Annotated in this window: 52 protein-coding genes (1 of these 52 running past the window's edge); 33 read left to right on the top strand and 19 right to left on the bottom strand. The window is 64.6% G+C overall.

What is annotated here, in order from left to right; all coding sequences use genetic code 11:
* Positions 1–497: the 5' portion of a hypothetical protein gene (locus AAF481_10810; protein ID MEM7481654.1), read on the bottom strand. It extends 286 nt beyond the left edge of the window; only the first 497 of its 783 coding nucleotides appear in the window; it begins with the start codon at positions 495–497; the stop codon falls past the left edge of the window.
* Between the two features lie 133 nt (positions 498–630).
* On the opposite strand from AAF481_10810, the gene carA reads away from it, so the two are divergent.
* The 14 genes from carA (at position 631) to AAF481_10740 (ending at position 17069) form a co-directional block, all read left to right on the top strand.
* Complete coding sequence (gene carA, locus AAF481_10805; protein MEM7481653.1) at positions 631–1725, top strand: glutamine-hydrolyzing carbamoyl-phosphate synthase small subunit; 1095 nt, start codon at positions 631–633, stop codon at positions 1723–1725.
* The gene (locus AAF481_10800; GenBank protein MEM7481652.1) at positions 1725–3032 is read left to right on the top strand and encodes an ABC transporter permease; all 1308 of its coding nucleotides are present in this window, start codon (positions 1725–1727) and stop codon (positions 3030–3032) included. The genes carA and AAF481_10800 overlap by 1 nt, the downstream gene beginning before the upstream one ends.
* Positions 3033–3131: 99 nt before the next feature.
* Positions 3132–4469, top strand: a complete 1338-nt coding sequence (locus AAF481_10795; protein MEM7481651.1) for a hypothetical protein — start codon at positions 3132–3134, stop codon at positions 4467–4469.
* Positions 4470–4663: 194 nt separating this feature from the next.
* Positions 4664–6124, top strand: coding sequence for a hypothetical protein (locus AAF481_10790; GenBank protein ID MEM7481650.1), 1461 nt, complete (start codon positions 4664–4666; stop codon positions 6122–6124).
* Entirely contained in the window at positions 6124–6297 is a 174-nt protein-coding gene (locus AAF481_10785) for a hypothetical protein (protein MEM7481649.1), read from the top strand. The genes AAF481_10790 and AAF481_10785 overlap by 1 nt, the downstream gene beginning before the upstream one ends.
* Positions 6290–7132 carry a carbon-nitrogen hydrolase family protein gene (locus tag AAF481_10780; protein ID MEM7481648.1) on the top strand — a complete coding sequence of 281 codons (843 nt, stop codon included), beginning with the start codon at positions 6290–6292 and terminating at the stop codon, positions 7130–7132. The genes AAF481_10785 and AAF481_10780 overlap by 8 nt, the downstream gene beginning before the upstream one ends.
* A gap of 359 nt (positions 7133–7491) precedes the next feature.
* Complete coding sequence (locus tag AAF481_10775; protein MEM7481647.1) at positions 7492–7920, top strand: hypothetical protein; 429 nt, start codon at positions 7492–7494, stop codon at positions 7918–7920.
* 286 nt (positions 7921–8206) lie between these two features.
* Positions 8207–8824, top strand: a complete 618-nt coding sequence (locus AAF481_10770; protein ID MEM7481646.1) for a class I SAM-dependent methyltransferase — start codon at positions 8207–8209, stop codon at positions 8822–8824.
* A 168-nt stretch (positions 8825–8992) separates the two neighbouring features.
* A complete protein-coding gene (locus tag AAF481_10765) occupies positions 8993–9358 on the top strand; it encodes a hypothetical protein (protein ID MEM7481645.1) in 366 nt (121 codons plus the stop codon).
* Between the two features lie 131 nt (positions 9359–9489).
* Positions 9490–11886 (top strand): TonB-dependent receptor, encoded by a 2397-nt coding sequence (locus tag AAF481_10760; protein MEM7481644.1) that lies wholly within the window; start codon positions 9490–9492, stop codon positions 11884–11886.
* Positions 11887–11900: 14 nt separating this feature from the next.
* Positions 11901–12620: an ABC transporter ATP-binding protein gene (locus tag AAF481_10755; GenBank protein MEM7481643.1), complete on the top strand. Its 720-nt coding sequence runs from the start codon at positions 11901–11903 to the stop codon at positions 12618–12620.
* Positions 12617–14053 (top strand): DUF3526 domain-containing protein, encoded by a 1437-nt coding sequence (locus tag AAF481_10750; GenBank protein ID MEM7481642.1) that lies wholly within the window; start codon positions 12617–12619, stop codon positions 14051–14053. Before AAF481_10755 ends, AAF481_10750 begins: the two co-directional genes overlap by 4 nt.
* Positions 14050–15291, top strand: coding sequence for a DUF3526 domain-containing protein (locus AAF481_10745; GenBank protein ID MEM7481641.1), 1242 nt, complete (start codon positions 14050–14052; stop codon positions 15289–15291). Before AAF481_10750 ends, AAF481_10745 begins: the two co-directional genes overlap by 4 nt.
* A 1022-nt stretch (positions 15292–16313) precedes the next feature.
* The gene (locus AAF481_10740; GenBank protein ID MEM7481640.1) at positions 16314–17069 is read left to right on the top strand and encodes a hypothetical protein; all 756 of its coding nucleotides are present in this window, start codon (positions 16314–16316) and stop codon (positions 17067–17069) included.
* A gap of 111 nt (positions 17070–17180) precedes the next feature.
* On the opposite strand, the gene AAF481_10735 is transcribed toward AAF481_10740, so the two are convergent.
* From AAF481_10735 to AAF481_10715, 5 genes are all read right to left on the bottom strand, one after another.
* Positions 17181–18626 carry a SpoIIE family protein phosphatase gene (locus AAF481_10735; protein MEM7481639.1) on the bottom strand — a complete coding sequence of 482 codons (1446 nt, stop codon included), beginning with the start codon at positions 18624–18626 and terminating at the stop codon, positions 17181–17183.
* 428 nt (positions 18627–19054) lie between these two features.
* Positions 19055–20485 (bottom strand): undecaprenyl-phosphate glucose phosphotransferase, encoded by a 1431-nt coding sequence (locus tag AAF481_10730; protein ID MEM7481638.1) that lies wholly within the window; start codon positions 20483–20485, stop codon positions 19055–19057.
* Positions 20482–21627: a glycosyltransferase gene (locus tag AAF481_10725; GenBank protein MEM7481637.1), complete on the bottom strand. Its 1146-nt coding sequence runs from the start codon at positions 21625–21627 to the stop codon at positions 20482–20484. The genes AAF481_10730 and AAF481_10725 overlap by 4 nt, the downstream gene beginning before the upstream one ends.
* Positions 21624–22814, bottom strand: a complete 1191-nt coding sequence (locus AAF481_10720) for a glycosyltransferase family 1 protein (GenBank protein ID MEM7481636.1) — start codon at positions 22812–22814, stop codon at positions 21624–21626. The genes AAF481_10725 and AAF481_10720 overlap by 4 nt, the downstream gene beginning before the upstream one ends.
* A 52-nt stretch (positions 22815–22866) precedes the next feature.
* A complete protein-coding gene (locus AAF481_10715) occupies positions 22867–23979 on the bottom strand; it encodes a glycosyltransferase family 1 protein (protein ID MEM7481635.1) in 1113 nt (370 codons plus the stop codon).
* A 127-nt stretch (positions 23980–24106) separates the two neighbouring features.
* Here AAF481_10715 and AAF481_10710 point away from each other — a divergent pair, with 127 nt between their 5' ends.
* From AAF481_10710 to fabF, 11 genes are all read left to right on the top strand, one after another.
* Complete coding sequence (locus AAF481_10710; protein ID MEM7481634.1) at positions 24107–25882, top strand: hypothetical protein; 1776 nt, start codon at positions 24107–24109, stop codon at positions 25880–25882.
* Positions 25879–26325 carry a hypothetical protein gene (locus tag AAF481_10705; GenBank protein MEM7481633.1) on the top strand — a complete coding sequence of 149 codons (447 nt, stop codon included), beginning with the start codon at positions 25879–25881 and terminating at the stop codon, positions 26323–26325. The genes AAF481_10710 and AAF481_10705 overlap by 4 nt, the downstream gene beginning before the upstream one ends.
* A complete protein-coding gene (locus tag AAF481_10700; protein MEM7481632.1) occupies positions 26322–27371 on the top strand; it encodes a glycosyltransferase family 4 protein in 1050 nt (349 codons plus the stop codon). The genes AAF481_10705 and AAF481_10700 overlap by 4 nt, the downstream gene beginning before the upstream one ends.
* A gap of 9 nt (positions 27372–27380) precedes the next feature.
* Positions 27381–28748, top strand: a complete 1368-nt coding sequence (locus AAF481_10695; GenBank protein MEM7481631.1) for a glycosyltransferase family 4 protein — start codon at positions 27381–27383, stop codon at positions 28746–28748.
* A gap of 116 nt (positions 28749–28864) precedes the next feature.
* On the top strand, positions 28865–29392 hold the full coding sequence (locus AAF481_10690) for a DUF177 domain-containing protein (protein ID MEM7481630.1): 528 nt from the start codon (positions 28865–28867) through the stop codon (positions 29390–29392).
* 79 nt (positions 29393–29471) lie between these two features.
* Positions 29472–29657 (top strand): 50S ribosomal protein L32, encoded by a 186-nt coding sequence (gene rpmF / locus AAF481_10685; protein ID MEM7481629.1) that lies wholly within the window; start codon positions 29472–29474, stop codon positions 29655–29657.
* A 263-nt stretch (positions 29658–29920) separates the two neighbouring features.
* Positions 29921–30982, top strand: coding sequence for a phosphate acyltransferase PlsX (gene plsX / locus AAF481_10680; protein MEM7481628.1), 1062 nt, complete (start codon positions 29921–29923; stop codon positions 30980–30982).
* A 34-nt stretch (positions 30983–31016) separates the two neighbouring features.
* Entirely contained in the window at positions 31017–31961 is a 945-nt protein-coding gene (gene fabD / locus AAF481_10675) for an ACP S-malonyltransferase (protein ID MEM7481627.1), read from the top strand.
* 71 nt (positions 31962–32032) lie between these two features.
* A complete protein-coding gene (gene fabG / locus AAF481_10670) occupies positions 32033–32767 on the top strand; it encodes a 3-oxoacyl-[acyl-carrier-protein] reductase (GenBank protein ID MEM7481626.1) in 735 nt (244 codons plus the stop codon).
* 80 nt (positions 32768–32847) lie between these two features.
* Positions 32848–33090, top strand: a complete 243-nt coding sequence (locus AAF481_10665; GenBank protein MEM7481625.1) for an acyl carrier protein — start codon at positions 32848–32850, stop codon at positions 33088–33090.
* A 52-nt stretch (positions 33091–33142) separates the two neighbouring features.
* A complete protein-coding gene (gene fabF, locus AAF481_10660) occupies positions 33143–34387 on the top strand; it encodes a beta-ketoacyl-ACP synthase II (protein MEM7481624.1) in 1245 nt (414 codons plus the stop codon).
* A 216-nt stretch (positions 34388–34603) separates the two neighbouring features.
* Here fabF and AAF481_10655 read toward each other — a convergent pair whose 3' ends face one another.
* The 3 genes from AAF481_10655 to AAF481_10645 form a co-directional block, all read right to left on the bottom strand.
* Complete coding sequence (locus AAF481_10655) at positions 34604–36850, bottom strand: DPP IV N-terminal domain-containing protein (protein ID MEM7481623.1); 2247 nt, start codon at positions 36848–36850, stop codon at positions 34604–34606.
* Between the two features lie 232 nt (positions 36851–37082).
* Entirely contained in the window at positions 37083–39275 is a 2193-nt protein-coding gene (locus AAF481_10650; protein ID MEM7481622.1) for a Na-K-Cl cotransporter, read from the bottom strand.
* Positions 39272–40252, bottom strand: coding sequence for a mechanosensitive ion channel domain-containing protein (locus AAF481_10645; GenBank protein ID MEM7481621.1), 981 nt, complete (start codon positions 40250–40252; stop codon positions 39272–39274). Before AAF481_10645 ends, AAF481_10650 begins: the two co-directional genes overlap by 4 nt.
* Before the next feature lie 142 nt (positions 40253–40394).
* Here AAF481_10645 and AAF481_10640 point away from each other — a divergent pair, with 142 nt between their 5' ends.
* On the top strand, positions 40395–41537 hold the full coding sequence (locus tag AAF481_10640) for a DUF4097 family beta strand repeat-containing protein (GenBank protein ID MEM7481620.1): 1143 nt from the start codon (positions 40395–40397) through the stop codon (positions 41535–41537).
* Positions 41538–41572: 35 nt separating this feature from the next.
* Here the strand turns inward: AAF481_10640 and AAF481_10635 are convergent, their stop codons facing one another.
* The gene (locus AAF481_10635; GenBank protein MEM7481619.1) at positions 41573–42244 is read right to left on the bottom strand and encodes a nucleotidyltransferase; all 672 of its coding nucleotides are present in this window, start codon (positions 42242–42244) and stop codon (positions 41573–41575) included.
* Between the two features lie 222 nt (positions 42245–42466).
* Positions 42467–43147 carry a hypothetical protein gene (locus AAF481_10630; protein ID MEM7481618.1) on the bottom strand — a complete coding sequence of 227 codons (681 nt, stop codon included), beginning with the start codon at positions 43145–43147 and terminating at the stop codon, positions 42467–42469.
* Between the two features lie 112 nt (positions 43148–43259).
* Between AAF481_10630 and AAF481_10625 the strand changes: the two genes are divergently transcribed.
* Positions 43260–43625 (top strand): VOC family protein, encoded by a 366-nt coding sequence (locus AAF481_10625; protein ID MEM7481617.1) that lies wholly within the window; start codon positions 43260–43262, stop codon positions 43623–43625.
* Positions 43626–43730: 105 nt separating this feature from the next.
* On the top strand, positions 43731–44207 hold the full coding sequence (locus tag AAF481_10620) for a VOC family protein (protein ID MEM7481616.1): 477 nt from the start codon (positions 43731–43733) through the stop codon (positions 44205–44207).
* An 84-nt stretch (positions 44208–44291) separates the two neighbouring features.
* Here the strand turns inward: AAF481_10620 and AAF481_10615 are convergent, their stop codons facing one another.
* The 5 genes from AAF481_10615 to AAF481_10595 all read right to left on the bottom strand — a co-directional run bounded on the left by AAF481_10615 (position 44292) and on the right by AAF481_10595 (position 50176).
* Positions 44292–46007, bottom strand: coding sequence for an Hsp70 family protein (locus AAF481_10615; protein ID MEM7481615.1), 1716 nt, complete (start codon positions 46005–46007; stop codon positions 44292–44294).
* Positions 46004–47251 carry a hypothetical protein gene (locus tag AAF481_10610; GenBank protein MEM7481614.1) on the bottom strand — a complete coding sequence of 416 codons (1248 nt, stop codon included), beginning with the start codon at positions 47249–47251 and terminating at the stop codon, positions 46004–46006. Before AAF481_10610 ends, AAF481_10615 begins: the two co-directional genes overlap by 4 nt.
* A 600-nt stretch (positions 47252–47851) precedes the next feature.
* Positions 47852–48412 (bottom strand): DUF6036 family nucleotidyltransferase, encoded by a 561-nt coding sequence (locus tag AAF481_10605; protein ID MEM7481613.1) that lies wholly within the window; start codon positions 48410–48412, stop codon positions 47852–47854.
* Positions 48396–48641, bottom strand: coding sequence for a hypothetical protein (locus tag AAF481_10600; protein ID MEM7481612.1), 246 nt, complete (start codon positions 48639–48641; stop codon positions 48396–48398). Before AAF481_10600 ends, AAF481_10605 begins: the two co-directional genes overlap by 17 nt.
* Positions 48642–48676: 35 nt before the next feature.
* Positions 48677–50176 (bottom strand): hypothetical protein, encoded by a 1500-nt coding sequence (locus AAF481_10595; protein ID MEM7481611.1) that lies wholly within the window; start codon positions 50174–50176, stop codon positions 48677–48679.
* An 81-nt stretch (positions 50177–50257) separates the two neighbouring features.
* Here AAF481_10595 and AAF481_10590 point away from each other — a divergent pair, with 81 nt between their 5' ends.
* The 3 genes from AAF481_10590 (at position 50258) to AAF481_10580 (ending at position 52387) form a co-directional block, all read left to right on the top strand.
* Positions 50258–50989 carry a DUF2268 domain-containing putative Zn-dependent protease gene (locus AAF481_10590; protein ID MEM7481610.1) on the top strand — a complete coding sequence of 244 codons (732 nt, stop codon included), beginning with the start codon at positions 50258–50260 and terminating at the stop codon, positions 50987–50989.
* Positions 50990–51417: 428 nt separating this feature from the next.
* Positions 51418–51618 (top strand): phosphatidylserine decarboxylase, encoded by a 201-nt coding sequence (locus AAF481_10585; GenBank protein ID MEM7481609.1) that lies wholly within the window; start codon positions 51418–51420, stop codon positions 51616–51618.
* 175 nt (positions 51619–51793) lie between these two features.
* Positions 51794–52387: a hypothetical protein gene (locus AAF481_10580; protein MEM7481608.1), complete on the top strand. Its 594-nt coding sequence runs from the start codon at positions 51794–51796 to the stop codon at positions 52385–52387.
* A gap of 20 nt (positions 52388–52407) precedes the next feature.
* On the opposite strand, the gene AAF481_10575 is transcribed toward AAF481_10580, so the two are convergent.
* Both AAF481_10575 and AAF481_10570 read right to left on the bottom strand, forming a co-directional pair.
* A complete protein-coding gene (locus AAF481_10575) occupies positions 52408–54219 on the bottom strand; it encodes an alpha/beta fold hydrolase (GenBank protein MEM7481607.1) in 1812 nt (603 codons plus the stop codon).
* A gap of 117 nt (positions 54220–54336) precedes the next feature.
* Complete coding sequence (locus AAF481_10570) at positions 54337–56022, bottom strand: electron transfer flavoprotein-ubiquinone oxidoreductase (protein MEM7481606.1); 1686 nt, start codon at positions 56020–56022, stop codon at positions 54337–54339.
* Positions 56023–56275: 253 nt separating this feature from the next.
* Here AAF481_10570 and AAF481_10565 point away from each other — a divergent pair, with 253 nt between their 5' ends.
* Together AAF481_10565 and AAF481_10560 are read left to right on the top strand one after the other, a co-directional pair.
* Positions 56276–56689 (top strand): hypothetical protein, encoded by a 414-nt coding sequence (locus AAF481_10565; protein ID MEM7481605.1) that lies wholly within the window; start codon positions 56276–56278, stop codon positions 56687–56689.
* Between the two features lie 57 nt (positions 56690–56746).
* On the top strand, positions 56747–56998 hold the full coding sequence (locus tag AAF481_10560) for a hypothetical protein (protein ID MEM7481604.1): 252 nt from the start codon (positions 56747–56749) through the stop codon (positions 56996–56998).
* On the opposite strand, the gene AAF481_10555 is transcribed toward AAF481_10560, so the two are convergent.
* On the bottom strand, positions 56995–57671 hold a 677-nt coding region (locus AAF481_10555; GenBank protein MEM7481603.1), incomplete at its 5' end, for a hypothetical protein. The genes AAF481_10560 and AAF481_10555 overlap by 4 nt on opposite strands.

Below are 57671 nucleotides of genomic sequence, written 5' to 3'. Positions count from 1 at the left end.
CTCCGGAACAGCTCCAACACTTTGGCATCGCGTTCGGCGTTGGAAAATCCCTGCCGGGCGGCATTCGCCAAATCGCGATAGCCCCCTTCGGTGATCGAACCGCGGTCGGCCGCGCCGGGACCCGCGGAGCCTCGCGCCGGACGGTCCGGTTGGTCGCGTCGCCGGTTGATCAGGTCCGCCAGAGTGGGCTTGCGCTCCGTTTGCCCGAGCTCGTCCTTCTTTAACTCTCGGACCTTGCCACCCTCCAGCACCAGGGCTGTGCCGAGGTTCTGCTCATTGGCGATGCGGGTGCGCTCGGCGTCGATCTCCGATGCGTCAATGAAGGTTCGCGTGCCGTTGATGTAGGTGAAATAGGCGGTGCCGTCGATCACCTCGTAGGCTTCCCGCGCCTCGATCTTGGAGCCGTCCTTCAGGTAGATCGTGTAGGCCCCGGCGGGCAGGGCGATCAGTAGGCTCAGGGCGGCGAACAGAGCGAAAGGGCGTAGCGTGCGAGGCATGAGATCTCCCGGCGTGAAGGTCTCCGGCGGTGCGAGGAACGGCCTTCGGTAGGCCGCGAGACGCCGCCGGCGACTGCTATCATAGCGCGACTTTGGAAGCGCTTCCGGCGCTCCCACCGACCTGGAGCTCCCCATGCGACCGGTACCCACCGAAGGCCTTCTACTGCTCGAAGATGGATCTCTGTTTCGCGGCCGGCGCGTGTCGCCGGGCACTCGCTTCGGAGAAGTGGTGTTCAATACCTCGATGACCGGCTACCAGGAGATCCTCACGGACCCCTCCTACCGCGGGCAGATCGTGGTGATGACCCAACCGCACATCGGCAACTACGGCGTGCTCGCAGACACCGCCGAGTCCGGCCGCCCCTGGGCCGAAGGCTTCGTGGCCCGGCGCATGACCGGCGTGCCCTCGGGCACTTCCAGCGAAGAAGCGTTGCCGGACTATCTTGAGCGCTGGGACGTGCCGGCCCTCTCCGGCCTTGACACCCGGGCGGTGGTGCGGCAGTTGCGGGAGCACGGCGCCATGCGCGGGGTGCTCACCACCGAGCGAACGGATCTCGACGCCCTGCGCGCAGAACTCTCCGCCTTTCCCACCATGGAAGGCCGCGCCCTGGTGGACGAAGTCACCTGTTCCGAGCCCTGGGAATGGGCGCCAGAAGGCGAGGCGCGCCGGCATCTCGCTGTGTACGACTTCGGGGTCAAGAAGAACATCCTGCGGTCGCTGGTCGAGCGCGGCACTCGCTTGACGGTATTGCCGGCCCGCACGCCGGCCTCCCGCTGCGCCGAACTGGAGGTCGATGGGGTGGTGCTGTCCAACGGCCCCGGCGACCCGGAGCCGCTGACCGAGATCGTCGACAATCTTCGACAACTACTCGACTCGAAGACCGACCTGCCGGTTCTCGGCATTTGTCTCGGCCATCAGCTCCTCGGCCTCGCCCTCGGCGGCAGGACCTTCAAGCTCAAGTTCGGGCACCACGGCGGCAACCAGCCGGTGCACGACGTCGACACCGGCCGCGTCGCCATCACTAGCCAAAACCACGGCTTCGCCCTCGATCCGGACTCTTTGCCGGACACCGTCCGGGTGACCCAGCGCAACCTGAACGACGGCACCGTCGAAGGCTTCCAGGTCGGCGATCGGCCGATCTTCGCCGTTCAATACCATCCGGAGGCGGCGCCGGGGCCGCACGAGTCGGCCGAACTCTTCGACCGCTTCCTCGCCCACACCGGGTGATGACCGAAGCCCCACAGACCGCAATCGAGCCGGACTCCGGCCGCCCGCCGCTCTCCGGCCCTATCGGCTGGGTGATCGCCTGGCGCTTTCTGCGCGGCCGCCGCAGCCGGCTGCTCGACGGCACCGCCCGGGTCGCCCTCGCCGCCACCGCCCTCGGGGTGCTCGCCATGGTCATCGCCATGGCCTTGATGACCGGCTACCGCGAAGATCTCCGCCGCAAGCTGATCGAAGGCAACGCGCCGGTGATGGTGCAATCCCTCCTTCCCGGACGGGGCAGCCCGCCGCCGGAGGCGCTGCAGGCGCTCGAATCCCTACCCGGAGTGCTGGCCGTCGGCCGGGTGGCCTTTGCCCAGGGCACCCTTTCCGCCGCCGGCCCGGTGCCGCAGGCCGAAGGCAGCGGCGATGCAAACTTCGACGGCAACGGCCGCCGCCAGGGGGTGGAGGTGACGCTTCGCGGCATCGATCCCGGCGGCGGTCAACTCGCCGCTACCGCCGAGCAGCTCGAAATCGGCTCCGACGGCGCCGCCGGAGCCGTCCTCGGCAGCGAACTCGCCCGCCGCCTGTTGGTGTCCGAGGGCGACCGCCTGCGGCTGGTGGTGCTCGGCTTCGAAAACGGCCGGCCGCGCTTCCGCTACCACTCCCTCCGAGTGACCGACACCTTCACCGTCGGCTACGCCGAGTTCGACGCCTCCTGGGTGCTGGTTGCGCGGGAGATCCTGCCCTCCACCGGCGGCTCCGTCGATCTGTGGGAAGTGACCCTCGAAGATCCGGCCCTCTCCGGCCCGGTGGTGGAGCGGGCCAAAGAGGTGCTCGGGCCGGACTTTCTGGTCAGCGACTGGCGACACCTCAACCGCGATCTGTTTACCGCCCTTGAAGGCCAGCAGCGGGCGCTCTTTCTGGTGCTCGGGTTGATCGTTCTCGTTTCCACCTTCAACGTCGCCTCCACCCTGGTGGTGTTGGTGCGGGACCGCATGCGGCAGCTCGGCGTGCTTGGCGCCCTAGGCCTGCCCAAAGCCGGCCTGCGCACGATCTTCCTCGCCTACGGTTCGGTGCTGGGCACCGTCGGCGTTTTTCTCGGCGTGCTCGTCGGCACCGTGGTGTGCTGGGTGCTGACCCGCTGGGAGCTGATCCGATTCGATCCCGAGGTGGCGAACATTTACTTCATCTCGTCGGTGCCCTTCCGGGTGCGCCCGAGCGACCTCCTCGCCATCATCGTCTTCGCCCTCGGCGTCAACCTCCTGGCCTGCGCACTACCCGCCTGGCGAGCCGCCAAGATCGACCCCGCCGACGCCCTACGCTATGAGTAGGATGATCTCCTCCATCCGTGCGGCGGCCATCAAAAGCCGTCCTCGGATCCGTAGGGGCGCCCCGCGAGGCGCCCGCCTTCGGCTTCACACGGGGGCACGATGAGCGCTGGGCAGAACCATCGAAAGGGGTTTCGGTTTATTACGATCGTTGCTTGGCTGATCTTTACTTGGGCGCTCCTTGAAGTCGGGAGCATGGTCGCGTGGTACGCGATCGATGGTCGCTGGTTTGCCTACAACCGAGTAGACGAACTCCGTGTGTCGGCGGGCTCAGAGAGCGGGGGCTTTGCTGATGAGGTCAAGGAAGAGGGCGTTCCTGTTGCCGTTCCGGCCCGATTTGAAGGTCAAGTCATCCATCCGTTTCTGGGCTATGTCTATACCCCTGAATTCAATGCCCTTGAGAGTCGGCGAAGCTCACCGTTGGTTGTGGGTGGCTGGGGCTTCTTCCACCGCCGACAGGCGGCAGCGGCCCCCGCCAGCGATGCACTGAGGGTCGGGATCTTCGGTGGTTCGGTTGCGTTCGGCTTTGGATTCCACGGCGGAGAGATCATCGAAGATGTCCTTTCGAAGGCCCTCGAACGCGAAGTCGTGATCGAAAGTCGGGCGCATGCTGGCTATAAGCAGCCACAACAGTTGATGACGCTGGCGTGGCTCATGAGCCTCGGCGAGGCGCCGGATGTTGTCGTGAATCTCGACGGATTCAACGACATCGTGTTGCCGGTGGCAGAGAATATGCCATCCGGTACCTACCCTTTCTTTCCGCGGGCCTGGGAGCACCGAGTGCAGAGTGTCCCCGACCCGAAACTTCTGCGACTTTCTGGCGAATCGTCTTATTTGGAAGGCCTTCGTGGGGATCGTGCTCGCTGGGGCGCTGGATCCTTACTGCGCTGGTCTCCTACGTTCAACGTCCTATGGCTCTGGCGAGACCGGAATCTCCAGCGGCACCAGTTCGAACTCAATCGGAGAGTTGCTGAACTCGAACTGGATGAGAATGAATATGTTGCGCGTGGCCCGGATTTCCCGAACAAAGGCGAGCACGAGATGATGCGCAGTTCCGCCCAGTACTGGCAGATGTGCTCTCGGTTGATGGACGCTTTGGCGAAATCAGAGGGCGTAAAGTACTTTCATTTCTTGCAGCCCAATCAGTACGTTCCAGGATCCAAGACGTTTTCTCGACGAGAGCTCGAGGTCGCTATCGACTCGCGCAATCCCTATCGAGCGCCAGCCGAGCAGGGCTATGGAACGCTGAGAAGACTTGGAGCCGAGTTGGCCGAGGAGGGTGTTTCCTTCCATGATCTCACTCAGGCTTTTTCAGAGACAAGAGAGTCGGTGTATGTGGATAGCTGCTGCCACTTCAACGAGTTGGGGAATGAGATCGTTGCCAGGAAAGTGGCGGATGTCCTGGTGAGAGAACTTGGCGGAACTCGCTTAGCCCAATGACGACGACTTGCGAGAAGGAGTCGAAATGAGATTGTTGATCGCCTCGATGGCTTTACTTTCACTATTCTCTCCAGGTGCGGTTAGGGCGCAGGAGTATACTGAGCCGTCCCTGCCGGAGACGTCCTTGAGTGTCGCCGACCCCATGCTTCAGGGTCTTGGCAGTGGTGCCTGCGAGTATGACTGGAGCCTGGGTGATGATCAAGCTTGTTCGCTTGACTTTTGAGGATGATGGCGGTGACTCAACGACAGTTCCTGTCGAGGCGTCGGGTTTCTCGACTTCGAATCTCGAAACGTGGTACATCGGAAATCAGTCTACTGCCGATAGTGACCCTTTTTATCGCTTGAGTTCGGGTACTGATTCAATGGACAGTCCAGTGACGGCTGAGACAGGTCATTCCCTTGACCGCCTTCTTGGCTACGCCTGGCTGCAGAATCCGGGGGAGCCCGCTCCTCGCCAAGGAATCACACCTATTTCTCGCTACGTTTCCGGGCTGGACCATCGCACTTGGCTGACATCTCAGGGACCTAGTGGCGGCTATTCGGTGGATCAAGTGTTCGATGCTGCACATCCCAACACCCAACTAGTCCTTGATGCGATCGGGGATATGGTGCAGTCCCTTGTGCGGTTCGCAGCAGATACGCCAAACTGCCGAAACCCCAACTCGACGCAGTCAGGCGGTGCGCATTGCTCGATCTCCGGTTCGAACAACCTCATGTTCACAGAGCGCTGGGCCGGTAGTCCGGTCATCAGTACGGTTGAGGTTGTTGATTCCGTGGATCCTTTGAAGACGGGAGAACTCTCGACACTACTGAGACCACTTGAGTTTTGCCACAATGGTCAATCGCTACCCGATCCGCTGCCTTGGCCCAACGCTGACCCGTACCTTCCCCTTGCCTGGAAGGGGCATCTCAAGAGAACCGATACGGTCGGATGTCGGATGACTGGTACTGGATTTGTATGGCCGGATATCATCAAAACGTCAACCCAGGCCGAGCTGGCCTACGACGGCCGGATTTCTGATGTTCTGAATGTGGAGAATGTTCATTGGCTGAAGGCTGAGCCCTTTGGCGATTACCAGGCGGGAGATTTTTCAGTTGAGCTGGTGAATCTTGCGACTCAGCAGGTTCTTGCAATTGATCCGTACTGTGATGGTGGTGACTTTGTTTTTGATCAGCCGTGCGTGTTGACAGGCCTAGATAACTCGTTTCCATATGCAGTACTGTTTTCTCGGAGTGATGGCGATTTCTCTATCGCGCTAGCTCGATTGGATCTCACATCGCAGTCGGTGACGAGCGTGTGGGTGCGGTGCGGGCTGAATTGTACCCCTCAACGAGTTGGGCTGATCATCGCTATGTTCGATCGCAAGACCGTGGAGCGAAATGATCTCTCCGACGAAATGACGTCGTACCTTATCTCGAACTCCAGGAGTATTGTCTTGTCTCGCCTTGCCACGTTGGCTAACGATGGTGGCGACTGTCCGATGCTGCCGGTCGTTGGTTCGACGATCTTCGTCGATGGATTCGAGAGCGGAGGAACAGGTTTGTGGACAACCACGGTGCAGTCGCCGACCCACGGAACTATGTGCGTGCTCGATAATCGTAGGCCTGGCCAACGGTCCAAGGCTCAAAACGCTCGGAGTTGGAGTGGTCCCTGATGGATCCCGAGGTGGCGAACATCTACTTCATCTCATCGGTGCCCTTCCGGGTGCGCCCGAGCGACCTCCTCGCCATCGTCGTCTTTGCCCTCGGCGTCAACCTCCTGGCCTGCGCTCGGCCCGCCTGGCGAGCCGCCAAGATCGACCCCGCCGAGGCCCTAAGCTATGAGTGAATCGACCGTGGATCCAACTCCGTACCTCGCCGCCGTCGTCCAGATGAACTCCGGTTCCGACGCCGAAGGCAACTGGCGCCAGGCCAAAGAACTCATCGACCGCGCCGCCGGCTACGGCGCCCGCTGGATCGGAACGCCAGAGAACACCCCCTACCTCGGTCCCCACCACGAGAAAGTCCGTCTGGCCGAAGACCTCGACGGCCCCACTTGCGGCCGATTCGCAAACCTGGCGGCCCGGCACGGTATTCACCTTCTCCTCGGCTCTTTCGCCGAAAAGGCCCCCGCGCCGGGCAAGTGCTACAACACCTCCGTCCTCTTCGACCCTCAAGGCCAGCGCCTCGCCGTCTACCGCAAGATCCACCTGTTCGACGTCGAGCTTTCTGCCGCCGTCACCTTCCGCGAATCCGACACCGTCGAACCCGGCACTGAGTCCGTGACGGTTCCCACCGACCTCGGCACCTTCGGCTTGTCGGTTTGCTACGACCTGAGGTTCCCTGAGCTCTACCGTCGCCTCGTCGACCAAGGCGCCCACCTCCTCACCGTCCCAGCCGCCTTCACCCTCACCACCGGCCGCGCCCACTGGCTGCCGCTACTGCGAGCGCGGGCGATCGAAACCCAATGCTGGGTCCTCGCCCCGGCCCAGCACGGCGAGCACGATGACAAGGGCCTGCGAGAGAGCTTCGGGCATGCCTGCCTTGTGGACCCCTGGGGGCAGGTGGTGGCGGATGCGCCGGATGGACCGGGGTTGGCGCTGGCAGAGGTAGACTTGGGGAAGGCTGAGGAGGTCCGGAGGGGTATTCCTGTGGGGGAACATCGGCGAATTACGAGATATTGAGCCCACTCTTTGCATTATTAAATGCTATTGAGTAATATGAAAATATGTATTGTTGTGCATTAAATGCTTGCGGAGATCGGTCAGAAAATCACCCCGCGGAGATTCTTCCAAGTTCAAAATATTTTATTATTTTTTTATAAAAATAGTAATGTAAGAACATTCCTGATTCGATGGAGTTTGGCTCCACATTTCTCGAGAGTTTGGGCAATCAATTTGGCGGCGGCGCGAAAATGCGGCGCTGCTCACCGCAACCAGGTGCAAGCCACGAGGGTGCTACCTGAATTTCAGATCTGTTGAGATAACGGAATTTTGTTCTGAGGCGCGCCGTCGGTCGTTCGGGTGGCACTGGGCCGGGGTGGATGGCCGATAACAATCCGTTTGTCATCGACGGGACGGTGATCGATCAGAATACGTTCTCCAGGAACGATGGCAGCTTGCCAGTGGGCCAAAACTACATTGCCAGCGCCAACCGAGGTGTGGCTGACGCCCTCGGCTTCTCCGATACCCAGGCGGTGATGTACTCGTTCTTGGAGCCGGGTATGTGGTGTGTGGGCCTGGCTGCCGACGACGTCAATATGGTCCGAATGGGAATGACGGGATCCGATCATATCGCTGGAAATGCGGATGACTACACCGTCGTGCAGGTCTTTGAGACCGACTGCTCCGCAGCCGACGTTCTCGTTCGGTTGAGCGATTTCTTTCTGGGTCCCGGCCAGCTCGGAGCTTGCTTGTCCGAATATGAGAACTCGTTCGCGCAGCCACCCTCACCAATCGGCATCAAACCCTGAAGCCTGGACTTGGATTCACACGGCTCCGGGTCGACATCGATCCAGACACCGATTGGGATTTTGGAGTGCCTGTCTTTTTCGACGGGTTCGAAGCAGGTGACACCACAGCTTGGTCAGCAGTGATTCCGTAGACCAACCCCGGTCATGGAGGAAGGTCACGCCTCCTGAAAGCGGGGCGGTAACGCTCTGGCAACGTGCCGCCAATCGGGTGGCGCCAGGGGAGGCAGCAATCGTAGGGGATCTGGCAGGCGCCTTGAGGACCTTCGCCGGTGTACAGTGGGATCCCATGAGCCCAGGTTCCATCGACTCCTACGAGACCCATGCCCGCGAGTACCTGCGGGCGCGAGACCGCTCTTCGATCGGTGCCGGTGTGGCGGCGGACTGGGCGCGATCGCTCGTCCCCGGCACCGAGGTGCTGGAGCTCGGCTGTGGCGGCGGCATGCCGGTGACGCGAGCGCTGCTGGATGCCGGGCTCAGCGTCTGGGCGATCGACTCGTCTCCCACACTGATCGAGACCTTCCGGTCGCGGTTCCCGGAGGTTCCGGTGGATTGCGCGAACGCTCTGGAGAGCCCGTTTCTCGATCGCGAGTACGGTGCGGTGATCGCGGTCGGGCTGATGTTTCTGCTCAGCGCGGACGATCAGGCGAGGCTCATGCAGCGGGTGTCGAAGGCCCTCCGGCCTGGCGGCCGGTTCCTGCTCTCGGCGCCCGTGGAGGCCGGGAAGTGGATCGACCGCATTGCTGGATGCGAGTGCCGCTCCCTCGGGCGCGAGGGGTATGAGGCTCTTTTCGCCGAGAGGTCTCTCGAGTTGAAGGCGACCTGCGAGGATGAAGGTCAGAATCACTATTACGAGGTGAGGCGGCGACCCTTACTGGCTAGATGCCTTGCTACGGCGACCCGTTGATGCAAGCTCAGGTCCCACCATCCGGCAACCGCGCACATCGGTGGCAGGCGGGTTGAGATCACTTCGTCGCGACGGGCCGAAGCTTCTCGCAAGCGTGCTTCCCTTCGGCCCGTGGTGGTCATCGATCGCATTGCCCAGGAGTCAATGGGTCTGCTAGGGTCACGGGGTATGCCCAGATTTCGGTATCTGAGTGCCCCGGCCGCTTGGCTGATGCTGGCCGCGTTCGTCCTCGGTGGAGGACTGATCGCGACGCACAGCCACGACGGGCACCCCGGTGGGGAGTTCAGTTCGGTCGTTCTCACCGGCGGACACGACCTGCCCAACGCCACCAAACACGTCGAATCGTCGACCTCCATCGACGGCGAGCAGTGCCCAGCCTGCGCGGCTGGGCGGCGCCAAGGAGCCTTGGACGCCTCGCAGCCGACCTCGCGAGCACCGGTGATGGTGACGCGGGATGTTCGCGCGGCGGACGACCTCATGGTCTCCGGCTTCGACGACCTGCCGCCTGCTCCACGCGGACCCCCGATCGTCTGACCCAGCGGCCCTGTCGCCGCCCGTCAGTAGACCCGTCCCTTTTCAGCCGAACGACGGTTCGGGAAGCACCTACCTCGACCGAGCTCTCGGCCGGGGCATACCCAATATGCGGTTCTCGTGGAGTCCGACCGATGAAGTCGAATTGCCTTTTCCGTAGTCCTACTCTCGGGGTGGTGGCGCTTGCGCTCGCCCTATCCGGCACAGTTCTTTCCGCCCAAACGGCCACTGGTGGCCTGAGCGGAGTCGTCCGCACGCCCGATGGCAAAGCGGTCGACGATGCGGTGATCACCGTCGCCTCGACCCGCTTCCGCGCGGCCACCGACGCAGACGGCACCTTCTCCCTGACAGGGCTTCCTGTTGGAAATCACACTCTCGAGATCGAGAGCCCGAGCCGCGGCCGCGCCGTCGAGCGGTTTGAGATCACGGCCGGCGAGACGGCGGAGATCGAGGTCTCCTTGGCCAGATCGGTCGAGTCGGAGACGATTGAGGTGACGGCGCGGCGCCAGGCCTATCGAGGCGATTTCGAGCCGCATGAGGTGCCGCAGGCCGAGCTCACGATCGGCCCGCAGGCCATTCGCGACGCGGGCGCTCTCGATCTCAGCCAGGCTCTCGATCTATCGGCTTCGGTCGCGCGGCAGAACAATTTCGGCGGCTTGTGGAACAGTTTCGCGCTGCGCGGTTTCGTCGGAGACGAAAACCTGCCGAGCAACTACCTGGTCAATGGCTTCAACGCCGGCCGCGGCTTCTCCGGGCCGCGCGATCTGGCAGGGATCGAGGCGGTCGAGGTGCTCAAGGGTCCCCGTGCGGCCTTGCTCGGAAGAGGCGAGCCGGGCGGCTCGATCAATCTGGTCACCAAGCGGCCGACTTTCGACACCGCTGGCGAGCTCAAGTTCACCGCCGGCAGTTTCGACTTCACTCGTGTCGATGCGGACTGGACGACTCCCGTCAACGACAAAGTCGCGGTACGCCTGGTCGGCTTCTACGAAGATGCCGGCAGCTTCCGCGACACCGTCGAGACCACGAAGGTCGGGCTCTATCCGTCCATCGCCATCAACCTGACCCCGTCGACTCAAGTCGTGTACGAACTCGAGTACACGGATCAGGAGCTTCCCTTCGATCGTGGGGTGGTGGCCGTGGACAACCAACTCGGCGTGATACCGATCGAGACCTTCTTGGGCGAGCCCGGCAACGGACCGATGGACGCCACGGTGGTCGGCCACCAGCTCGAGCTGAAAACGGAGTTCAACGACACTTGGAGCGGTCTGTTCGGAGTCAATCTTCGCGACACCTCGCTCGAAGGCTTCGATACGGCCGCGACGCTCTCCGGGTCCCGGCAGTTTCTGTTGCGCGATGGACAGACTCTCTCTCGCGAGCGCCGCTTCCGGGACTATGACGCCGAGTACTTCGTTTTGCGCGGCGAGGTGTCCGGCGAGTTTCAAACGGGCGGCCTGACTCACCGTATTCTGATCGGTGCGGATGTCGACCGTTTCGAGAACGATCAGGTGTTCCTCCGCGCCCGCGGTGGCGGCATTCGTCCGGGCGAAGACCCGAACGATCCCGCGGCTGGGGAGCGCCTGCAGACGATCGACATCTTCGACCCGGTCTACGGGCGATTTCCCTTGCCGACGCCGGGTCCCCTCACCGATCGGGTCGAGACTCAGGAGTCGGTCGGCTTTTTCGTTCAGGACCAGATCAGCCTGACGGACCGGCTCGATGTTCGGATCGGGGCGCGCTTCGACGACTACCAGCAGGAGCTCAACAACCGCAGATCGGGATCGGTGACCGACCAGAGCGACACGCAGGTGTCTCCTCAGCTCGGGCTGGTCTATCTCCTGAACGGGCAGGTCTCGCTCTATGCGTCGTACGGTGAAAACTTCCGCCCACTGTCCGGCGGTCTCGACCCGAACACGAGCACATCGACCGAAGTCGGCGTGAAGTTCGAGCTGAACGAAGGCGCGATGGTGGGTACGGCAACGGTTTTCCAAGTGGAGCAGGAGAACATCTCGACGGTGGACGACAACTTCAACGCCACCGCGATCGGCGAGGCGGAGAGTCACGGGTTCGAACTGGACCTCAACGGAGACCTGGCGAAGGGTCTCACTCTCTGGCTGTCCTACACCTATGTCGATGCGCAGACTGAGAACGATTTCAACGATCCGAATTTTGGCGTCGGAATTCCTGCCGGCCAGCGCTTGCTCAACATTCCCGAGCATCAACTGGGGGTTCAGTTGGTCAAGGACTTCAGCGACCGCGGCTGGCCGCTGCGCGTGGGAGGCGGTGTCCTCCATGTCGGCGAGCGACTCGGCCAATTTGGAGACTTCTTTGGTCAGGGCCTCAGCGATTTTGTGTTGCCGGACTACACGATCTTGCGGCTCTTCGCCGACTACGAGGTGAACGAGGCGATTTCGCTGCGAGTGGACATCGACAATCTGTCGGACGAGGAGTACTACACGAATTCATTCGCGTCGCTGTGGGTTCAGCCGGGGACACCGCTGGCTGCCAGCGCGACGGCCGCCTACCGATTCTAGTCGAGGAGACGGTCATGAGTTTTTCACTCGAAACACGGTCTTTGTGTGTTGAGCGTTCGCGCGAGCCGGTGCTGAAGGACGTTTCCTTTGGCGTCGCCCCCGGGGAGGTCTACGCCCTGCTAGGTGGCAACGGCGCCGGGAAGTCGACGACGCTGCTGACGTTCTTGGGGTTTCTCGAGCCTTCGGCCGGCGAGGTCAGGGTGCAAGGTCGGATTGTTTCCGACCAACTCGCCTCTTCGCGGAAGGCGGTTTCCTACCTGCCCGAGGCGGCGACGCTCTACGGTCATCTGGATGCCTATCAGAATCTCGAGTACTTCCTGTCCCTGGCGAAGGTGCAGGCCTCGCGGGCAGACCTCGACTCCGCCTTGGACACGGTGTCGCTCCATAGCGATGCTCGGGCTAAGCGCATGGACACCTACTCGAAGGGGATGCGCCAGAAAGTGGCGATCGCGCTGGCACTGCTTCGCGAAACGCCGATCCTGCTCCTGGACGAGCCGACCTCGGGATTGGATCCGATCGCCATCGATGAGTTCCACGCGCTGGTGAGGGAACTGGCGGCGAAGGGCAAGACCGTCCTGATGGTCACCCACGATGTCTATGGAGCGTGCCAGGTGGCCGACCGGATCGGATTGTTGCGAAGAGGCGAACTCGTTGGGGCCTTTGACCGAAGCGCCGAGGGCAGCATCGAAACGGAGGCAGTTCACGCGGCGTTCGCCGGGCGGTCCGCGGAATGAGCACCGTGCTCACCATCGCGAGCGGCGAGATTCGATTGTGGCGGCGTACCCGCGTGGCGGTCCTCGCCGTGAGCGTCTTCGCCATCGTTCTTGTCGTGTCCTGTCTGCTGACGGCACTGCGGATCAGCAAGGCCGCCGAGGAGCGCAGCCGGCAGCAGGCGGCGGCGGAAGAAACCTTCCTTTCCCAGCCGGAGCGCCATCCGCACCGGATGGTGCACTACGGGCACTACGCCTTCCGGCCTCCGCCTCCGCTTGCCATCGTCGACCCGGGTGTCGATGCGATGACCGGCCAGTCCATCTTCCTCGAAGGGCACCGCCAGAATACGGCGATGTTCTCGGATGCCCATGCCAGCGCTGATCTCGGCGGTCTCGGCAGCCTGACCCCGGCGCTTGTCTATCAGTTCCTGCTTCCGCTCCTACTCATCGTCATCGGCCATGCCGTCATGGTGCGCGAGCGCGAAGCGCGGACGCTGGGTCCGCTCCTGGCGCAGGGCGTGACGGGCCGCCAGTTGTACGCTGGCAAGAGCGCAGCACTTTTGGGTGTCGCGGCGGTGATGCTGGTCCCGATGCTGCTCATGAGCGCCTACGGAGTGCTTTGGGGAGAGAGTTTCGCGGCCAGCCTCGGACTGTTCGGCATCTACGTCGCCTATGCCTTGGTCTGGTGCAGCGCCATCGTGCTCGTTTCGACCTTGGGCAAGGCGCGGGGCGTTGCGCTCGGCATCCTCGCTTCTCTCTGGCTGACCAGCACGCTGGTGGTTCCGCCGCTCGCGGTCGCGACAGCGGATGTTGCGGTGCCTTCCGAGGGCAAGGCTCAGTCCGACCTTCGGATGCAAGCCGAAATACGGAAGCTCGGCGATGGTCACAACGCGGCGGATCCGGCCTTCGCGAAGCTGCGGGCCAACTTGCTCGCCCTGTACGACGTCGAAGACGTTGCGGATCTGCCGATCAACTTCCGCGGCGTCGTCGCCCAGAGCTCCGAGGCCAGTCTCACCGAGCTCATGAATCGCTACGCCGAGGAGCGGATGGCGTTGGAGCTTCGGCAATCCAGCCGTGCGGCGATCTTCGGTTGGCTGTCGCCGACGATGGCGGTCTCCAGCGCGTCGCGAGCCGTTGCCGGCACCGACCTCGGCACCCATCATCGGTTCATGCGTGAGACCGAGGCGCTGAGATTCGACTTTGTTCAGGGTCTGAACCGGGTCCATGCACAACAGCTCGCATACAGTGACGACATCCATCGCAGCCGAGACCCGGACGCCGAGCGTCGCACCCGGGTGTCGGCGGAAAACTGGCAAGTCCTCGAGTCGTTCCGCTTTGAGCCCGATCCAGCAGGCCCGCGTTGGCGACGCGCGAGCGCGAGTGTGCTGCCGTTGCTTGCCTGGTTGGGGGTGTTCACGGTGCTCGGCTTTGCGTCTTCGGGTCGGGTGAAACCGTGAAGGGTGTCGCTCGGGAACTCGCTTTCCTCCTCCGCGATCGCGGTGTTCTCCTGTTCCTTGTCGTGGCTCTAGCCGCCTCCTCCGTCGCAGTCCTGTTGGGGGTAGTGGAAGTTGCACAGCAGAGGGCGACGATCGCTGAACTGCTCGCAGCCGATCGCGCCGAGCGGCAGGTCGTCCAGGCCGGGCAGACCGACTGGGGCGGCGCCGCCTACTACACGTTTCACCTGACCGTCGACGAACCGACGAACTTCGCCTTTGCCGCCCTGGGACAGAGAGACGTGTCGCCCTGGAAGCACCGCATTCGACTTCTCGCCCTCGAAGGACAAATCTATGAGTCCGATGCGGGAAACCCCGATTTCGCTCTGATCGGCCGATTTGACTACGCCTTCGTCGTCAGCCTGCTGGCGCCCCTGCTTCTGATCTTGTTGTTGCACGACGTGCGTTCCTCCGAACGGGCTGCCGGTCGCTATGAATGGCTCAGTGCCACGTCTGGGAGAGAGCGTTCGCCCTGGCGGATGCGGTCCGGGCTCAAGGTCGCTCTGTTGACGGGTTGTTTGCTCTTTCCGCTCTGGATCGGAGGGCTTGCTTCGAACTCCGGAGCAGGTGTTCTCGCGTCGGCAAGCCTGTTGACGGCGCTCCACCTGTTGTTTTGGTGGGGCGTCTGCAGCCTGGTCGATCGTTGCGGATGGACGAGTTCCGTCAATCTCGTTGCGGCGTGCGGCGTCTGGCTCCTGCTTGCCGTGATCGCACCCGCGGCCATCCAGGCCGCCGTCGATGCGTCGATCCCTCTACCCGATGGCGGCGACATCGTGCTGACGCAACGGGAGGCGGTGAATGACGCCTGGGACCTGCCGAAAGAGGCGACCATGGAGCCGTTCGTCGCTCGACACCCGGAATGGGAAGACCACATGGAGGTGACTCGCCCCTTTGAATGGAAGTGGTACTACGCCTTCCAGCAAGTAGGGGACCAAAAGGCCGAGGAGATTTCCCTCGCCTATCGAGACGGGCGCCAGCGCCGGGAGTCTCTGGCGGGAAAACTCTCCTGGCTGTCACCACCCGCTTGGATGGAGCGATCTCTGCAAAGAGCGGCCCGGACCGATGGTCGGTCGGCACTCGACTACGAGGATCGGGTGAGGCAGTATCACGCGGAGCTGAGAGCTTGGTACTACCCGAAGCTCTTCCCTGGCCTGCCCTTCGACCAGGACCGCCTGGCAGGAGTTCCGGAATATTCGGACTAGAGGCGACAGTGCTGCGGGGCGCCGCGCAGCAGCCAAAGATGGCCGGTTCCGCCCCTTCCAAGAAGGTGCCACCCGAATTTCAAGGCTTTTGAAATCAGAGGTTTACGATCTGAAGGCGCGGCGTCGGCCATTCGGGTGGCACCGGAGCGGGTGGAGGTTCCCGAGCGGTTGGTAACGGGGAGGGTGGTCGACCTTTCTCACCAGACCACGGTCTAGCTGAACCCGATCGCAAACTGCTTGCGCTTTCTCCTTTAGTCGAAGTTCGAGCTTCAACCTTCGACTTGGCCTTTCCGAGCCTCTTGGGTGGACATTCTTTGATACCAGGAATGGGAGATGAAATGGGTATCGAAACTGGCCTTGGACTCCTGGGGAGTGTTCTGGGCGCCCTGACAAGCCTTGCTGCGGGAGGAATGCTGTCAACAGAATCCGGTCGCGCCCTCCTTCGGTTTCTATACAAGAAACCAAGAGTCGCGAGTCCCCATTCCGCGCGTTTGGTGAGTCTAACGGTCGAACTTCAGCGCGTCTCACGGGAGATGGACGCTGCTCTCCTGCAACTCGAGCCAGTGATTCGAGACCGAAGAGAGACCGTCTCTCGTCTGGAGTCAGAACTCCTGGAGCTAAAGACTCGGGAGGATGATTTGAAGGTAAGTATCGAGCACCTGGAAAATGTCCCACTGGCTGCCGCCGAATACTTCAAGGACTTTCTCGACTCTGTACAGAGTCGAAACAGGAAACGTGACTATCTACTCTTTGGACTAGGGGTAGTTGCGTCGACGGTGATAGCTGTCGTGCTACAGCTTGCATTTCGGTAGTTCAAACGACGGGCTTGGACGGCCCTAGAGCGGCCTCGGTTCCAAGAGTCTAGGTGGCACTTCTCGCAGTGGTCTTTGGTGGTTGGCTGCGGCAGGTCGCAAGAGTAGAGAAGTCACTGCGGGACTGCCGCTACAATTTCGCTTAAGATTGAGGAATTATTGATTTATGGCCGTCTTGTCCTGCGGTTGCGGACGGGGGAGGGTTCGCGGGTGAAAGAGAAATTCTTCAGGTTCACGGGTGGCTTGGCGGCTGCACAAGGGGCTCTCGCTGGCTGGTCCGAAGAATTCAGCAAGTTCTACTCGTCCGGTTACCGCTGTCCGAAATGCGACGAAAGACTCGTCGACGGTATCGGTGCCGTCTCCGCCAGGTTCTACGGCGCTGGCAATCGTAGGATCCCGGTCTGGAAGATGGCGCCCTACCGCGCTGAGCGTGCGGAGTGTCCCAGGTGCCTCTACTCGTGGCCGGTGAAGGACGATTCGCTTCCAGCGAGTTCTCAAGATGCAGCGAAGGTCGTGGGAGTTCAGGAAACGGAGCGAGTGGAGGAGCACCTCGGCAAAGACCTGAGGACGATCGACAACTCTCGAAGCTCGGCGGCCATCAAGCGGCGGTTCACCATCAGCAAGCAGTGGACCAGAACCCTGTCGGTCGAATATGAGCAGGCCGAGTCTCAGAATGCCGGTTTCTCCCTGGGGGCGGATGGGGTAGGAGTGGAATCGTCGATTGAAGAGTCGATTCGAAGGAAGTACGCCCTGGAGGAATCGACGACGGAGTCCTACTCAGAAGAAGTAGAAATCAGTGTGCCCGGCAAGACCCATCTATCGGTCATCTTCAACTGGAAGAAGATCTGGCAACTCGGAGTCGTTTCCGTTCAGATCCAAGCCGGGCAGGTTGTACAGATTCCCTTCCGCGTCGCGGTGGGTTTGACCTTTGACCAGATCCAGGCCGATTCGGACGGGACGGGCTAATCCCTCGCACCGTGCCATCCCATGGAGGTGCCATCCCATGGAGGTGCCACCCGATTGTCAAGCGTCTTGAAATCAGTGGTTTGATCGCGGTTCCAACGCCGAACGGGCCCGTCAGGAGACGCGCAGCACCAGGTAGGTGACATCGTCTTCGAGTTCTCGCCCGCTCCAGGTGGAGACTCTTCGACTCAGTGCCGCCACAATGTCTTCCGGCGATGCGTCGGGCTCGACGGCGTCGGAAAAGAATCCTTCGACGCCTTCGTAGCCCAGCACCTCGCCCTCGGCGCCTTGGAGCTCGGGCAGTCCGTCGCTCATCAGCAGTAGGGTGTCGCCTGCTTCGAGATCGACCCTTGCCAGCGAGTAGGGAAAGTCCATCGGTGATCCCAGGGGAGCTCCGCTGAGTGCCAGTTCCTCGACCGAGCCCGTGACGTGGCGGTGAATCAAGGCCGGCGGCATTCCCGCGCCTACGACTTCGAGCCGTCGACCGGTGAGGTGAGCGAGGGCGAAGGCCATGTGAAGCCTTCCGAGACGCATGGTCCGCAGGGCCTTCGCCATCCTCGCTGCGACATCGACGAGATCGTCCGTGTTGGCGCTGTAGGCAAAGAGGCTCTTGGCCGCTACTACCATCATGCCGGCTTTCAAGCCGTGGCCGGTCGCGTCTCCCAAGGCGAACAGCAGGGAGCCGTCCTCACGCTCGATGACGTCGTAGTAGTCGCCGCCCACTTCCGTCGCGGTTTCCATACGAGCCGCCATCCGGACCTCCGGACGCCGAGGAAGCTCTCGCGGTACCAAGGAAAGCTGCAGCTCCCGCGCCTGATCGAGCTCCAGGGACTTTCGAGCATCTTCCTCCTCGAGGAGCCGGCGCTCGAGTTCGGCCTGGTGCTGGATCTGTGCTTCGCGCCGTCGGCTGACGCCCCGCGCCGCCACCGATGCGGGAAGGGCGAACAAGAGGGATAACAGCACCGCACCACCAATCAGTGAGCGCCGTAGGCGGCCGAGTTCCGCGTAGACTCGATCCAGATTCTTGTGAGTCGAGACGGTCCAGCCAGTGCCGGGAACGCTCGTGAAGTACACCTTCTCCTCGGACATTTGCGGCCCAAAGGTCAGCAGGCCGTCGGCGCTTTCTCCGCGCTCGATAAAGGTGCTCCACGGACCTTGCGCTTCCTGTCCGCCGGCCGGCGAGAAGATCGCTCCCGGCTTGACGTCCATACCGAGCTTGTCGAGGTTCGGGTGACTGAGGTAGCGGCTGCTACCCCGCTCGATCAGGCAAACGTATCCACGGTCCACGTCGCTACCCGCCGTCGCCGCCTGGAACTCGAGAATCGCCTCGTCTTCACTCAGTCCAGCCTGCAGTCGAGATTCCAGAAAGGCGGTCATCGAGCGCGCCTGGCGCTGATTCACGTCGCTGGCCAGGTCGAGATACACCCGCTGCGCGAAGCCAAGAATCCACGGTACGGCTGCGAAGCCGACGACGAGGATGGACAAGAAGACAGCGGCGAAGGTGTAGAACGTGGGGCGCCACGTCGCTGCGATGGTGCGCTGTTGGTCAACACGATCCATGTGGAGACTTCCTCTCTGAAGCGGGGTCTATCCAGGTGCTATCGAAGGGTGGCGTCAGGTTGAAGGCCCCCAGAGATCTGAAGTCTCGAGCGCTTCACCCAGACGAGGCTTGCCTGCTATACGCTTGCCGCGGCCGAAGCGATCTCTGGATATGCGGCATAGAAACCCGCATCCTGGGCCCAAGCACCATTTCGGGCTTCCCCTTGGGAGGTCTTGTGGAGAAGACCGAGGCGATCGAGGCGCCGTCCCCAGGGTCGCCAGGGTCACCGCGGTGTCGTCGGCGGGCAGGCGCTCCAGGCGCACCCGTCCGGATTCGATGCGAATGACGGCGTTCGCGGCGTCGCCGCGGTGGAAGGGGAAGCTTCCGCGAGGGAAGGTTTTGCAGGTGCTCTCGACGTCGCTCGGGAAGGGAGCGGACTTCGCAGAGATCAGTACGCGTTGGTCTGCCGCAGGCCGTGGCGGAGGGTCATCCAGAGGATCTTGAGATCGAGCGTCAGGGACCAGTTTTCGATGTAGTAGAGGTCGTACTGGAGGCGCTTTTTGATCGAGGTGTTGCCGCGCCAGCCGTGCACCTGGGCCCAGCCAGTGATGCCGGCCTTGACCCGGTGGCGGAGCATGTACTGCGGTAGCTTGTGCTTGAACTCCTGGACGAAGGCCGGGCGCTCCGGGCGCGGGCCGATCAGGGACATGTCGCCCTTGAAGACGTTCCAGAGCTGCGGCAGTTCGTCGATCGACCAGCGGCGGATGAACTCGCCGACGCGGGTGCGCCGCGGATCGTCGCGCACCGCCCACACCGGGCCGGTGGAGGCCTCGGCGTTGACCCGCATGGAGCGCAGCTTGAGCATGGAGAAGGACTTGCCGTCGAGGCCCATGCGCTCCTGGCGATAGAAGATCGGGCCGCGGTCTTCGAACCAGATGGCCGCCGCCACGATCGGCAGGAAGGGCAGCAGCAGGAGCATGCCGAAGCCGGCGGCGGAGATGTCCATCGCCCGTTTGAATAGGCTGCTCCAGCCCTGGAGCGGCACCTGCGACAGGTTGATGACCGGCGTGCCGTCCACATCCTCCAGGGTGGCGTTGAGGGTGGCGTACTGCAGGATGTCCGGCACCAGGCGCACCTCCACGCACTCCTGGCCGATACGCTGCAAGACCCGCATCATCTTGCGGTGGGCTTCGAGGGGCAGGGCCACGAACACCTGGTCGATGCCGTAGTCCTCGATCACCTCGTCGACTTCCCCGAGCTTGCCGAGCACCGGAATGCCGTCGGCTTTGGTGTCGGCCTTGCCGGGATCGTCGTCCAGGAAGCCGACCACTTCGAAGCCCAACTCCCGGTGGGCCAGCAGTTTGGCGGTGATCTCTTTGCCGAGGGCACCGGCGCCGATCACCAGGATGCGCTGGATGTTGTAGCCGGCCAGGCGCAGCTTGCGCAGGGAGGCCCGAAGGATCATCCGGGCGGTGGTCGCCATCAGAACGTTGAGGACCGCGAAGATCGCCAGAAAGGGGCGGCTGAAGGTGAAGTACTCAATGCTGTCCGGCGCGACCGTCGGCCGATACCAGGTCATGAAGGCGGACATCAGAACGGTGCCCACCAGCACCGCCATCACCAGGGTGAGCACCTCGTCCACCCGGCTGCGGCCACGCTGCACCCGATAGAGGCCGTGAAAATAGAACACCACCGGCCACACCATCGCCACGAAGGGCAACAGCATCAGGTAGGGGCCAAAGGAGGGGACCGTCTTCGTCAGGGGGACGATCTGGGCTTCGAAGCGAAGCGCCCAGGCGCCGAAAAAGGCGGCGAGAGTGGCGAGAATATCCGCCGTGACGTAGAGGCCCGCCGTTGTGCGATGGCGCTTGTGAATCAACGAGTTGGCTCCCCCCGGGATGAGCGAACGGTCTCGACGATCGAGACGAAACGATCCAAGAAACGAGCAGCAGAGAAAGCCTCCGCCCGGGCGCGGAGGTCCCGAATATTGAAGCCCATCCGGGGGATCTTGTCAATCGCCGCCGCCAATTCGTCGGGATCGTCCAGGTGGTCTACCAACCAACCGTGGACCCCGTGTTCGACGATGTCGAGGACCCCGCCGCGCCCCAGGGCGACCACCGGGGTGCCGCAGGCGAGGGCCTCCACCGGCGCGATGCCGAAGTCCTCGATCCCCGGCTGCACCAGGCAGCGGGCTCCCCGGAGCTGCTCCCGCAGGGCCTCGCCGGTGAGGCGCCCGAGGAACCGGACGCGAGCGTTGCCCGCCTGCCGCTGGAGGCGAGAGAGTTCCGGGCCGGCGCCGACGATGCGCAGCGGCAGGTCGAGTCGTCGACAGGCGACAATCGCCATCTCCACCCGTTTGTACGGAGCCAGGGCCGTCACCACCAAGGCGTAGTCCTCACCGGCCGGCGCTTCCCCTTCCGCCGGCCGGAAGAAGTCGACGTCCACCGGCGGATGAAGAACTTCCGCCGAGCGGCCGTAGAAGCGTTCGATGCGCCGGGCGACGAAGTGAGAGTTGGCCAGGAACCGATCCACCCGTGGGGCCGAGGCGACGTCCCAGGCGCGCAGTCGCGACAGGGCCATCCCGCGCAGCCGAGGTACCAGTCCGCGGCGGCCTGGAAAGTAGGCGTGCTCTTGATCCCAGGCGTAGCGCATGGGGGTGTGGCAGTAGCAGACGTGCAGGGTGTCCGGCCCCGGGATCACCCCTTTGGCGACGCAGTGGCTGGTGGACAGGATGAGGTCGTAGCCGCTGAAATCGAAATCCTCGATCGCCGCCGGGAAGAGCGGCAGATAGCGCCGGTAGTGTTTTTCGAGGCCCCAGGCGCGTTGCAGGAAACTGGTGCGGATGGGGTGCGATTCGAGGGCTTCGGAGACGCTGCCGGGGAAGTGGAACAGGGTGTAAAGGGGGGCATCCGGATGGAGCGAGGCGATGGCCTCCAGCACCTTTTCGCCGCCCCGCATGCCGGTGAGCCAGTCGTGGACCAGCGCGACTCGCGGCTGGGGAGGGGCTCCGCCGGCACTCATCCTTTGTCCGCACCCTTGATGCCGTTGCCGTTCGAGCCGCGGCGCGACCCCCGCCGGCCCTTGCCTTGTTCGATCACGCGCTGGTAGATCCCCAAGGTGCGTTCGGCGGTGCGACGCCAGTGGAAGTCGTCGGCGCGCCGCCGGCCGAGTTTAGCGAGGGCGTTGCGGTGGTCCTCATCTTCCATGCAGCGGGCGATGGCCCGGGCCATCGCCTCGACGTCGAGGGGATCGACCAGATGGCCGTAACCCTCGGCGACCTCCTTGAGCGCCGAGGTGTTCGAAGTGATCACCGCCACGCCGGAGGCCATGGCCTCGACCACCGGCAGGCCGAAGCCCTCGTACAGGGTGGGGTAGACGAACAGCGTGGCGCCCTGGTAGATCGCCGGCAGGGCCTCCGAGGCGACGTGCCCCAGCAGATGCACACGATCCGCAATACCGAGCTGTTCGGCCCGCTGGCGCAGCTTGAACTCGGCGCCGCTGCGGTCGCCCACGCACACCAGCGGGGCGTCGAAGTCATGGAGTTGGCGCGCCCGGGCATAGGCCTGGATCACGTTGTCGAGGTTTTTGTGCTTCTTGCTGGCATTGCCGACAAACAGGACATAGGGCCGCTCGATCTCCAGGCTGCGCAGCGCCAGCGCCAGCTCGTCTTCGGCGAGGTGGTTGCGGTACACCTCATCCACCCCGTAATAGACCACCTCGATCTTGTCTCCGCTCATATCGAAGTAGCTGATCAGGTCCGCGCGGGTGTTGCGCGAACCGGCGATGATCGCGTCGCCGCGGGACAGCGAGCGGCGGATCATGCGCTGGGCGTAGAAAAAGGCCAGCCGGCTGGGCAGAAACTCCGGATAGAGCAAGTGGATGATGTCGTGGATCGTCACCACTACCTTCGAGGGCACCACCGCCGGCAGGGTGTAGTGGGTGGCGTGGAAGAGGTCGAGATCGAGGCGGAAGAGGCGCCACGACAGGGTGACCATCTCGCGCAGGGAATAGACCGGCGAGCGCTCCTGCACCAGGCGAAAATTCTCCGGCAGACCGGACAGGCTGTCCCGCCCCTCGGCGGTGCGGGTCAGCAGGACGTATTGGTTCTCCGAGTCGATCTCCGCCAGGCCGTAGATCAACTGCCGGATGTAGGTGCCGATGCCGAAGTCCTGGACTTTCCGGGCGTCGATGCCGATGGTGTAGGACAAGATCGTTTCTCGCAGGGGTAGGGCGACGGCAGAACGGCCGCCGCAAGCGCCCTTAGTCTAACGCTTCCAAGAAGATCCGTTCCATGCCCTCGGCGGTTTTCTGCCAGGTGAAGGCTTGTGCCCTGCGTTGGCCGGCCTCGCCGAGGGCGGCGGCTCGCCGGGGATCGTCGAGCAGGCCCTCCAGGGCTTCGGTCAAGGCGTTGGGTTTGTCCGGGTCGAACAGCACCCCGGCCTCGCCCACCACCTCCGGCAGGCTCGAGCGATCCGTGGTCACCACCGGCACGGCGCAGGCCATCGCTTCGAGGGGCGGCAGGCCGAAGCCCTCGTAGAGCGAGGGAAATACGAAAAGGGAAGCTCCCTGGAACAACTCGACCAGTCGTGCGCGGGGCACGCGGCCGACGTGGTGCAGGCCTTGGTCTCGCAGCGAGGCGATGCGTTGCGCCAACGGGTCGCTGCCCCAGCCGGCACCGCCGGCGATCACCAGCGGCGGAACGTCCGGTCGCCGCTGCCGCAGGTCGAGCCAGGCATCCACCAAAGCGCCGACGTTCTTGCGCGGTTCCAGGGTGCCGGCGAAGAGCCAGTAGCCCTCCGGTGCGCCGAGAGAGTTGCGCATGGTAGCGATCCTGGCCGGAGGCGCCGGCGCGAAGGCCGGTTCCACTCCTGGCGGCACCACTCGCAGCCGGTCGGCGCAGCTCCGTTCGAACGCCTTGAGGTCTTCCGCCGCCGCTTGCGACAGGGTCACCACGAAACGGGCCTGGCGCAGCGTCGAGCGCAGGAACGGCCGCAGGCTCCAGCGCACCTTCGCGGTGTGCGCCGCGGGAACGTGGATCGCCGTCAGGTCGTGGACGGTGGCGACGGCGGGCACCGGGCACCAGCGGGGCAGGGTGAGGATGGGAGACCACACCAGGTCGACATCGCCCCGCCGCAGCCGCAGCGGCAACCGCACCTGCTGCCAGAGGACGCCGAGGGGGCTCGACTGGTCTTCCAGGGCGACTCCGGCGGCGGTCAGTTGATCCGCATGGGTGGGTGGTTTGTGGGCCAGCCCGAGCAGCTCGAAGGTGCCGCGCTCAGCGAGGGCTTCGAGCAGGCGCTCGGTGTAGACGCCGATTCCCGTCGGCTCCGGAACCAGGGCTCGCAGGTCGACGGCGAGGGTCGGTTTCCCCATGGCGCCGAGTTTACAGGCGGTCGGCCGGCTTTCCGCCCCCGTGGCCGAAGGCTGGTGAGAAGGACAGGCAAGACCTCGGTATGATGTCCGACGCTTCGATCTCCGTCGGACATCGGTTCCACGCACCATGACATCGTCCCGCCTTCTCCACGCCCTCTGCCTGGGAGCCCTGCTCCTCGGCCTGTCCGGCACCCTGTACAAGATTCACTTTCCGCCCGGGCCGGTGGCCGACGAGGCGGCCTACGTGATGATCGCCCAGAGTCTGTGGCACGACCACGATCTGACCTACGACCACCGCGACCTGCGGCGGGCCTACCGCATCTGGGATCAAGGCCCCTACGGCTTGATCCTGTTTACCGACGACGGCGGCGAGACGATGCACTACGGCAAGCCGCTGCCCTACTCGGCGGCGGCGGTGCCGTTCTACGCCGTGTTCGGTGTGCAGGGGCTGGTGATCCTGAACATGGTGCTGTTCCTGGCGATGTTCGGCACCGGGCTGTGGCTGGTGGGCCGCGAGGCGCCGCCCGGGACGCCGGTCGCTCTTTGGGTGGGCGGTTTCTTCTTCGCTTCGGCGGCCTTCGTCTACGTTTTCTGGATGCAGCCGGAAGTGTTCAACATGGCGTGCCTGTTTTTTCCGGTTGCCATCGGCTGGCGGCTACGCCACCACGAGAGCTTCGCCCGCCGGCATCTGGCGGCGCTCTTCGTCGCCGGCGGCCTGCTGGCGGCGGCTTTTGTCTCGAAGGAGCCGACGGTGCTTCTCGGGGCGCCGTTGGGGATCGATCTGCTGTGGCGCAAGCGCTTTCGCGGCGTCGCGGCGCTGGCCGCCGGCGCGCTGGTGGCCGGTGGCCTGTTGATCGGCCTGCAGTGGAAGCTGACGGACCACTGGAGCCCCTATCGCGATGTTCAGCGGCGCTCCTTCGAGGCCACTTTCCCGCTGGAGGCGGAAGGCGACCTGTGGGAGCTCTACAAGGGCACCAGCTTCGGTTCTTGGTCCGGCGTGCGGCCGGCGACCACTTTGCCGGTGCTGGCGCGGAATGTCGGCTACTTCCTGGTCGGGCGGCACACCGGTCTGCTGCCGTACTACCCCTTCGCCCTGCTGGCGCTGGGACTGTTTTTCGCCAAGCCGCGCAGTCGCTATCGGGTGCTGCTGCTGCTCTCGGCGGCCGCCTATTGTTTGCTCCTCTTCCTGCTGCGGCCGGGGAACTACCACGGCGGGGCGGGCTTCATCGGCAATCGCTATTTCGCCTCGATCTATCCGGCGCTGCTGTTCCTGCCGGGGATCTTCCGCGCCCGCTGGTCGCTGCTAGCCCCCTTCGCCGCCGCCGGTCTGTGGACCGCCTCGGTGGTGGCGGTGCCGGTGATGATGATCGCGCCGGAGTTCACCCTCCAGACCCACGTCCGCTCGCGGCCTTTCCAGGCCCTGCCGCTGGAGCTGACCCTGCTGCCCAACGGTCGCATCCCAAGCTACTTCCAGCGCAATTGGGGGCAGGGCAACTGGGTGCTGCGACGCGACAACTTCTTTGGGCAGGAGCGCCACCCGCACGGCATCTGGGTGCGCGGCGATTCGAAGAGCGAGGTGATCGTGGCGTCGCCGGAGCCGCTCGATTCCTTGCGGTTCACCGTGTACTCGCCCTTGGCGGAGAATGTGTTGACCCTGGACAGTGGCCGCCGGCGACTGACGGTGCGCTTCGACACGCCGGCCAAGCGCAGCGGGATGGAGGTGGAATTGCCGCTTCAAGAGACGGCTCGGAATCTCGGCTTCTTTCCCCAGGGGCCGCCGGATCACCTCTACCGGTTCACCCTGGAGACAACGGACGGCTGGGTGCCCCAGCGGACCGACCGCAACAGCCAGGACCTGCGCTACCTGAGCGTCTTTTTGAGTTTCACCGGAGAGTCCCCGTGAGCGAACATCCGCCGCCGAAAGAGAACCTCGTGGATCGCGAGCGCGTCGCCGAAGTGCTGGAGCGGGTGCGCGCTGGCGTGCGCCTGCGCCAGGGCGAATTGGCGAGCCTCGGCGAACGACGCGAAGAAACCCGCCTGCAGCTCGCCGAGCTGCGCCGCCGGGAGTTTGTCGACGAGCCGCTGCCGGTATCGCCACGGCCGGTGCTGGGGCGGCTGCTGGTCTTTGCCCGCAAGGGGTTCTTTCACCTCTTCGCCAAGTGGTTTGCCCGGCCGGTGCTGGAGCAGCAGAACGCCTACAATCGCATCGCCGGGCAGCTGCTGGAGGAACTCACCGGCTCCCAGGAGCGCCTGCTCGAAGCCCTCGACGGCATCGACCGCCGGCTGCGCACCCTCGAAGAGCGGCTGGCTGACGACCCGGAGCGGGCAGGGGACGGAACCGAATGAGCCAGCGCATTCTGGTCTGCAACAGCCAGATGCCCTTCCTGTGGGGCGGCGCAGAGATCCTCGCCGAGTCGCTGGTCGAGGAGCTGGCGAAGCGCGACTTCGAGGTCGAGCTGGTGCGGCTGCCCTTCAGCATGGCGAGCCGCCGGGCGCTCTTGGAAAGCGCTCTTGCCTGGCGCCTCCTCGACGTCACCGCCGTCGAGGAAAAGACCATCGACCGGGTGATCTGTACCCGCTTTCCGTCCTACCTGGTGCGCCATCCGCGCAAGGTGGTGTGGCTGGTGCACCAGGTGCGCCAGATCTACGACCTGCGCGGTACCCATTACTCGAACTTCGACGACTCGCCGCGCGACGAGCGGGTGGTCGAGATGGTCCACACCATGGATCGCCGCAGCCTGTCCGAGGCGCGCCGGCGCTTTGCCATTTCGCAGAACGTCGCCGGACGCCTGGAGCGCCACTTGGGGCTGACCGCCGAGAGTCTGTACCCGCCCTCCAAGCTCGCCCCACGGCTGTCGCCGGGCCCAGAGTCGAACAAGAGTGGCGACTACGTTTTTTCGGCCGGCCGGCTGGTGCAGCCGAAGCGTTTTGAACTGCTGATCCGGGCGATGCCCCATGCGCCGGGGGTGCGCTGCGTGATCGCCGGCCGCGGGCCGGAGCGCGAGCAGCTGGAGGCCCTGGCGGAGCAGTTGGGGGTGGCCGACCGGCTGGAGCTGCCCGGCTGGGTGTCGGATGACGAGCTGGTGTCCTACTACCGGGACTGCTTGGCGGTGTTCTACGCCCCCTTCGACGAGGACTACGGCTATGTGACCATCGAGGCCTTCAAGGCCGGCAAGCCGGTGCTCACCACTTCCGACGCCGGCGGGGTGCTCGAATTCGTGGTGGACGGCGAGAACGGATACGTGTGTGAGGCCGGCGCCGATGCCGCCCTCGGCCGGCGCATGGCGGCCCTGGCGGCGGACCGCGAACTCGCCAGCCGCCTCGGCGCCGCTGGCGAAGGCGCCGTGGCGGATATCGATTGGGACCACGTCATCGCGCGGCTGACGGAGTAGGGGGGAGCGATGCGCGTCGCCTACCTGAGCCCGCTTCCGCCGCGCCCCTCGGGGATCGCCGACTACAGCGCCGAGCTACTGCCGGCCTTGGCCGAGCACTGGAACCTCGACCTTTACACCGAGGCGGACTACCGACCGAGCGAGGAGCTGGCCGAAGGCTTCACGGTGCGGCCGGTGAGCGATTTTCCGCGGCGCGCCGGGGAGTACGACGCGGCGGTCTACCAGATCGGCAACCACCCGCTCTTCCATGGGCCGCTCTACCGGGCGCTGCAGGAGGTGCCGGGTGTGCTGGTGCTGCACGAGTATGTGCTGCACCACATGCTGCGGGAGCTGACGGTGGTGGCCGGCGACGCCGACGCGTACCTCCAACTGCTGCGCTACTGCGCCGGATCGACCGGCCATCGCCTGGGCCGCCGCATGCTCACCACCGGCATTCCGGTGGACCCTTGGCGCTATCCGCTCTTCGAGCGGGCGGTGGATGCCTCGCGGGCGGTGATCGTTCACGGTGAGACCGCGCGGCAGCGGATCCTCGCCAGCCGCCCGTCGGCGGAGGTGTTCGCCGTGCCGCAGCACTTCAGCCTGGGGGCCGAAGCCGAGGCCGGCGACCGACAAGCCCTGCGAGCGGCGCTCGATCTGCCCGCCGCCGGGCTGCTGGTGGCGACCTATGGCTTCCTGTCGCGGCCGAAGCGCATCGATGTTTGCCTGCGGGCCTTCGCTCGGCTGCGGCGGCGGTATCCGGAGGCCCTATTCCTGCTGGTGGGCGATGCCGACCCGCGCCTCGAACTCGCGGAGCGCCTGGCCGGCGAGCTGGGGGTGGGCGTTCGTTGGATCGGGCGCACACCGATGGTGACCTTCCAGCGCTACCTGACCGTTTCCGACATCGCCCTCAATCTGCGTTATCCGACCGCCGGCGAAACCTCGGCGGTGCTGATGCGCCTGCTCGCCCTTGGCAAGGCGGTGGTGGTGAGCGACGCCGGCGCCTTCGCCGAGATTCCGGACGGTTGTGTCGCCAAGATCGATCCCCGCCAGGGCGAGGAAGAGACCCTTGCTCGCACCCTCGAGCTGCTGGCCGGAGATGCCGGCCTGCGCCGCTCCCTCGGCGCCAACGCCCGCCGCTACATGCTCGGAGCACACACCCTGGAGCACACCGCCGCCGGCTACGCCCGGGCGGTGGAGGAGACGGTGCGGCGGAAGCTCCAGCCGAGCCCGCCGGTGCCGCCCCTGGCGCCCTATCCGGAGGAGGACGTGGCGAGCGACCTGTACGAGGCGGTGGGCGCCCACCTGGCGGATCTGGGCATCGAGGACGGCGAGGGAGAGCTGCTGTCTGCCGTCTCCGAGCGGTTGGTGGATTTGGGGATTTGCCCGGCCAAAGCCTAATTGACAGGCGTTCTCCCGTTAGCGTAGGCTCATCGTTCGGTTCGGGGATCGGTACTATTTGATCCCGGATCGCGCTCGGCGGTTGCCGAGCGTCCTCGATCACTCCGGTTCTCACCATGAAGATTCGTCTCGATGAAGCGCGGGTTCAGCCCATCGAATGGGACGAAACGCTGTTGGTGCCGGTGGGGGAACTGGGCGGCATCGACGAGCTGGTGGTCCTCGGGCCGGTCATCTGGCGCGGTCGGGTGGTGGAGGTAGAGGGCGGTTTTTTTCTGCGCGCCCGCCTCGAAGCCAGTCAAGGGCTGCGCTGTGATCGCTGCCTGACGGAGTTCGAGCGCGACCTCGAAGGGGACGTCGAACTGCTGGTGGTGATCGACGAACCGCCGGAAGACGACGAGATCGAACTCCGGGCGGACGATCTCGGGATCCTCTACCACGACGGTGAGGAGTTCGATACGTGGCCGCTGCTGATCGAGCATCTAACCCTCGGCGTGCCAATGCAGCCCCTCTGTCGGGACGACTGCCGGGGACTGTGCGCACGCTGCGGCGAGGACTTGAACGACGGGACTTGCGACTGCGGCCAAGAAGAGCCGGATCCGCGCTGGGCCGCTCTCGCGCAGCTCAAGGACCGCCTGTCCAATTGACGATGGGCGAAAGGGCAGGACGAAACAGAAGAATTCTGGACCGGCGATGAGGCCGGTCCGCAGCTAAAGGTTAGAAGCCATGGCCAATCCAAAACGACGTACATCCAAGGCTCGCCGTGACCGGCGCCGGGCCCATGACGCCCTTTCGCGCCCGAGCGCGTCGCTGTGCCCCGAGTGCGGTGAGACCAAGATGCCGCACCGCGCCTGCCGCGCCTGCGGTTCGTACCGCGGCCGCGACGTCATTGAGCCCAAAGACCTTCTCTAGTCAGCAGACTGCTGGAGAAGCGCTTCGCGCATCTTTTCAGCAGGTCTGCTGACCGGGATGTCAGGGGGGCTAGGGCGCCCCCCTCACCGCAAGAAACGTTGTTCCTTGCGGTTCACCCCCGTCCACGGCGGCGCTGCCGCCGCCTCGCCCTTCGGGCCCGGTCGCGGGCTGCGAGAGGCTCACTGCGGCCTGCGGTGAAGACGCGGGCCTTTGTTAGAATTTCGCTTTCTCAGGTCCGTCCTGCGGACTGCCGAAAACTGCTGATGTGGATCGCCGTCGATGCCATGGGAGGAGACCACGCGCCACGGGCGGTGGTGCGCGGCGCCTGCCGCGCGGCCCACGAAGACGGCACCGGGATCCTGCTGGTCGGTGACCAAGAGGCGATCCGCAGAGAGCTGAAGTCCGGCGGTTCCAAGGCCGCCGAATGCATGCGGGCCGAGCGCATTGAAGTGGTTCACGCGCCGGAGGCCGTCCGGATGGACGAGCCGGCGATCACCCCCATCCGAAAGAAACGCCAGTCTTCCATCCGTCGCTGCGCCGAACTGGTGCGCGATGGGCGGGCGCAGGCGATGGTCTCCGCCGGCAACACCGGCGCCGCCATGATCAGCGCCAAGATGGTGGTGGGGACCGTCGCCGGAGTCGATCGGCCGGCGTTGGCGGCGGTGCTGCCGAACGGTTACGGGAGGACGGTGTTGCTCGACGTCGGCGCCAACGTCGATACCCGGCCGGAGCAGCTCCGGGAGTTCGCTGTGATGGGCCACTTCTACGCCCAGGAGGTGGTGGGCACACCGGCGCCCAAAGTCGGCCTGCTCTCCATCGGCGAGGAAGAGAGCAAGGGCACGGATTTGACCCGCGAGGTGTTCAAGGTGCTCAAGACCACCGGCCTCAACTTCGTCGGCAATGTCGAAGGTAGCGACGTGTTCAACGGGGCGGTGGACGTGATCGTGTGCGACGGCTTCGTCGGCAACGCGGTGTTGAAGAGCGCCGAATCCCTCGCCCAGCTCCTCGGCCGCATGCTGCGGGAGGAGCTGGAGAAGGGGGTGCACACCCGCCTCGGCTACCTGATGGCGAAACCGGCCTTCGACCAGTTCCGCCGCCGTACGGACTACCGCGAGTACGGCGCGGCACCGCTGCTGGGGGTCGAGGGCGGCTGTTTCATCGGCCACGGCCGGTCGAACGACCGGGCGATTTTGAGTTCGATCCGGCGGGCGGTGGAGTTCTGCGGTGCGAACCTCCACCATAAGATTCGCGACAAGATCGCCGAGCTGCACAGTGAGGAAGAGCGTTTGCTGGGAAGTCGCCCGCTCGAAGCGCCGGTGAGCTGAAGTTTAAATTTAGAAGAGAGGGAGTCTGAAGGTCATGGCGAAGACGGCATTTGTGTTTCCCGGCCAGGGATCCCAGAAGGTGGGCATGGGCCAGGACTGGGCGGAAGGCTGGAGCGAGGCGCGGGACGTCTTCGCCGAAGCCGACGACGTTTTGGGCTTTGCTCTGTCGACCCTGTGCTGGGAAGGTCCGGAAGAGGACCTTCGCCTCACCGCCAACACCCAGCCGGCACTGCTGACGGTTTCCACCGCGGTTCATCGCGTGGTGGCCCGCGACCGGGAGGCCGGCCCCGGCAAGTTCGAAGCCGCAGCGGTGGCCGGCCACAGCCTTGGCGAGTACTCCGCTCTGGTGGCGGCCGGGGTGTTGACCTTTGCCGACGCTCTACGCCTGGTGCGCCGCCGCGGCGAGCAGATGCAGCTCGCCGTGCCCGCAGGGGAGGGCACCATGGCGGCGATTCTCGGCCTCGATGGCGATGCGCTGGCGGCGATCACCGGCGAGGCCGCCGGCGACCAGGTGTGCTCCGTGGCGAACTACAACGCGCCGGGGCAGATTGTGATCGCCGGCCATAGGGCCGCCGTCGAACGCGCCGTTGAACTGGCGAAGCCGGCCGGCGCCAAGAAAGCCGTGATGCTGCCGGTGTCCGCGCCCTTCCACTGTTCGTTGATGGCGCCGGCCCGGGAGGCCATGGCCGAGGCGCTGGCGGCGACGGAGTTTCGTGATCCGTCGGTGCCGGTGGTGACCAACGTCGATGCCCGGCCGGTGACCTCCGGCGCCCAAGCGCGCGACGCGCTAGTGCGGCAGATCGACAGCCCGGTGCGCTGGGTGGAGTCGATCGAGACGATGGTCGGCGAGCTGGGGGTCGGGCGCTTCTGCGAACTCGGCCCAGGCAAGGTGCTTTGCGGCATGATCCGGCGCATCGCCCGCGGCTCCAGCCAGGTCGCCATCGGCGAGGCGGAGGCCTACCGCGCGCTGGAAGCCTGACTGAGATACCCTTTCGGCCGACGAGATTTCGCCCGATTGGGGCGGAAGCTCAAAACTTGCGGGAGAACGACGTGACGAGATTCGAAGGCAGGACGGCCCTGGTGACCGGGGCCTCGCAGGGCATCGGTGAGGCCATCGCGCGCCGCTTGTCGGCGGACGGGGCGACGGTGATCCTGGCGGCGCGCAACCGAGAGCGCCTCGAGCAGGTGGCGGCGGAGCTGACCGATGCGGGCGGCACGGCACACGTTTTCCCCCTCGATCTTTCCGACGGGGCGGCCGTCGAGGAGCGGGTGGCGGAGCTGCCGGCGGAGGTCGAGATCCTGGTCAACAACGCCGGCATCACCGCCGACAATCTGCTCGCCCGCATGTCCTTGGACGACTGGGACCGGGTGCTCCGCACCAACTTGACCGGCGCCTTCGTATTGACCAAGGCGCTCGTGCGGGGCATGATGCGCAAGCGTTGGGGGAGGATCCTGTCGGTTTCTTCGGTGGTCGGCCTGATGGGCAATCCCGGCCAGGCCAACTATGCCGCCTCGAAGGCGGGCCTCGTCGGCTTCACCAAGTCGCTGGCTAAGGAGCTGGGGAGCCGGGGCATCACCGTGAACGTCGTGGCGCCGGGGTACATCACCACGGCGATGACCGAGCGGCTGCCGGAAGCGTCGCGCCAAGAACTGACCGGAGCCATCCCCCTGAAACGGATCGGAACCGTTGACGACATCGCCGCCGCCACGGCCTTCCTGGCCAGCGACGAGGCGGGATACATTACCGGCCACGTTCTGAACGTGTCCGGAGGACTGTATATCTGAGGCTCTGTACATAGACTCACCGGAGCCTTTGTGTTACAACCGCGTGGTCCGAGAGACTGCCAGAAGGAGGAAAACGAACTATGTCTACTGAAGATAAGGTCAAGGGAATCATCGTCGAGCAGCTCGGTGTGGAGTCTGATGAGGTCACCACCGGCGCGAGCTTCACGGATGATCTGGGAGCCGATTCCCTCGACATCGTCGAGCTGGTGATGGCCTTCGAGGAAGAGTTCGGAATCGAGATTCCGGACGAGGAGGCGGAGAAGATCGCCACCGTCGAAGACGCCGTCAAGTACATCGACGCCAACCCCAAGAGCGAGAACTGATCTCCCTTCCGGGCTTCCGGGCCCAATCCCTCAACCCCAACAGCTTCCTGCCATGAAACGCCGCGTGGTCATCACCGGAGTCGGCCTCCTGTCGCCCTTGGGTATCGGTACAGAGGTCAACTGGACAGGTCTGCTCGCCGGGCGGAGCGGCATCGGCGGGATCACCAGGTTCGACGTCACCGACGACTATCCGTCGCGCATCGCCGGCGAGGTCCACGGCTTCGATCCGGAAGACTTTGTGGACAAGAAGGAAGTCAAGAAGAGCGACACCTTCATCCACTACGCCCTGGCGGCGGCGGACTTCGCCCTCGAGGACTCGGGGCTGGTGCTCGATGACGTCGATCGCGACCGGGCCGGGGCCATGATCGGCTCCGGCATCGGCGGTTTGCCGCTCATCGAGTCGATGCACGAAACCCTGCTCAACCGCGGGCCGAAGCGCGTATCACCGTTCTTCATTCCCGGCCTGATCGTCAACATGGCGGCCGGGCAGGTGTCCATCCGCCACGGCCTGCGCGGCCCCAACTCGGCGCCCTGCACCGCCTGCACCACCGGCCTGCACGCCGTGGGGGACGCTTTCCGACTGATTCAGCGGGGCGATGCGGACGTCATGTTCGCCGGCGGTACCGAAGCGGTGATCACCCCGCTTTCGCTTGCCGGCTTCGCCGCCATGCGGGCGCTTTCGACCCGCAACGACGAGCCGGAAAAAGCTTCGCGTCCGTGGGACAAGGACCGCGACGGCTTCGTGATCGGTGAGGGAGCCGGGGTGTTGGTGCTCGAAACGCTGGAGGCGGCCAAGGCGCGCGGGGCGGAGATCTACGCCGAAATCGTTGGCTATGGCATGAGCGGTGACGCGTACCACATCTCGGCGCCGCTACCGGATGGCGACGGTGCCGCCCGGGCGATGGCGGAGGCCCTGTCCGACGCCGAGGTGGCGCCGGAGACGATCGGCTACATCAACGCCCACGGCACCTCCACGCCGCTGGGCGATCTCGGCGAAGTGCAGGCCGTCCACCGCATTTTCGGCGATCACGCCCACCGGCTGGCGGTGTCTTCCACCAAGTCGTCGACCGGCCACCTGCTGGGCGCTGCCGGCGGTTTGGAAGCGGGCATCCTGGCCCTGGCGCTCAAGGAGCGCACCTTGCCTCCCACCCTCAACCTCGACGAGCCCGGCGAAGGCTGCGATCTCGACTTCGTACCCCACCAAGCCCGCGAGGTGCCGAACCTCGAAGCGGCGATCACCAATTCCTTCGGCTTCGGAGGGACCAACGGGTCCCTCGTCATGCGCCGCGTGGACTAGGTTTCTTTAGAGCAACAAAGGATCAATCGTGGCCCGGCGGGACCGTGGAGCTGACTCTCGTCAGTAAGGTCCGCTGTACCTGTCTGGGTGATCTTTGCGCCCTGAGCCCGAAGGGCGAAGCGGCGGGCGAGTAGCCCGCCGAGGACGGGGGGTTAGGGGGGCGCCTTTAGCCCCCCTAGAACCAAAAGTTGTCGAACAGATGACAATCTGCCGACGTCATCTGTTCGACAACTCCCGTTCGAAAAACCGCGTCATGTGGTCGTAGAAGTGGCGCGCGGACTTGCCGCGGAAGCCGTGCTTCTGCCCCGGGTAGATGCCCTGTTCGAAGGGTTTGCCGGCCTGGATCAGGGCGTTGGCTAGCACCAGGGTGTTCTGCGGGTGGACATTGTCGTCCGCCACGCCGTGGATCACCAGCAGGGCGGAATCCAGGTTCTCCGCGTGGGTCACCGGCGACGATAGGCGGTAGCCCTCTTCGTTCGATTCCGGGTGGTCGAGGTAGCGTTCCGTCCAGATGGTGTCGTAGAGGTCCCAGCGAGTCACCGGGGCGCCGGCCACGCCGGCTTTCCAGGTGCGCGGGCTATTGAACAGGCAGTAAAGGGTGTTCGAGCCGCCGCCGGACCAGCCCCACAGGCCGATACGCTCCGCATCCGCCCAGGACTGCTCCTTCAGCCACGCCACCGCCGCCTCCTGGGCCGCCAGGTTGGTCGGGCCGAAGCGCCGGTGAACGCGGTCCGCGCCGGTCTTGCCGAAGAATACCGAAGCCTGGTTGTCCACCATCAGCACCCCGAAGCCGCGGGTCGCCATCATCCGGCTCCAGCCGTCCCGCACGCTCCAAGCGTCCCGCACCACCTGCGAGGCCGGGCCGCCGTAGTGGTACATGATCACCGGGTGGCGTTTTGTACCTTCGTCCCCCGGCTCGACGCCGGCCGGCAACATCAGGCGAGCCGGCAGATTCGAACCTTCGGGGCCGGGGATGGTCAAGAACTCCCACTTTGGCAGCCCAGCGGGATCGAGCGCCGGCGGCTGCGAGGACAGATCGGCGATCTGGCGGCCGTCGGCTGTTTTCACCACCCGCCCGCCGGCATCGTTGGCGCGGCTGTGCTCGTGCACCCAGTGCCCGGTCTTGGGAGCGACCCGCGCCCGGTGCCAGCCTGCGCCCTCGGTCAGCGCACGGGGCGCTGAGGCGCCGTCCAGGGCGACGGCCATCACCCGCCGGTCCTTGGCTCCCATCGGCCCCTCGCCGAAGGCGGTGAACACGACCTCGCCGCGCCCTTCGTCGATGCTCTCGACGGAGGACACCGCCCAGTCGCCGTCCGTCAGTTGGGCCGTCATCGCGCCGTCCGCTCCGTGGCGGTAGAGATGGCGCCAGCCGTCCTGCTCCGAATCCCGCACGAAGCCGCCGTCTGAAAGAAACTGAAACTTCTCCTCGATGTACACCCAGGTTTCCGCCGTTTCCGTGTAGACGGTTTCGCAGGCTCCGTCGTCGGTGCCGCACAGCAGGATGTCCAGGCGGTTCTGGTCGCGGTTGATGCGGTGCACGGCGATCGCCTCGCCGTCCGGCCGCCAGTGGACCCGGGCCAGGTATTCGCGGTCGTCGTCACCGGTCGAGAGCCACAGAAGCTCGCCGGAGTCGACCTCCACCACGCCGACCCGCACTCGCGGATTGGTCTGGCCGGCCTTCGGGTACTTCTGGTGCTCGATCACCGGGTAGGTACCCTGAAAGTCGATCAGCGGATAGGTCGGCACCCCCTCTTCGTCGAAGCGGTAGAAGGCGATGCGGTCTCCCTCCGGCGCCCACCAGAAGCCGGTTCCGGCGCGACCCCACAGCTCCTCCCAATACACCCAGTCGGTGGTGCCGTTCAAAATCCGGTTGTGGCGCCCGTCGAAGGTCAAGCGCGTCTCGTCGCCGCTCGCCACCTCCAGCACCCACAGGTCGTCGTCCCGCACGAAGCCGATGTGCTGGCCGTCCGGCGAGATCTTCGGATCGTTTTCCTCCAGTTCGTTGTCCGTCAGGGCGGTGACCTCGCCGCTGGCGCGATCGAGGCGATGGAGATCGTCGTCCCGTTCGAGCAGCAGCCAAGAGCTGTCCGGTGCCCAGTGGAAGGTGCCAACTCCGGCGCCTCCGCCGGGGTGCCCGCCGCCGGCGTCTCCGCCTTCGCCTTCGCTGTCCTCCTCGGGTCGCAGTAGCGCGCTGCGCTCACCTTCCGTCGCGTCGAGCAGCCAGAGGGCCTCGCCCTCGTCGTCCCGGTCGCGGAAGGCCAGAGTGGCGCCGTCCGGCGACCAGGCGAAGGAACTCGGGCCGCGCGGCATCATCGCCGCCGGCGAGAAAATGTCGTCCAGGGTCAGGCGAACGGGTTCGTCAGCGACGGTGCTGGGCGCCGCGTCCGCCTCGGCGAAGACCGGGAAGACGAGCAGTGCGGCGACGAGCGCGAGAAGCAGGCGACTGGGAAGGTGGAAGCGCATGATGAAGATCTCCTGAAGACAGGCCAAGTAGAAATACGATGCCAGAGTCTACCGGGATTCCCGAGCGTCTTACGAGAGATGCGATCGTTTCGTTCGGCGTATGGGAGCGATCTGCTAGCCCAGCAGATCGTAACCGAGGTCGAAGACCGAGGCGGCGGCGAAGCCGCCGAAGACGGGGTGAGCCTCCAAGAATGACACTTCTTGGAGGTAAGGTGGCGCTAGCCCCCTATGATCACAATAAGCGTCCCGTGAAGGGACCCGAAGCGCGCACCAGCACCACCGTCGGCAGATCGCCGACCATCTCCTGCAGGCGCTGAGCGTAGGCCACCTCCTCACCGGGGCCCACGGCCTTCAAACCGAGGAAGACGGCGTCCGCATCGCTCGACTCGCGCTGGATGATCTCGCGCACCGTGTCGCCCTCGGCGCGCTCGATCACCCGCGTTTCGGCCTTGATCCGGCAGCGCTCGATCAGGGCCTGTAGACCGCGCTCGGTCTGTTCCATGGTCATGGCGTTGGAGGCCACCGTCTTCACCGTCAAGGTGGCCTTGGACCACTCCGGGTTGAGGGACACCAGGTAGGCGAACAGCAAAAGCATGTCGCCGTTGTTCTCTAGGCCGCCCCACCAGATGTCGATGCGCCGCAGTTCCGAGGTCCAGCGGCGTGAGGCGATGCGGCAGAGAATGGTGGATTTCTCCAGCAGAGCCGCCTTGCGGACGATGCGCAGCAGCGCGTGCAGCCGCTCTGGCTGATCGCTCCAGCCGAACATGATGGTGTTCGAGGTCAGGCCGGCGATGCCGTTGGCCTGGCAGATGTTGAGGGCGCCGCTCTCGAAGTCGTTTGCCACTTCCATCTCGGCGAAGGCCACAATGCCCTCTTGGTCGAGAAAATCCGACGTCCGGCGGGTGCGCGCCGGCAACTCCGGAGCGAGGGTCTCGAGATCGCCGATCAACAGCTCCGACACCGTCAGGATGCCGCGGTTCTGGTTCAGCCAGGAAGAAAACCGAATCAGCTCCACCCGCCGTTCGGCGTCGTCGGCGAACACCAGGATGTGCGGCCGCCAGTTGCGCGGATCGATCGGCAGGCGGCGCAGCTTCAAAAGCAGCACCCGGTTCAAGGACATCAGGGCGCCATAGCGCAGGTCACCCCAGGCCGCTCCGAGGGAGCGCCGCCGAAGCAGCAGGTACACCCCGGCCTCCACCACCACCGCGATGGTCGCCGCCAGCGGGTTGATCAGGCCCATCACCCACACACAGCCGGCGGCGCCCATCAGCGACACCCACCAGGGCACCCGCAGGGTCGGCCGGAAGGAGGGCGAGCCGGCCAATTGCTCCAGCCCCGCCACCAGGTTCACCACCCCATAGGTGGTCAGGAAGAACATCGTCAAGATGGGGGCCACGGCGTTCAAGCCACCGAGGCCGACGGCGGCGAGCGCCACCAGGGTCGAGAACAGGTGGGCCACGCCGTGGATCGGGCGACCGAAGAAGGTGCGGTTCAAGGAGGGCACCACCCGATCCGTCGCCAGCGCTTCGAGGGTGCGCGGAGCGCCCAGGATGCTGCCCAGGGCCGACGACAGGATGGCGCCGACCAGACCCGGCAGAATCAGCGCCGGCACCGCCGCCAGCTTGATCCACACCAGGTTGTCCACCAGTTGAGTCGGCGGCGCGGCGGCCGCCAGCAGCACCGGTACCAGCAGGTACACCACGAACCCGACGACCACCGCCGCCAAGGTACCGCGCACGATGCTGCGAGTGGGGTTGGCGAGATCGCCGGAGAGACTGATGCCGGCCATCAGCCCGGTGACCGCCGGGAAAAACACCGCGAACACCTGCCAGAATCCCTCGCCGGTCTCCAGGCTGGCGGAGAGCGGCAGGGTCTCCGAGAATCGCCCGGTGGCTCCAATCGCCAGCGACAGTAACGCCACGCCGATGGCCAGCATGATCGGCACCTGTGCCTTCAGCGCCAGCTTCGCGCTGCGCCCGGCCAGCAGGGCCACCGACAGCACCGTCAGGGCCGCCACCGGCCGCATCGGCAGTTCCGGCCAGAAGAGCTGCAGGCTCTCCGCCAAACCGAAGGCGTAGAGGGTGACCGAGAAGGTCTGGGCCAGGAACAGCGGAATGCCGATGGCGCCTCCGATCTCCAGTCCCAGGGAGCGGGAGATCATGAAATAGGCGCCGCCGGCCCCCACCCGCATATTGGTCGCGATGGCCGACACCGAGAGGGCCGTCGAGAAGGTGATCAGGTGGGCCAGCACCACGATCGCCAAGGCGCCGAGGAGGCCCACGTTCGCCACCACCCAGCCGGTGCGCAGGAACAGCACCACGCCCAAGATGGTGAGAATCGAAGGCGTGAACACCCCGTAGAAGGTGCTGAGCTTTTCCTTCTGGGGGGCGGCGCCCTGACCGTTCAGGGCTTCGCTGAGGGTCATCCGTCGCCCCCGGGAGTCCAATCACCGCCGGCCGTCGGGCCGAGGGTTTCCGGCCGCGCCCGGGCGTCCGGTTTGCCTTCGGTCACGTTGTCGTAGTACCGCATCGTCGGATAGGCGAAGTCGATGTCCGAGTGCTCCGCGAAGGCCGCCAGAATGTCTTCCCAAATCGCCTCGGCGCTGCCCCGGCGGGTGCGCGGGTTGACCAGGTACCGAACCGTCAGCAGCACGCCGCTGTCCACCACCTTGGTGTACACGATCGGGGTGAGTTTCGAGTACACGATCATGAACCGCTGGGCTGCCTGGCGCACCCGCTCGGCGGCCTGTTCGGCGACCGGCCGGCCGCGCTCCTCGGCAATCTCCTGGAGGATCGCCTTAGCCTTTTTCCAGTCGCTCTCGAAGGTCACCAACACCTCCAGCTCGTCCCAGATCATCTGGAATCCCTTGGTGTAGCTCGCCACCGGTTGGCTGAAAACCAGGCCGTTGGGGATGTGGATGATGCGGCCGGTGCTCTGGTCCGCGTGCACCCAGTTGCCGATTTCCATCAGGGTGAACTGAAAGATGCGCAGGTCGATCACGTCGCCGGCGCGCTCACCGATCTCGATGCGGTCGCCCACCTCGAAGGGCCGCCGCCACAGAATGAACAGCCATCCGGCGAAATTGACCACCAAATCCTTGAGAGCGATAGCGAGGCCGGCGGAAAGCAGGCCGAAGTAGGTGGCGAGGGACTGGATACCGCCGAACCACAAGCGCACCAGGGCGAGGAGGGCGAGGATCACCGCCACGTAGCCGGAAACCTTCTTCCAGCGGTACTGGGCGCGCATGTCCGCGCGCCGCGCCACCACCCGCAAGATCAGCGAGCGGATCAACCACAGCAGCGCGATCAGGGCGACGGACAGCGCCAGCGGCTGGTGGTACGTCGCGGGAACGCCCAGAGCGGACGAGATCCACTCCTGAAGTCGCGGGATCCAATCGCTCACGATGAGGTCTTTCGACTGCGCACAATCGGAGTATCTTAGCTCGCTGGCCGAGCCATTTCTCCACTCCTTTATCCGGCGCTGGAACTTTCCGCGCCGTGAGAACGTAGGGGTGTTGAATCACTGACCGAGAAGGAGACCGCCCATGAACCGATTGAACCACCGTCCGTCCGTCGCCTGGCTGGGATTGGGGCTTCTCGTCCTCCTCGCCTTCTTCGCAACCACCACCGGTTGTGCCTATGACGTGAGCGCCGACGGCGCCGCCGTCGAACGGGCCGATATCGAGCGCCGAGTGCTGGAGCGCACCTTCCCGGCGAGCGTCCGGCTTCAAAACCTCGCCGGAGAAGTCGAGATCGTCCAGGGCTCCGGCTCGGAAACCCGCGTCGTGGCCGAGATCCACGCCGCCGGCGGCTCCCCGTCCGAAACCCAGAAGCTCATCGATGCCATGGACTGGCGCGAGTCGACCCGCAATGGAAAGGCCGGCTGGGCGCTCTCCTACCCGGTGGACGACCACCGCAAATTCTCCTACCCGCGCGGCAGCGGCTCCTTCTTCAACAACAGCTCCACCAGCACCAAGTACCTCGGCAAGAAGGTCACCGTCACCAACCGGAGTCGGGGTCCGGTGCTCTACGCCAACCTGCGCATCGAAGTGCCGTCCGGCGCCAGCCTCGGCGTGCGCAACGTCGTCGGCGGCATCGACGGCGATTCCCTGAACGCCGATCTCGACCTCGACACCGGGTCCGGCGACATCACCCTGGGCGACGTCGAGGGCGACCTCCTGGCGGACACCGGCTCCGGCGACGTCAAGGTGGGCTCGGTGCGCGGCGACGCGGACGTCGACACCGGCTCCGGCGACATCGACCTCGCCCGGGTCGAAGGCGAAACGGCGCGCTTCGACACCGGGTCCGGCGACATCCGGGTGGCCTACGGCCGCGTCCGCCAGGCGGAGATGGACACCGGCTCCGGCAACATCACCGCCCGCGACTTCGACGCCGAAGAGATCAACATGGACACCGGCTCCGGCAACATCCGCCTGGAGAGTCCCCTGAACTGGGCGAGGAACGTGATGGCCGACACCGGCTCCGGCAACGTGGTGATCGTCGCCGACTCGAACGCCAGTTTCGACCTCACCTCCGACCAGGGCAGCGGCAACCTGCGCGTGGAGTTCGGCGATGCCGAACTCATCCGCGACGGCCGCGAACTCGTCGGCGCCAAGCGCGGCGACGGCCACACCCGGATCGACGTCGACACCGGCTCCGGCAACGTGCGGCTGGAGCCGGGGCGGTAGGGGACATCCCGTCCTTCCCGAGATCGGGCGGCTGCTCAGTCTTCTTTCGTTGCTTCGAGCAGCCGCTCCAACTCGGGCAGCAAGTCTCCGCGATCCAGGGCCTGCTCGATCATCTTCAAGGTGTCCCGAGTGCGTTCCAGATCTACTTCGACTTTTCGTTCCAGGAGAAGGCCTCGAACGTCTTCGAGATCTTGGGGTCTACCGGCAAGTAGCTTGGTGGTGATCAGATCTGCTGGATCGATGACAGGAACTTGTACCCCGGAAAGATCCAGCGGCTTCGCCATCTCCAGAAACGACATTTCCAGCCCGGGTCCTGCGATGACCAAGTCCACCGGAAACCCGCTGGATTCGTGAACCAGAAGGAGCACTCGGGTTCGCTCGATTCGGTTCGGTCCGTCGGATTCTCGCGGGAAAAAACCGTGGGCTCGAAGGCGGTCTGCGAAACGCTCCGCTTCATCGAGACTCAGCTCGACGGTAATGTCGACGTCAGTGGTGAGCCGAGGGCGGCCATAGGCAACCACCGCCTGCGCTCCGAAGACATACCAGCGCACTCCCTCTTCCGCCAACGCTCGCGAAAGGGCCTTCAGAACATCAGCTAGCCTTGTCAGGTTGAACACTCCGTAGCAGTCTGCCGAGTCGGATGTGATGCTCCAGATCGGCCTGCCGCTCTTCGGGCGAGGACCAGTCGGGACGAACCTCGCGAACATAGTCCCAAAGCTCACCGGCGATGCGAGATCCCTCGCCGAGACCCAGCCGGCCCTTGCGCTCGCGCCAGTAGATGGCCTCGCTCCTTGCGGGATCGGGCCGGGGTCGCTCCACGAAGGCTCGAATGTCTTTCTCGTCCATCGAGGAGATGCTAGCAGCCAGGCCTAGGAAACTTCCGCCAAGCCGGGAAGACACTCGATCTGTACTAGGAGAGGGCTTGGAACCTATTGCGCCGCTTCGATCTTCGCCACCAGCCGATTCATCCGCTCGAAGAACGGTTTGTTGATCAGCTCCGGCATGACGTGAGCACCGTCAGGGATGATCTCGAGAGTGCTGTCGACACCCAGCGCTTTGAGCTTCTGGTGCCAGTCTTCGGAGCCGTTCTTCCAGTAGGTGTCGTTCTCGCCGACGATGAACTGCACCCGCACGTCGCGCAGTTTCTCAAGGTCCTTCTCGCTGCCGCGCCCGGGCATGCCGGCGACTCCGGTGACGCTCAGGAATTGCTCCGGATAGGCCATCGCGATCTCGAAGATCCCGGCGCTGTTGCGGCTCCAGCCGGTGGAGTGGCACCCTCCGCCTCGCACCCGGTAGTTCTCCCGGATCCAGGCGAGCACCCTGGGGGCGTCTTCCAGCCGGTCAGGGCTCCAAAAGGCGGCGCTCAAGACGATGATCCAGCCCGGCTGCGAGGGATGGTCCTGCCAGTAGTAGTCGCCCGCGCCGACCAGCACCGGATAGGCCACATCAGGGTCAAAGTCCGGCGGCACATCGACTTCGAGTTCGATCGTCCGGCCCTCTGCACCCGGAATCTCCACGATCTCGGTGGCGATTGTGCCGAGGGTCCAGGCCAGGGATAGAGCGAGGGCAAACAGCGCGGCGATTGGGGGATTTCTTCGCAACTCGAGCATGGAGGCTGGTACGCCGCCCCGAGGGAAAGGTTTGAGAGCCAGCGATGGACACGAACACTAGACTGGCGCCACCACTTTCGAGACACGTTCCCTCTGAGACAGGAGAATCCACATGCCCGACCACGAGAAAATCAACTACGTCGAATACCCCGCCAAAGACCTATCGGCCACCAAGACCTTCTTCGAAACCGCTTTCGGCTGGACCTTCGTGGATTACGGGCCGGAGTACACAGCGTTCTCCGATCAAGGCCTCGACGGAGGCTTCTATCGGTCCGACCTGACGGCTTCGACGGAGCGGGGCAGTGCGCTCATCGTTCTCTACAGCGAGCGATTGGAAGCAACCCAGGCGAAGATCGAAGCCGCCGGCGGCCGCATCGTCCAGCCGATCTTCTCCTTCCCCGGCGGCCGGCGATTCCACTTCGCCGAGCCGAGCGGCAATGAGCTGGCGGTGTGGAGCGATCGCGCCGCGGAAGAGTAGGTCCGCCCGTTCGCCGGGCAACCCTTGGCCGATCCAGCCGTATCCAGGGTCACCGGCAATCACTGCTTTCACGGCGGGCCTTCACGCCAGAAGGGAATTTCGACCATGAACCACTCCAACCGTTGGCCGCGCGACATTCTCCTCTCGGCACTCCTCCTGTTCTTTGCCCAGGCAGCGCTCGCTTCACCGCCCTGGGTTCCAGAACCCAACGGCAAGACCTATTTCGCCGTGATCGTCGAAAACGTCGACGAGTCCGTTGCCTGGTACCAAAAGGCCTTCGGCCTGGAAGAAGTCGACCGCGCCGAGGCGGAAGACAAGCGCTGGCAGATCGTCAACCTCAAGAACGGCGGCTTGCTGGTCGAAATCATCCGCGACAACCGGGCGACGGAGGTGGAAAAGGCCCGCGGCCTGTTCAAAGTGGGCTTCGAAGTGGCGGACGTCGCCGCCGTCGCCGACCGTGTGAAAGAGGCCACCGGCGAAGAGCTGCGGGTGATTCCCTTTCCGGCACATGGGGTGAGACTTCTCCAGCTCAAGGATCCTGAAGGGAACGTGATTCAGCTGTTTTCGGCGCTGGAGCCGTAGGCCCACTCGCTCGGTTCCAAGACCGCGCCCGAAAAAAACCTGGACGTTGATGTGCCGAACTCCTAAGGCGATCGGAACTGCGTTCTACCGCAATCGATCGACCACGGCATTGAGCTGATCTCGTCCGGCAGTAATCTGCTCCGGGTCCTGGGAATCTAGAGCGGCGCGGAAGGCAGCCATCGCCAGCGCTAGGTGTTCCCGATCTCTTCCTCGTAGGTCGATGTAGAGGTCCTCGGCGCGGGCCAGGGCTGTGGCATTGGGCAATGCGTCCCGGGGATGGAACTTGAGCGCCTTCATCGCCCGTCGGGCGTTTTCGATCTCTTCTGCCGACATCCGAGTCTTCGAACCGGTGAGCAATAGATGGTGGGTCTCTTGGGTCGAGTGAACGGTGACTTCCACCTCCAGTAGCGCGTTCAGGTCATAGGTGAATCGGACATCGATCATTTCCTTGCCGGCGGGCGCCTTGGGTACGCTGACTTTCAGTTTCCCGAGCGCAGTGTTGTCTTGGCAGAGGGAATGCTCACCTTGAAAGACCTCAACCTGGATGCCTTCCTGGTTGTCGCTCACGGTGGTGTACTGCTCAATTCGGCTTGCCGGTATCACCGTGCCTCGTTCGAGGATCGGTGAAAACGAATCGTCCAAGTGGAAACCATCCAGCGTCGTGCGAGTCGCGATTCCCAACGAAAAAGGAGCCACGTCCGTGACCACCAAATCTTCGACGGCCGCATTCCGGTCCTTGAGGCCGGCTTGCAAAGCGGCTCCCTTTGCCACAATCCGCTCGGGTTCTGGATGGCGGGATGGCATGCGCTGAAAGAGGGACGCAGCGAAGCGTTGAACACAAGGAAGTCGAGTAGAGCCTCCGACCAGCAATACATCGCTGATCGATTCCGGCCTGAGATCGGCGTCCCGAAGCGCCCGCAGGGTGGGACCTTTCAGCCGTGCAACAAGGGGCTCCCAGATCTCATCCACCTGGTTGCGTTCGAGGTCGATCTCGAAATCTTGGAAGGACCCGGGTTGGATCTCAAACTCCGGTAGTGCGATTCGGGCAGAGCCCTGGGAGGACAAGCGGGCTTTGGCTTGATCACAAGCCGCCCACCAACGGGCACGGGAGATTGGGCTGGCAGGCAAGTCCTGTTCGGTCAAACCTTGCCGCGACCATAGGGCCTTTGCGAGGGCCGAAGTGAAGTCGTCTCCTCCAAGCCGCGAGTCCCCAGCCGTCGCCTGGATTTCGATGACTCCTTCCAGGATCTCGAGGACGGTGACGTCGAAGGTACCACCTCCGAGGTCGAGAACCACCACTTTCAGTTCTTCTTCGCGTCGGTGCATCCCGTAGGCGATGGCCGCTGCCGTCGGCTCGTTGAGAAGCCGCTCGACTTTCAAACCCGCGATCTCACCGGCTTCCCGCGTTGCGTTGCGTTGCGCCTCGTTGAAGTAGGCCGGCACGCTGATCACCGCTTCTTCGATGGAGCAACCCAGTGAACTCTCGGCGTCTTGCTTCAGGTTCCTGAGAACCGCAGCCGAAAGCTCCTGGGGCGAGAAGACCTTGCCTTCGAGTTCGAAGGTGCGGGAAGTGCCCATATCTCGCTTGAACGACATCGCCACCTTTTCCGGACAGCGCGAAGCGCGAGCACGCGCGATCTTGCCGACCGAGACGTTGCCTTGATCCACGAGAACGGCGCTCGGGGTCAGGTCATCGCCGACGGCATTGGGCAAGATGCGCGGCCCTTCGGACTCCACGACGGCAATCAGGGAGTTGGTGGTCCCCAGGTCAATGCCTACAATGGTTGAGTTCAAGGTCATGGCCGCTCCTCGTTCGGGCACGGATTCAGGAAGATGACGAACCGGCGGCGGATCGCTTCTTCATAGGCCGCGTTCCCCAAAGACTCCCACCGCTCGACCGCTCCTGTGCAGTCCCCCTGATCGATTCGCTCAAAGAATGGACGTGCAAAGCGACAAACAGGTGAGTCGGAAGCGGCGGCGCATTGAATCATGATTCGGTTTCTCTCTTCAACCACCAGTTCCGGAGACCGACGGACTCTACGATACTCGGGAGCGTCGATCCTCTTCTTTGGCGGTTCAGGCTCTAGGTTTCTGACATGAGTTCTTTCGATCACTCGTTTGAGGGCTGCCGAAGCAGTTTCGGTTTGGCTCGGTCCTTCGGGGAGCCCAGTGCTGACCAGCGTCACGACGACAATCAAAAGGAAAAGAGGCCATACGCATCCGGTCCATGACTCTTTTGTCGGGCTCGGTTCCTTTCGATCCAGAATCCCGGCCAACAAGTCCGACGAACGCAGATGATTTCGTGCTCGCCTCGCCAGAATAGGGTGCTGCCCAGCCAGTTGTCGAAGACGTTCGCGGGCATCTCCGAGCGAGCCATTGGCCGTAGATCGTGCAGCCGTGGTCAAGAACTTCCGCGGGAAACTTTCGGGCTGCCGAGCGAGTTCCCGGGCGATCGTCCATTTGGGCAGAGTTCTTGAGTCATCGAGATCTCGAGTACTCAGCCCAAGAGTTTCCAGAGCACACGCAAAGGCGTGAAGCTGCCTCACCCCCTCCTCGAGATGCCCGGAACCCTGTAGCAGGAGGACGATCCTGAGGAATCTCTCGGTCCACTCATCGGTAGCGCGGTTGCTGCTCATTGCAGTAGAGAGAAATCGGTGAAGAGCGGTTCTGCATCGCTCAATATTTCCTTCGGCGATGAATCCCTCGGCGAGTGCGGCCAGGACCGACATGTTTCCCGAGCCTTCCCATTCCGCCAGCTCATCTCGCGGAAGAAGGCTCGGAGCCCGTACCCGTAAGGCTTCTCGCATTCCTGGAAGTCCACGCTTCATCGCGTCCCGAAGCACCAGAGCCATCTCGTCCTCCTCGTCGCCGGCCTCCAGCTCCCTTAGAAGCAGGCGAACGGCTGCAGCGGATTGCGGATTCTCTGCAACGGCTTGTCGGGCGATCCCGATCCGCTGGTAGTGATCGAAACGTTGAAGCTTCGAAAGGCGATCACGGAAGGGCTCCAGCAGGGTTGGATCCTCGGCCACAGAAACCTCGACCATCGGTTCTGCTCTCGCCGACGATTCGATCCGTTTCGCGGTTCTCATGGGCCGCGGACTGGCAAGAGTTCTTGCGACCGGAATGGATCCGCCCCGACCTTGTAGATGCTCGTAGGCCGCCCTCAAGCGCATGAATCCTTCCGGGTCATCGTCTGGCCGGCAGGTCCTTAGGCGGCGCAAATACGCGCGCCGGAGGGAGTCGGCAGCGCCCGCTTCCTCCGTTGAGAGGCCAAGGATTCGAAGTGCTTCTTCTAGGGTCATCGATTCGGATCGTCGGTGGCAAGAAGGGGGAAACATAGCACCTTCCCCTGCCCCTGTCTCGCCGCGACGGTCTGGCCTAGTTCAGTAAGCTTTTCGAATCCAGTAGATCGACATATCCTCGAAGTCGAGTTGCAGAAATCGATGGCCGATCGGCTAGAGGCCGATGAATCGGGCTGGCTGAAGATCAATCGTCTCGGGGCGGTCGAAGCGAGTGCCTCGGGCCTTGACGGCTTTCGTGAGTGTTTCGAAGAGACCTGCCGAAGATGGGGCTGTCTGACCTACCCGGCTTGCCTCAGCCGCTGGGCGTGCTCCTCGCCGAATTGCGAGGTATTCTGTGGCTGGCTACCTCGCGAGGAGCCGTTCCAGCTCCGAGAGCAGATCGCCACGGTCCAATGCCGCTTCGAGAAGCCGAAGAGTTTCCTTCGTGCGATGAAGGTCGAGTGCCGGCCCCTGTTCGAGCAGGATGCCTCTTATGTCTTCGAGGTCCTGCGGTCTACCGGCAAGAATCTTGGCGGTGATGAGATCCGGAGCGTCGATCACCGGGACCGTGACTCCTCCCAAATCTAACCGCTTCGCGTGGTCGAGGAACTGATGTTCCAGACCGGGTCCGGCGACCACCAGGTCGATCGGGAAGCCTGTTTCCTCGTGGGCCAGCGGAAGTACTCTCGTTCGCTCGGCGAGCTGTGCGAAGTCTGGGGTCTGGGGTGAGAAACCATGTGATTCGAGGCGCGCCGCAAGGGCGGGCACCTGATCGAGTTCAAGTTCGACCGTCACGTCGATATCGGTGGTGAGCCGTGGGCGACCGTAGGCCATCACGGCTTGCGCTCCGAAGACGTACCACCGAACCCCTTCGCTCGCGAAGGCCTGGGCCAGCGCCGCGAGAACTTCAGCCGGTTGGGACACTGCGCAGGAGTTCTCCGAGGCGAATATGGGCCTGGAGGTCGGCCAGGCGATCTTCCGGGGTAGGCCAATCCGGCCGGACGGTCCGAACGTGCTCGCGGAGTTCGGCCGCGATGCGGAGTCCCTCTCCTGCACCGAACCGATCTTTGCGGCTCCTCCAGTAGGCGGCTTCGATCTCGGCGAGGGAACTGCGCGAGCGGTTGGCGTATCCCCTGAGATCGCTGGCTTCCATGCTGTAGATCCTAGCAGTCGGACTTTGGGATCACCTCACTCCACCACCCCATCCCAAGCCCTCGTATCCCCGCTCTCGAACCCATCCGCGAAGATCACCCCCAGCTCCACCGCCCCAAGGCTCGGCCGCGCTCCGCGCGGCCGGCCGAGGATGTCGTGGGGCGGGGCGGTGGTGGGGTCTCCGGCCTCGGCTGCGGGGCTGCCGGCGGCGGGGGTGCCGTGGGTTTCGACTAGGCGCTTGAATGCCTGGGCGATGGTGGTGGAGCCGTCGGCGAAGAGGTCGGTGGTGGGGTTCCAGCGGGGCAGGGGGATGCCGCTGGCGGCGGGGAGGAGGGGATCGGCGATGAGGGCTTCCGGGTCGTCCGAGGGGTTGATCTCTTCGGAGGCGTCGAAGGGTAGGGGGTTGGGGCCGTTCCAGTAGAGGTTGCGGCGCAGGGTCCAGCCGAGGATGTCTGACGGCGGGGTGTCGGAGAAGTCGTTGCTGCCGGCGCCGGTCGAGCCCATGGTGCCGGTGGGGTCGGACCAGAGGTTGCCGTGGAATTGGACGTTGTCCACCTGGAGGTTGCTGCCTTCTCGGTTGCAGCGCATGGCGTAGGCGAGGGCGGGTAGGTTGCCGACGACGGTGTTGTGACGGAAGAGGATGTCGCGCGATCCCTTGACGCCGAAGGCGGCGCGCATCACGTTGGGGGCGTCGCCCAGCATGAGGTTGTTTTGGACCGTCACGTCGAAGGCTTCGTGGAAGGGCTGGCCGTCTTCGCCGATCAGCACGAAGTTGGAGCCGGTGGAGCCTTCCCAGTGCAGGAAGACGTTGCCGTCCACCTGGACGTTGCGCGTGCCCAGCAGGTTGTCGTCGTCACCGTTCGAGTCCTTGATGACGATGAAGCTGCTGGTGTCGTTGTTGTTGCTGCGGCCGCTGCCGGCGAAGTCGTTGAAGAAAATGTTGCGGCGGACCACCACGCCGTCGATGCTGTTGATGTCGATGTGCTCGTCGCTGCCGGTCTGGTTGTAGAAGAGGTTGCCCTCCACCGTCACGTCGCGGGCGCCGTTGTTGATCTTCAAGAGGTCGTTGTTCCAACTGTCGTGGAGCACGTTGTTTCTGAGCACCATGCGGCCGGCGTGGTTCGGTGGACCGAGGAGATCTTGGATCTGGATCAGCAGGGCGCCGCTCCCCGGACCGCTGTGGGCGATGTCGAAGCCTTCGAGGGCGATGCCGCGGCAGGTGTAGCAGGTGACCACCGTGGAGGTGTGCCGGAGCTGCGCCCGGTAGGGCACCTCCGAGCGCACGGTGATGCCCTGGGCGAAGGTCTGTCGCAGGTTGACCCGCCCGCTGTAGGTGCCCGGCCGCACCAGCACCAGGGCCTGGTCCGGCACCGAATCGACTGCCTGGGTGATACCCGCCCAGGGGTTGCCGGAGGAGCCATCGCCGGTGGTGTCGCTGCCGGTGGGGGAAACCCAGAATGTGCCGCCCTGGGCGCGGGCGTTGGTCGGAATCAGGACTGCGAGAAAGAGGGCGGAGTAGACTAGATATCGAGACATGGCTATGAATTCTACGACGACGACCTCAGGCCGGAGGCCCGCCGAGGCCTAGAGGATAGACTGATCGGTGAGGAACCCATGATGAAACGGAGCCTTTTTCCCATGTTGGTGCTGGCCGTCGCGCTCCTCGTCACCGCCTGCGATGGCTCTTCACCCACCGAGCCGCGGCCGACGGAGGCCGGCGGCGTGCGGGTGGTGATCAACGATCCCGCCGGAGCCTTTGCGGCACACCATGCGCTCATCCGCACCTTGATCGAGGACACCGTGGCGCAGGTCCGAACGCAGTTGTCGGTACGAGCGGTGACCATCGAGGTCACCGCCGACCGCGCCCGCTCGATCGGCGGCCTGGGGGTGGGCGGCTACACGGTGGCGCCCACCCGGGTGGAGATGGTGGTGGATCCGACCTTTGCCGGCCTGGAGGCCTCGATCCGGCAGTACTATCCGGCGATCACCGCCCATGAGCTGCATCACACGGCCCGCTGGAGCGGTACCGGGTTCTACTCCACGCTGCTCGAAGCGATGGTGTCGGAGGGCCTGGCGGAGCGCTTCGTCGGGGAACTCTTCGGTTCTCCGCCCCAGCCCTGGTCGGAGGCTTTCCCGGAGAGCCAGACGCAGTTTTGGTTGGACCGCGCCCGGCCGGAGTTCGACAGCTTCTATGACTTCAACGCTTGGTTTCTCGGCAGCGACCCGAACATTCCCCGCTGGGCCGGTTACACCCTGGGCTTTCGGTTGGTGAGGGACTTCCAGGCGCGCGATGGGCGGTCGGCGGCGCAGTTGGTGACCGCCCCGGCGGACGTCTTTCGGCCGCAGTAGCCGACGGGGCGCGGCTGGACTCTGATTCGAAAACGAAGACCCTCCCCACGACGGGCGCAAGCTCTCGCCTCATCGGGCGTTCCCCGCGAAACGGAATCGGCGCTGGCTACCACGTTGGACTGAGGCCTTGAGGAAGGAGACGCTGAGATGCTGGCCGACCGCGCCGCTTCTCGGCGCTCTCTCTTTCTCGGGTGCCTTGGTCGGCATCGTGGCCTAGGAGCCCGTGGTGAAAGTCCCGTGGGTCGCGTTGGGAGCGCTTTGCCTCCGTCCGCAAGGCGTCGAAGCGCAGGCGATGCGGTGCCATCGTTGAGCTTCGGCACAGAAGCAGCTCGACATGTCCGACTACGTCTACGATCCTGAATGCCGAGTACTCCGCCTGGGGCGAGGATCCGACGGACCAGGACCATTCCGAGGGCTACATCGCGCACGTGCAGACCCGCGCCCTCATCTTCATCCAGGCCGACGATCCGGTCGGCCTGGTCTGCGTGATTCCCATCGGCATGGTGGAGATTTCGACCTGCTACATCAACGAGGCGATCCAGCCCGGCGCCCGCGTCGAGAAGGGCCAGGAGCTGGGCTACTTCCAGTTTGGTGGCTCCACCCACTGCATTCTCTTCCGCCCGGGGTGATCCAGGAGTTCACCGGCCATGGCCCGAGCCAGCCCAACGGCGACGACGGCACGAGCTACCTGGTCGGCGAGGTGATTGCGCGCGCCTAGAGTCTCGTTTCTGGTGCCAGGGATCCTGTTCGCTGTACTAAGGTGACGGCTGCAAGCTCAATCCGCTCGTCGTGAAGGAGGAGTGCGTGGACGTTTCCCTGGAAAGCGTGATCGCCGCCGTCTCGCTGGTGGTTTCTGTCGTCGTGGCCTTTTTCTTCGTCCGCGACCGGCGGCACGCCAAGTTCGAACTGGAGAACGACTATGCCGTCCGCCTGATGGATTGGCACGGGGAAGTCGTCAACGTGCTGCTTCAGGCCCGCTGCGTGGATCGAGCGGAGCCGTCCCTCGGCGATCTTCGGGCGCGGCTCTCGGCACTCATCGAACAGGGAAGATTCTTCTTCCCGAACATCGACAAGGGCGATGGCCACGGCGACGACAAGCCTCCGGCGTATCGCGGCTATCGCAACCTGGGGTTGGATTTCCTGGTGGCGTCCTACAACCTGCTGCAACAGGTACCGACGGAATCCGATCGCGAAAAGCTGGAGATCCTTCAGCGCCACTTCACCTCGATTGTCTTCGAGATCGTTCGCCCCGCTCACCGCCTGGCGGTGGTGCGGTCGCTGACGGACCGCTACTTCGTGCAGGACAAATGCGGCGAGGACTTCCTCGATCACAACGACAGTTTTGTGTTCGAGGACATTTGGAAGACGCCGGCGAAGGGGCCGGCTGCCGGTGAATGAGCCAGGCGGTTGATGCCTGCTCAGTCTTCGGCGCCACCTCCGGTTCCGAACCGCTCCACCAACCACTCTCCGATTGCCTCTAGCGCCGCCGGTGCGAAGGTTTCTTCGAGCTGGCCGTATTCGCCCGGGCCGCCGGTTTCGGCGGTTTGGAAGAGGTGGTTGAGGCCCGGCAGAGCACGGGCGGTGTAGGCGGTGTTGCCGCCTTCTTTGAGGGCCTTTTCGATCGCCGCGAGGTTGCCTTCGGGAGCGACCTGGCGGTCTTTGTCGCCGGTGAGGGCGAGGACCGGTACCTTGATCCGGGTGAGGGCCGGCCGCGGGTCGTAGGCGGTGAAATAGCGGCGCCAGGGATCATTCAGGGTCTCCGCCTGGGCCAGGATCTGCTGTTTGGCGGCGGGCGGGGCGCCGGCTTCGTCGAGGATGGCGTTGAGGCGCTCTTTCAGATCTTCGAGGCCAGAGCTGGCGGCGACGGCTCCCTCGATCTTCTCCTGCATGGTTTGCTGGGCGCGGGCGACGTTCTCCGGCAGGCCGGAGGCGAGGGCGATGTCGCCCACCTGCTGAGAGATGACCTGCGCGCCCGGCAGCCCCGGGGCGGCGAGGAGCACGAGGAAGGCCACCGATGCCGGATGCTCGACGGCCACCATCGGGGCGACGATGCCGCCTTCGCTGTGGCCGAGAATGCCGACGCGGTCTGGTGCGATGCCCTCCTGGGCGGTGAGGAACTCGACCGCCGCCCAGGTGTCCGTCGCGAAATCTTCGCTGGTGGCGCCGCGGAAGGTGCCGCCGGACTTGCCGATGCCGCGGTCGTCGTAACGCAGCACCGCAAAGCCTCGGCGGGTGAGATGGTCCGCCAGCACCAGGAAGGGTTTGTGGCCGAGGATCTCTTCGTCGCGGTTTTGGGGGCCGGAGCCGGTGACCAGCACCACCGCCGGGAAGGGGCCGTCGCCCTGCGGCCGGGTGAGGGTACCGGCCAGCTCGATGCCCGCCTCGGCGTTGGGGATCTTCACTTCGCTCACCCGGTAGGGAAACGGCGGCCGGGGGTGCTGCGGCCGTTTCGGTCCTTCGGCTTCGCCGCGGGTCAGTTCCAGGGGGAAGCTGCCGGGCCCCTGCCGGAAGGTGCCGGTGATGCGCTCGCCGTCGTCGGACAGGGTGCCTTCGAAGGTGACGCCGGCGGCCGGGGCGGTGAGCTTGACGTTGGCGCCGTTGATCGCCAGCTCTTCGATCGGGATCTCGGCGTTGCCCTGGTCGGGGCTGACCAGCCGTCCCTGGAGGCCGCCGTCGCCGTCCGGGGTGAAGTAGGCCACCATGCGCAGCGGTTGGCCCGGAATCTCGATGGTGCCGGACCAGGGGCTGGAGGCGAGGCGGCGCGCGATATCCACGGTCTTGCCGTCGGGGGTCGCCGCCGCCGCGGTCGCCGGCGGGTCGGTGGCCCGGCGCGCGAAGGAGAGCGGGAAGGTCTGGCCGCTTTGGGTCCAGGTGCCTGCCAACGTGTCGCCCGCCTCGTCGAGGGTTCCGATGAAGCTGCCGCCCACCATCTGGACGGTGAACTCGACTCGCTTGCCGCTCCGCTCGAAGGTGTTCACCGGCAGTCGGGCGTTGCCCTGGTCGAGGCTGATGACGGTGGCGTTGGGTGAGTCGGAGGAACCGCCGCTGATCTCCAGGGCGAGGCGCAGGGTGGCACCGGGAACCTCCAAGTCGCCGCGCCAGGTGCCGTCCAGGGTGACTGCGTCGCGGGCTTCGGCAGCGCCGGCCGGTCGTTGGGGGGCCGCCGCGGCGGTGCCGATCGGCAGCAGGATGAGGAGGCACAGGGTGCTCGCCCGGAGGAAGGTCTTCATGGTCGAATTCTCCAGTGGGGGATCTAGCGAAAAGTCAGGGCGGTCCGGTCCGCCGGCGTCGTTGCCGTCTCCCGCTCCCTACGAACCGCGAGGCCGCGCGATTCCGGCGGGGTTGGGCTACATGCGGCTGTAGCTGGGGCCGCCACCGCCCTCGGGGGTGACCCAGTCGATCACCTGGTACGGGTCCATCACGTCGCAGGTCTTGCAGTGGACGCAGTTGCTGGCGTTGATCTGCAGCCGCCGGCCGGCCGGCGCGGCGCTGTCGTCGACCATCTCGTAGACCGCCGCCGGGCAGAAGCGCTCGCAGGGGTTGCCGTACTCGATGGTGCAGCGCTCCACGCACAGGTCCGGTTCGCGCACCACCAAGTGCACCGGCTGGTCCTCGTCGTGGGAGGTGCCGGAGTTGTAGACGTCGGCCAGCTTGTCGAAGGTCAATTCGCCGTCGAAGGTCACCGCCTCCGGCGCCTCGGCCTCGTCGCTTCCCAGCTTCTTCAGGCGGGCGTGGCCGGCTTCCGTTTCCAGGCGATTCTTGAAGCCCCAGCCGAAGCCGCCGGTGACGGTGCCCAAGGCCGCGTTGATCATGCCGGCGTAGAGGCCGCCGTCGAAACCCTGGTGGAAGTTGCGCACCGGCCACATCTCGTCGTGGATCCAGCTCTGCTCGATGCGGGTTTCGTAGCGCGCGAGTTGCTCTTTCGACAGGTCGTCCGCTACCAGGCCGTCGAAGATGGTCTCGGCGGCGAGCATGCCGCTCTTCATAGCGAGGTGGATGCCCTTCAAGCGCTGGCTGTTCAGGAAGCCGCCGGAGTCGCCGGCGATCAGGAAGCCGTCGCCGGAGGACTGGGGCCGCGACCACCAGCCGCCTTCGGGAATGGCCTTGGCGCCGTAGAAGGCCATCTTGCCGCCTGCGAGAATGCGGGCCATTTCCGGATGGGTCTTCAAGCGCTGAAACTCCTGGTGGGGATCGAGCAGCGGATTCTCGTAGTCCAGGCCCACTACCAGGCCGACGATGAGCTGGTCGTTCTGCATGCCGTAGAGGAAGGCGCCGCCGAAGACGTCTTTGCCGAGGGGCCAGCCCATGGTGTGGATCACCGAACCCGGCTCGACCCGGCCTTCCGGCAGGTCCCACACCTCTTTGATGCCGATGGCGTACACCTGGGGGTTGCGCTCGCCCTGCGCGCCGCCGGCGAGGTGGCCGGCCTTGTCGAGCTGCTTGACCAGGGTGCCGCGGGGGCCTTCGCCGAGCACCACCGCGCGGGTGCGGATGTCCATCCCGGGCTCGAAGTTGGCTTTCTTGGTGCCGTCGTGGGCGATGCCGCAGTCGCCGGTGCGCACGCCCACCACCTTGCCCTCTTCCAGCAGGATCTTCGCCGCCGGGAACTCGCAGAAGATGTCCACCCCGGCCTCCTCGACCTTCGGCGCCATCCACTTCAGGAGCTTGCCCAGGGAGGCGACGTAGTTGCCGTGGTTGTCCAAGGGTGGCGGCACCGGCAGGGAGCGGGCCTTTTCGTTGGTCAGCCAGAGGAGCTGTTCTTTCTCCACCGGGCCTTCGAAGGGTGCGTCCTGCCAGTCGTCCGGAAACAGTTCTTTGAAGGCGCGCGGATCGACCACCGCTCCGGAGATGGCGTGGCTGCCGATCTCCTTGCCCTTTTCGAGCACCGCGATGGTGACGTCCAGCGGGTGGGTGGCGGTGCGGTTGTGGAACTCGATTCTTTTCGCCAGGTGGTAGGCACCGGCCAGGCTGGCCGGCCCGGCGCCGACAAACACCACGTCCAGGTCGAGAACTTCGCGCGCTTCTTCGCTCATGGATCTTTTAAGTCTTTTGAGTTGTGACCCCGGACGTCCGCCGGGTGGGCGTTCGTCTCTCGAACGCCTGGAATCGTACCATCGCGACGGCCTTTCGGTGGATCGTCGGCCGGTGGTAGTGGCTCAGTTTGAAATCCAGAGAATTGAATCGCGCGAGGGCTTGCAGGCGCGGCTAGGGTGGTGACCTAACCCAGCGGACCGACGGAGCGCGCTAACGCTCCGCCGGCCCTAGCCACGCAAAGGAGCTAGCCCTATGCGCGACCGAGACGAGTCTACCGCTCGCCTTCATCCTCTGCCCATGTCCTGCCGCCCGCCTGGGGCTCCGCCGCCCTGGGACGAAGACGGAGGGTTCCGAGAGACCTACCTTGCCGAGTTGGACGCGGAGCCCGATCGGGCCACTTTGCGCCGTCTCGCGGCCCTAGTGGTGACGCTGTACCGGGAAGGCTTCAGGATCCATCCTCCGACCGCCGAGCCCTTTATGGTGCGCTCTCTGCGGGCGCTGGCGGCCGATTCCCGCCATCTCTACGGCTACGCCCACATGCTGGGCCGTCGAGCCGACGAAGACGAGTTGCCGCGTGAAATGGTGCCTCTGTCCGATCTGGCGCGGGATCTCGCCCCGATCTTCGGGCAGCTCGCCGATCGCATCGAGCAGGCCATCCCTCGATAGACTGCCCATCACGGGGCGGGAATGGTCCCGCCCCGCCTGCCTGTTACAGTAGGTGTCATGCCAAAACGCTCAAGCATCAGAAGGCCGACAGACTTCAACCAACGCGCCCTCGACATCGTGCGCGAGGCGACTGGTGAGAAGGAGAAGGAGGACCTGCCGGAGAAGAACCCTCACGCCGTGGCTCTCGGACGGCTAGGCGGGAAGAGGGGCGGCAAGGCTAGGGCGGCGAAGCTATCGCCCGAGCGACGGAGGGAGATTGCCAAGCAAGCTGCTCTTGCCCGCTGGGCCAAAGCGAACAAGGTGGACTAAGTCCGAACCGGTATCCTGAGCCTCGGCTGAATAGGCACCAAAACGTTTCGATACGCTCTTACGACCTGGTTGTAAAGATCCGGAACCCGCTTAGCTTTGACCGTGACGACCATGGCGTATGGTATCGCTTGGGCGCTTATGGCAGCCCGAACGCCTTCTCGATGTTCATATTTGATGTCGAAGCAGGGTTGATTCAGAGAGGAAGCCCTGAATCTCTTGTGGCTGCTAAGGCAAGGCTCCCATTTTTGACCATCTGCCCTTAATTGATACTCGGACGCACAGTACATGTTTTTCTCGGAAAAGAAAGGGATGGTCTGCGGATGCTTCGAGACTGATCCATTCTTGTAGGTCCGATACTTATCTGCATGTGGCCTGAAGGCCACAGATACTCCGCTCCGTGTGTAGGCGCCCGGATGTTCTGCATCGACCCTTGGAGCTATCAGCAGTGTAGCTCCAATCGTAGTCATGCCCTCAAGAGGGTCCTCTGGGAGTGGTATCGCTGCTCGCAAGTGCTCGCCGACTGGTAGGTCCCCCGGTGACGTGCTCCCCGTAATTCGGCCCAGTAGACTTTGAGCAATCTGGGCTGAAAGGAGGAGGGCAATATGCGCAAGAGTCGCTACAGCGAGGAGAAGATCATCCGGGTGCTCCAGGAGGTGGAGTCGGGCAAGTCGGT

It is taken from the genome of Acidobacteriota bacterium (assembly GCA_039030395.1).
Lineage (GTDB): Bacteria > Acidobacteriota > Thermoanaerobaculia > Multivoradales > JBCCEF01 > JBCCEF01.
This window is presented reverse-complemented; position numbering and strand designations above follow the sequence as displayed.

Bases quoted from the DNA above. Each gene is read 5' to 3' on its own strand.
- AAF481_10690 (MEM7481630.1), top strand. From the start codon at position 28,865: ATGAAGATTCGTCTCGATGAAGCGCGGGTTCAGCCCATCGAATGGGAC.
- AAF481_10725 (MEM7481637.1), bottom strand. From the start codon at position 21,627: ATGAGTGCCGGCGGAGCCCCTCCCCAGCCGCGAGTCGCGCTGGTCCAC.
- AAF481_10625 (MEM7481617.1), top strand. From the start codon at position 43,260: ATGCCCGACCACGAGAAAATCAACTACGTCGAATACCCCGCCAAAGAC.
- AAF481_10715 (MEM7481635.1), bottom strand. From the start codon at position 23,979: ATGGGGAAACCGACCCTCGCCGTCGACCTGCGAGCCCTGGTTCCGGAG.
- AAF481_10765 (MEM7481645.1), top strand. From the start codon at position 8,993: ATGCCCAGATTTCGGTATCTGAGTGCCCCGGCCGCTTGGCTGATGCTG.
- AAF481_10565 (MEM7481605.1), top strand. From the start codon at position 56,276: ATGCGCGACCGAGACGAGTCTACCGCTCGCCTTCATCCTCTGCCCATG.
- AAF481_10750 (MEM7481642.1), top strand. From the start codon at position 12,617: ATGAGCACCGTGCTCACCATCGCGAGCGGCGAGATTCGATTGTGGCGG.
- AAF481_10570 (MEM7481606.1), bottom strand. From the start codon at position 56,022: ATGAGCGAAGAAGCGCGCGAAGTTCTCGACCTGGACGTGGTGTTTGTC.
- AAF481_10785 (MEM7481649.1), top strand. From the start codon at position 6,124: ATGGATCCCGAGGTGGCGAACATCTACTTCATCTCATCGGTGCCCTTC.
- AAF481_10635 (MEM7481619.1), bottom strand. From the start codon at position 42,244: ATGTTCGCGAGGTTCGTCCCGACTGGTCCTCGCCCGAAGAGCGGCAGG.
- AAF481_10790 (MEM7481650.1), top strand. From the start codon at position 4,664: ATGATCAAGCTTGTTCGCTTGACTTTTGAGGATGATGGCGGTGACTCA.
- AAF481_10610 (MEM7481614.1), bottom strand. From the start codon at position 47,251: ATGGTCGAGGTTTCTGTGGCCGAGGATCCAACCCTGCTGGAGCCCTTC.
- AAF481_10650 (MEM7481622.1), bottom strand. From the start codon at position 39,275: ATGACCCTCAGCGAAGCCCTGAACGGTCAGGGCGCCGCCCCCCAGAAG.
- AAF481_10695 (MEM7481631.1), top strand. From the start codon at position 27,381: ATGCGCGTCGCCTACCTGAGCCCGCTTCCGCCGCGCCCCTCGGGGATC.
- AAF481_10665 (MEM7481625.1), top strand. From the start codon at position 32,848: ATGTCTACTGAAGATAAGGTCAAGGGAATCATCGTCGAGCAGCTCGGT.
- AAF481_10775 (MEM7481647.1), top strand. From the start codon at position 7,492: ATGGCCGATAACAATCCGTTTGTCATCGACGGGACGGTGATCGATCAG.
- fabF (MEM7481624.1), top strand. From the start codon at position 33,143: ATGAAACGCCGCGTGGTCATCACCGGAGTCGGCCTCCTGTCGCCCTTG.
- AAF481_10700 (MEM7481632.1), top strand. From the start codon at position 26,322: ATGAGCCAGCGCATTCTGGTCTGCAACAGCCAGATGCCCTTCCTGTGG.
- AAF481_10795 (MEM7481651.1), top strand. From the start codon at position 3,132: ATGAGCGCTGGGCAGAACCATCGAAAGGGGTTTCGGTTTATTACGATC.
- AAF481_10655 (MEM7481623.1), bottom strand. From the start codon at position 36,850: ATGCGCTTCCACCTTCCCAGTCGCCTGCTTCTCGCGCTCGTCGCCGCA.
- AAF481_10630 (MEM7481618.1), bottom strand. From the start codon at position 43,147: ATGCTCGAGTTGCGAAGAAATCCCCCAATCGCCGCGCTGTTTGCCCTC.
- AAF481_10600 (MEM7481612.1), bottom strand. From the start codon at position 48,641: ATGGAAGCCAGCGATCTCAGGGGATACGCCAACCGCTCGCGCAGTTCC.
- AAF481_10760 (MEM7481644.1), top strand. From the start codon at position 9,490: ATGAAGTCGAATTGCCTTTTCCGTAGTCCTACTCTCGGGGTGGTGGCG.
- AAF481_10615 (MEM7481615.1), bottom strand. From the start codon at position 46,007: ATGACCTTGAACTCAACCATTGTAGGCATTGACCTGGGGACCACCAAC.
- AAF481_10620 (MEM7481616.1), top strand. From the start codon at position 43,731: ATGAACCACTCCAACCGTTGGCCGCGCGACATTCTCCTCTCGGCACTC.
- AAF481_10755 (MEM7481643.1), top strand. From the start codon at position 11,901: ATGAGTTTTTCACTCGAAACACGGTCTTTGTGTGTTGAGCGTTCGCGC.
- AAF481_10590 (MEM7481610.1), top strand. From the start codon at position 50,258: ATGAAACGGAGCCTTTTTCCCATGTTGGTGCTGGCCGTCGCGCTCCTC.
- rpmF (MEM7481629.1), top strand. From the start codon at position 29,472: ATGGCCAATCCAAAACGACGTACATCCAAGGCTCGCCGTGACCGGCGC.
- AAF481_10575 (MEM7481607.1), bottom strand. From the start codon at position 54,219: ATGAAGACCTTCCTCCGGGCGAGCACCCTGTGCCTCCTCATCCTGCTG.
- carA (MEM7481653.1), top strand. From the start codon at position 631: ATGCGACCGGTACCCACCGAAGGCCTTCTACTGCTCGAAGATGGATCT.
- AAF481_10770 (MEM7481646.1), top strand. From the start codon at position 8,207: ATGAGCCCAGGTTCCATCGACTCCTACGAGACCCATGCCCGCGAGTAC.
- AAF481_10560 (MEM7481604.1), top strand. From the start codon at position 56,747: ATGCCAAAACGCTCAAGCATCAGAAGGCCGACAGACTTCAACCAACGC.
- AAF481_10710 (MEM7481634.1), top strand. From the start codon at position 24,107: ATGACATCGTCCCGCCTTCTCCACGCCCTCTGCCTGGGAGCCCTGCTC.
- AAF481_10800 (MEM7481652.1), top strand. From the start codon at position 1,725: ATGACCGAAGCCCCACAGACCGCAATCGAGCCGGACTCCGGCCGCCCG.
- AAF481_10735 (MEM7481639.1), bottom strand. From the start codon at position 18,626: ATGGATCGTGTTGACCAACAGCGCACCATCGCAGCGACGTGGCGCCCC.
- plsX (MEM7481628.1), top strand. From the start codon at position 29,921: ATGTGGATCGCCGTCGATGCCATGGGAGGAGACCACGCGCCACGGGCG.
- AAF481_10640 (MEM7481620.1), top strand. From the start codon at position 40,395: ATGAACCGATTGAACCACCGTCCGTCCGTCGCCTGGCTGGGATTGGGG.
- AAF481_10595 (MEM7481611.1), bottom strand. From the start codon at position 50,176: ATGTCTCGATATCTAGTCTACTCCGCCCTCTTTCTCGCAGTCCTGATT.
- fabD (MEM7481627.1), top strand. From the start codon at position 31,017: ATGGCGAAGACGGCATTTGTGTTTCCCGGCCAGGGATCCCAGAAGGTG.
- AAF481_10780 (MEM7481648.1), top strand. From the start codon at position 6,290: ATGAGTGAATCGACCGTGGATCCAACTCCGTACCTCGCCGCCGTCGTC.